This window comes from Clostridium sp. C2-6-12 (assembly GCF_009928485.1).
In the GTDB taxonomy this organism is placed as follows: Bacteria; Bacillota; Clostridia; order Clostridiales; family Clostridiaceae; genus Clostridium.
In genome coordinates this window covers 1-57,671 of the sequence record NZ_JAABNP010000026.1, presented here as the reverse complement: position 1 = coordinate 57,671, position 57,671 = coordinate 1, and the positions used below count along the sequence as shown (strand labels likewise).

The 57,671-nt window shown below is 27.5% G+C and carries 51 protein-coding genes, 2 pseudogenes and 1 riboswitch (1 of these 54 running past the window's edge); of the genes and pseudogenes, 4 read left to right on the top strand and 49 right to left on the bottom strand.

The features are described from left to right. Positions 1-458 carry the 5' portion of a methyl-accepting chemotaxis protein gene (locus GXK56_RS19305; protein ID WP_160690416.1) on the bottom strand. Its footprint begins 1,540 nt before the window's first position, so only the first 458 of its 1,998 coding nucleotides appear in the window; it begins with the start codon at positions 456-458; its stop codon lies off the left edge, out of view. A 403-nt stretch (positions 459-861) separates the two neighbouring features. Between GXK56_RS19305 and GXK56_RS19300 the strand changes: the two genes are divergently transcribed. Beyond that, a complete protein-coding gene (locus GXK56_RS19300; RefSeq protein WP_160690414.1) occupies positions 862-1,893 on the top strand; it encodes an FIST N-terminal domain-containing protein in 1,032 nt (343 codons plus the stop codon). Between the two features lie 10 nt (positions 1,894-1,903). Further along, positions 1,904-2,875: a methyl-accepting chemotaxis protein gene (locus GXK56_RS19295; protein ID WP_160690412.1), complete on the top strand. Its 972-nt coding sequence runs from the start codon at positions 1,904-1,906 to the stop codon at positions 2,873-2,875. Positions 2,876-3,048: 173 nt separating this feature from the next. Here the strand turns inward: GXK56_RS19295 and GXK56_RS19290 are convergent, their stop codons facing one another. From GXK56_RS19290 to GXK56_RS19165, 27 genes and pseudogenes are all read right to left on the bottom strand, one after another. Further along, on the bottom strand, positions 3,049-5,064 hold the full coding sequence (locus GXK56_RS19290; RefSeq protein ID WP_160690411.1) for a PAS domain S-box protein: 2,016 nt from the start codon (positions 5,062-5,064) through the stop codon (positions 3,049-3,051). Positions 5,065-5,083: 19 nt separating this feature from the next. Beyond that, the gene (locus tag GXK56_RS19285) at positions 5,084-6,787 is read right to left on the bottom strand and encodes an EAL domain-containing protein (RefSeq protein ID WP_160690409.1); all 1,704 of its coding nucleotides are present in this window, start codon (positions 6,785-6,787) and stop codon (positions 5,084-5,086) included. Positions 6,788-6,950: 163 nt separating this feature from the next. After that, entirely contained in the window at positions 6,951-7,532 is a 582-nt protein-coding gene (locus GXK56_RS19280; RefSeq protein WP_160690407.1) for a TetR/AcrR family transcriptional regulator, read from the bottom strand. 352 nt (positions 7,533-7,884) lie between these two features. Beyond that, positions 7,885-9,888: a hybrid sensor histidine kinase/response regulator gene (locus GXK56_RS19275; RefSeq protein WP_160690405.1), complete on the bottom strand. Its 2,004-nt coding sequence runs from the start codon at positions 9,886-9,888 to the stop codon at positions 7,885-7,887. 117 nt (positions 9,889-10,005) lie between these two features. Beyond that, the gene (locus GXK56_RS19270) at positions 10,006-11,145 is read right to left on the bottom strand and encodes a hybrid sensor histidine kinase/response regulator (RefSeq protein WP_243156183.1); all 1,140 of its coding nucleotides are present in this window, start codon (positions 11,143-11,145) and stop codon (positions 10,006-10,008) included. A 67-nt stretch (positions 11,146-11,212) separates the two neighbouring features. Continuing rightward, positions 11,213-11,821: a uridine kinase gene (locus GXK56_RS19265; protein WP_160690403.1), complete on the bottom strand. Its 609-nt coding sequence runs from the start codon at positions 11,819-11,821 to the stop codon at positions 11,213-11,215. A 168-nt stretch (positions 11,822-11,989) separates the two neighbouring features. Further along, complete coding sequence (locus GXK56_RS19260; RefSeq protein ID WP_160690401.1) at positions 11,990-13,237, bottom strand: DUF4179 domain-containing protein; 1,248 nt, start codon at positions 13,235-13,237, stop codon at positions 11,990-11,992. A gap of 228 nt (positions 13,238-13,465) precedes the next feature. Then, positions 13,466-13,747 (bottom strand): annotated as a pseudogene (locus GXK56_RS19255) (YwqG family protein); the annotation flags it as partial. Positions 13,748-13,855: 108 nt separating this feature from the next. Further along, positions 13,856-14,437, bottom strand: a complete 582-nt coding sequence (locus GXK56_RS19250) for a hypothetical protein (RefSeq protein WP_160690399.1) — start codon at positions 14,435-14,437, stop codon at positions 13,856-13,858. 66 nt (positions 14,438-14,503) lie between these two features. Then, positions 14,504-14,878, bottom strand: coding sequence for a hypothetical protein (locus tag GXK56_RS19245; protein WP_243156182.1), 375 nt, complete (start codon positions 14,876-14,878; stop codon positions 14,504-14,506). A gap of 13 nt (positions 14,879-14,891) precedes the next feature. After that, the gene (locus tag GXK56_RS19240) at positions 14,892-15,314 is read right to left on the bottom strand and encodes a DUF4375 domain-containing protein (protein WP_243156181.1); all 423 of its coding nucleotides are present in this window, start codon (positions 15,312-15,314) and stop codon (positions 14,892-14,894) included. Positions 15,315-15,347: 33 nt separating this feature from the next. Beyond that, positions 15,348-16,559 carry a hypothetical protein gene (locus tag GXK56_RS19235; protein WP_160690398.1) on the bottom strand — a complete coding sequence of 404 codons (1,212 nt, stop codon included), beginning with the start codon at positions 16,557-16,559 and terminating at the stop codon, positions 15,348-15,350. A 225-nt stretch (positions 16,560-16,784) separates the two neighbouring features. Beyond that, a complete protein-coding gene (locus tag GXK56_RS19230; protein ID WP_160690397.1) occupies positions 16,785-17,306 on the bottom strand; it encodes a metallophosphoesterase in 522 nt (173 codons plus the stop codon). A gap of 113 nt (positions 17,307-17,419) precedes the next feature. Continuing rightward, a complete protein-coding gene (locus GXK56_RS19225) occupies positions 17,420-18,007 on the bottom strand; it encodes a DUF4303 domain-containing protein (RefSeq protein WP_160690396.1) in 588 nt (195 codons plus the stop codon). Positions 18,008-18,353: 346 nt separating this feature from the next. Next, positions 18,354-19,184 carry an internalin gene (locus GXK56_RS19220; RefSeq protein ID WP_160690395.1) on the bottom strand — a complete coding sequence of 277 codons (831 nt, stop codon included), beginning with the start codon at positions 19,182-19,184 and terminating at the stop codon, positions 18,354-18,356. 29 nt (positions 19,185-19,213) lie between these two features. Then, entirely contained in the window at positions 19,214-19,369 is a 156-nt protein-coding gene (locus GXK56_RS19215; RefSeq protein ID WP_160690394.1) for a hypothetical protein, read from the bottom strand. Continuing rightward, positions 19,362-19,802: a hypothetical protein gene (locus tag GXK56_RS19210; protein WP_160690393.1), complete on the bottom strand. Its 441-nt coding sequence runs from the start codon at positions 19,800-19,802 to the stop codon at positions 19,362-19,364. The genes GXK56_RS19215 and GXK56_RS19210 overlap by 8 nt, the downstream gene beginning before the upstream one ends. Positions 19,803-19,805: 3 nt before the next feature. Continuing rightward, complete coding sequence (locus tag GXK56_RS19205; RefSeq protein WP_160690392.1) at positions 19,806-21,431, bottom strand: DUF6138 family protein; 1,626 nt, start codon at positions 21,429-21,431, stop codon at positions 19,806-19,808. 65 nt (positions 21,432-21,496) lie between these two features. Beyond that, entirely contained in the window at positions 21,497-22,042 is a 546-nt protein-coding gene (locus tag GXK56_RS19200; protein ID WP_160690391.1) for a hypothetical protein, read from the bottom strand. A 1,002-nt stretch (positions 22,043-23,044) separates the two neighbouring features. Beyond that, positions 23,045-24,112, bottom strand: coding sequence for a galactose ABC transporter substrate-binding protein (locus GXK56_RS19195; protein WP_160690390.1), 1,068 nt, complete (start codon positions 24,110-24,112; stop codon positions 23,045-23,047). Positions 24,113-24,236: 124 nt separating this feature from the next. After that, positions 24,237-25,982: a hypothetical protein gene (locus GXK56_RS19190; protein ID WP_160690389.1), complete on the bottom strand. Its 1,746-nt coding sequence runs from the start codon at positions 25,980-25,982 to the stop codon at positions 24,237-24,239. A 411-nt stretch (positions 25,983-26,393) separates the two neighbouring features. Beyond that, positions 26,394-26,549: a hypothetical protein gene (locus GXK56_RS19185; RefSeq protein WP_160690388.1), complete on the bottom strand. Its 156-nt coding sequence runs from the start codon at positions 26,547-26,549 to the stop codon at positions 26,394-26,396. Positions 26,550-27,157: 608 nt separating this feature from the next. Next, entirely contained in the window at positions 27,158-27,562 is a 405-nt protein-coding gene (locus tag GXK56_RS19180; RefSeq protein ID WP_160690387.1) for a hemerythrin family protein, read from the bottom strand. A gap of 449 nt (positions 27,563-28,011) precedes the next feature. Beyond that, positions 28,012-28,140: a hypothetical protein gene (locus GXK56_RS28600; RefSeq protein WP_279283163.1), complete on the bottom strand. Its 129-nt coding sequence runs from the start codon at positions 28,138-28,140 to the stop codon at positions 28,012-28,014. A gap of 113 nt (positions 28,141-28,253) precedes the next feature. Continuing rightward, a complete protein-coding gene (locus tag GXK56_RS19175; RefSeq protein ID WP_160690386.1) occupies positions 28,254-29,648 on the bottom strand; it encodes an FAD-dependent protein in 1,395 nt (464 codons plus the stop codon). A 26-nt stretch (positions 29,649-29,674) separates the two neighbouring features. Further along, a riboswitch (purine riboswitch) is annotated at positions 29,675-29,779 on the bottom strand. Between the two features lie 224 nt (positions 29,780-30,003). Continuing rightward, on the bottom strand, positions 30,004-31,251 hold the full coding sequence (locus GXK56_RS19170; RefSeq protein ID WP_160690384.1) for a S8 family peptidase: 1,248 nt from the start codon (positions 31,249-31,251) through the stop codon (positions 30,004-30,006). 226 nt (positions 31,252-31,477) lie between these two features. After that, complete coding sequence (locus GXK56_RS19165; protein ID WP_160690382.1) at positions 31,478-31,672, bottom strand: hypothetical protein; 195 nt, start codon at positions 31,670-31,672, stop codon at positions 31,478-31,480. A 204-nt stretch (positions 31,673-31,876) separates the two neighbouring features. Between GXK56_RS19165 and GXK56_RS19160 the strand changes: the two genes are divergently transcribed. Beyond that, positions 31,877-32,194: a Uma2 family endonuclease gene (locus GXK56_RS19160; RefSeq protein WP_160690380.1), complete on the top strand. Its 318-nt coding sequence runs from the start codon at positions 31,877-31,879 to the stop codon at positions 32,192-32,194. A gap of 236 nt (positions 32,195-32,430) precedes the next feature. On the opposite strand, the gene GXK56_RS19155 is transcribed toward GXK56_RS19160, so the two are convergent. Then, positions 32,431-35,127, bottom strand: coding sequence for an alpha-L-rhamnosidase (locus GXK56_RS19155; protein ID WP_160690378.1), 2,697 nt, complete (start codon positions 35,125-35,127; stop codon positions 32,431-32,433). 196 nt (positions 35,128-35,323) lie between these two features. Next, a complete protein-coding gene (locus GXK56_RS19150) occupies positions 35,324-36,697 on the bottom strand; it encodes an MFS transporter (RefSeq protein ID WP_160690376.1) in 1,374 nt (457 codons plus the stop codon). 276 nt (positions 36,698-36,973) lie between these two features. Here GXK56_RS19150 and GXK56_RS19145 point away from each other — a divergent pair, with 276 nt between their 5' ends. Continuing rightward, complete coding sequence (locus GXK56_RS19145; protein ID WP_160690374.1) at positions 36,974-38,026, top strand: AraC family transcriptional regulator; 1,053 nt, start codon at positions 36,974-36,976, stop codon at positions 38,024-38,026. An 87-nt stretch (positions 38,027-38,113) separates the two neighbouring features. On the opposite strand, the gene GXK56_RS19140 is transcribed toward GXK56_RS19145, so the two are convergent. The 19 genes and pseudogenes from GXK56_RS19140 to GXK56_RS19055 form a co-directional block, all read right to left on the bottom strand. Further along, complete coding sequence (locus GXK56_RS19140; RefSeq protein ID WP_160690372.1) at positions 38,114-39,007, bottom strand: ROK family protein; 894 nt, start codon at positions 39,005-39,007, stop codon at positions 38,114-38,116. 260 nt (positions 39,008-39,267) lie between these two features. Beyond that, positions 39,268-39,873 carry a class I SAM-dependent methyltransferase gene (locus GXK56_RS19135; RefSeq protein WP_160690370.1) on the bottom strand — a complete coding sequence of 202 codons (606 nt, stop codon included), beginning with the start codon at positions 39,871-39,873 and terminating at the stop codon, positions 39,268-39,270. A gap of 111 nt (positions 39,874-39,984) precedes the next feature. Continuing rightward, entirely contained in the window at positions 39,985-40,560 is a 576-nt protein-coding gene (locus GXK56_RS19130) for a TetR/AcrR family transcriptional regulator (protein ID WP_160690368.1), read from the bottom strand. 82 nt (positions 40,561-40,642) lie between these two features. Next, positions 40,643-41,401, bottom strand: coding sequence for a TraX family protein (locus GXK56_RS19125; protein WP_160690366.1), 759 nt, complete (start codon positions 41,399-41,401; stop codon positions 40,643-40,645). 247 nt (positions 41,402-41,648) lie between these two features. Next, on the bottom strand, positions 41,649-42,269 hold the full coding sequence (locus tag GXK56_RS19120) for a class I SAM-dependent methyltransferase (RefSeq protein ID WP_160690364.1): 621 nt from the start codon (positions 42,267-42,269) through the stop codon (positions 41,649-41,651). Between the two features lie 155 nt (positions 42,270-42,424). After that, entirely contained in the window at positions 42,425-42,862 is a 438-nt protein-coding gene (locus GXK56_RS19115) for an N-acetyltransferase (protein WP_160690362.1), read from the bottom strand. Positions 42,863-42,987: 125 nt separating this feature from the next. Then, positions 42,988-43,737 (bottom strand): phosphotransferase, encoded by a 750-nt coding sequence (locus GXK56_RS19110; protein WP_160690360.1) that lies wholly within the window; start codon positions 43,735-43,737, stop codon positions 42,988-42,990. A gap of 32 nt (positions 43,738-43,769) precedes the next feature. Beyond that, positions 43,770-44,213 carry a GNAT family N-acetyltransferase gene (locus tag GXK56_RS19105; RefSeq protein ID WP_160690358.1) on the bottom strand — a complete coding sequence of 148 codons (444 nt, stop codon included), beginning with the start codon at positions 44,211-44,213 and terminating at the stop codon, positions 43,770-43,772. A gap of 236 nt (positions 44,214-44,449) precedes the next feature. After that, positions 44,450-45,124 carry an NAD(P)/FAD-dependent oxidoreductase gene (locus tag GXK56_RS19100; RefSeq protein ID WP_160690356.1) on the bottom strand — a complete coding sequence of 225 codons (675 nt, stop codon included), beginning with the start codon at positions 45,122-45,124 and terminating at the stop codon, positions 44,450-44,452. A 249-nt stretch (positions 45,125-45,373) separates the two neighbouring features. Further along, on the bottom strand, positions 45,374-46,915 hold the full coding sequence (locus GXK56_RS19095) for an AAA family ATPase (protein ID WP_160690354.1): 1,542 nt from the start codon (positions 46,913-46,915) through the stop codon (positions 45,374-45,376). A 472-nt stretch (positions 46,916-47,387) separates the two neighbouring features. Continuing rightward, the gene (locus GXK56_RS19090; protein ID WP_160690352.1) at positions 47,388-49,331 is read right to left on the bottom strand and encodes a DUF2075 domain-containing protein; all 1,944 of its coding nucleotides are present in this window, start codon (positions 49,329-49,331) and stop codon (positions 47,388-47,390) included. 115 nt (positions 49,332-49,446) lie between these two features. Beyond that, positions 49,447-49,764: a nucleotide pyrophosphohydrolase gene (locus tag GXK56_RS19085; protein ID WP_160690350.1), complete on the bottom strand. Its 318-nt coding sequence runs from the start codon at positions 49,762-49,764 to the stop codon at positions 49,447-49,449. Positions 49,765-50,050: 286 nt separating this feature from the next. Next, positions 50,051-53,215 carry a DEAD/DEAH box helicase gene (locus GXK56_RS19080; RefSeq protein WP_160690348.1) on the bottom strand — a complete coding sequence of 1,055 codons (3,165 nt, stop codon included), beginning with the start codon at positions 53,213-53,215 and terminating at the stop codon, positions 50,051-50,053. A gap of 210 nt (positions 53,216-53,425) precedes the next feature. Beyond that, a complete protein-coding gene (locus tag GXK56_RS19075) occupies positions 53,426-54,691 on the bottom strand; it encodes a radical SAM protein (RefSeq protein WP_160690346.1) in 1,266 nt (421 codons plus the stop codon). A gap of 3 nt (positions 54,692-54,694) precedes the next feature. After that, positions 54,695-54,847: a hypothetical protein gene (locus GXK56_RS27845; protein WP_009171007.1), complete on the bottom strand. Its 153-nt coding sequence runs from the start codon at positions 54,845-54,847 to the stop codon at positions 54,695-54,697. A 354-nt stretch (positions 54,848-55,201) separates the two neighbouring features. Next, positions 55,202-55,444 carry a hypothetical protein gene (locus tag GXK56_RS19070; RefSeq protein ID WP_243156180.1) on the bottom strand — a complete coding sequence of 81 codons (243 nt, stop codon included), beginning with the start codon at positions 55,442-55,444 and terminating at the stop codon, positions 55,202-55,204. Positions 55,445-55,533: 89 nt separating this feature from the next. After that, entirely contained in the window at positions 55,534-56,448 is a 915-nt protein-coding gene (locus GXK56_RS19065; RefSeq protein ID WP_160690344.1) for an Rpn family recombination-promoting nuclease/putative transposase, read from the bottom strand. 322 nt (positions 56,449-56,770) lie between these two features. Then, positions 56,771-57,400, bottom strand: a complete 630-nt coding sequence (locus tag GXK56_RS19060) for a histidine phosphatase family protein (protein ID WP_160690342.1) — start codon at positions 57,398-57,400, stop codon at positions 56,771-56,773. A gap of 37 nt (positions 57,401-57,437) precedes the next feature. Beyond that, positions 57,438-57,671 (bottom strand): annotated as a pseudogene (locus GXK56_RS19055) (hypothetical protein); the annotation flags it as partial.

Below are 57,671 nucleotides of genomic sequence, written 5' to 3'. Positions count from 1 at the left end.
AACTTTACTTGTGTTCCACCTTCAATCTTAGAATTGGGCTTCCCTTCTAACGCAAATTTTACATTTTGTTGGTTTAAAACGCTATCTCCACTTTTATCTGGTTCATGGGTTCTTGCAAGAACAATTCCCTTCTCATCTGTTATTGTTACAAATTCTATTTTAGAACTTTCTACTATTGGTTTCACATCATCTAAAATTCTTTTAGTATCCTTTGTTTCAATTGCATTTATCACTTTAGTATTCATAGCCAATTGTGATGCAAGACTTAAGGAATTTCCCTTTAAATCATTAATTTTATCTCCTAAAACTTCATTAGCTTTTGTAATCTCATTATTAATATTCGAATTTAAATAAGTATTAAATTCAAATACATTATCCCCCACAATAACTCCAATAAGCAAAACTATCGCAGAAAAAATAAAACCTAATAATTTGAATTTTAATGAATGTAATTTCATAATTATTCCCCCTCACAAATTTCACTATAGCTTAAATTTCATATATTTTATTTGCAAATTTAAAATTAAATAAATTAACAGATATAAAAAAAAGCACTTGCTAAAAATTTAAGTCAAGTGCGTATCTACGTAGAAAAAGCTTTATATAATTATTTATCATTTCTTACAATTTTCCTCATTAGTAGTTTCCTATTCCTTTATATAATTATATCATTAGTTTACAATTATTTGTAGTATTTTACAAAATATATTATATTCTTAATTATAATATATTTTACTATCAAAAAGTATATTCAAATTATTTAAATATTCAGAATAATCATTTGCATATTATAACAATATTAGCTATACTTTTATTAAATAGTTTATTTTTTCCAAAAGCTTATATTTAGGAGATGATGTTATGAAAGAATTCTTATTTTCAAATGTTTCAGATGGATTAAATCACATCAATACTAGCACTAATAAAGGATTTGTCATCTTTTCTAGTGTTGAAAATGTTGTAGAATTATCAAAGCATGTTTCATCCAATGTAATCTTGTGTTCTACTTCTGGAGAATATAGTAGAAATGGTTATAAAGATGGTGTGATCACAGGTTTTGAATATGATTTAGATGAAGGAGAAACTGTTGAAATACCCAATCCACCAATAAAAAATATAAAAAAATTAAAACAAGCTTATGCTAAAGTAAAAAATAATAGAAATGCATTTGCACTTTTATTATGTGATGGATTAAACGGTACAGAAGAGAGTATTGTTACATCTTTTTATTTTGCTGATAATAATTTTAAAATAATTGGTGGGAGCGCTGGAGACAATCTTAAATTTAAAGAAACCTTTATTTTTATTGGTAATAAGAAAATTAGCAGTGTTGCAATATTTTTTGACATGAAGCGTAGAACACAAATTATTAAGGAAAATATATATGAATCAACTGGCACTCGTTTATTAGTAACCGATTCTGATTTAATAACCAGAACAGTAAAAACCTTTAATAAAGCACCTGCTAGTACAGAGTACGCTAGAGCACTAAATATAAGAGAACAAGACTTATCTAATTATTTTATAAATAATCCCCTTGGAAAAATATATGAAGATGACACTTATATAGCTTCGCCTATGAAAATTAATCCAGATAAATCAATTACTTTTTATTGCCAAATGATGAGTGACACATTTGTTGAAGTCTTAAGACCAGTTAATCCTGTAGATCAAATAAGAAAAACTATTAAATCGGTAGAATTTAAGCCAAGCTTTGTTTTAGCTATAAATTGTATATTAAGAAGTTTAAAATTTCAAGAAGATGGAACTTGGAAATCAATAGATCACGAATTACTTTCATTGTGTCCTAACATTACAGGTTTTGTAAGCTATGGTGAACAATTCTACAAGAAGCACGTTAATCAAACTATGGTATTACTAGCAATTGAATAGGAGTGATTATATGTTTAAATTTAAGAATAATCAAAATTCTAACAATACATCTATTTCAGAGGATAATAAAGTTATGTATTCTGAAGATGGAATTAAATGTTTTACTTATATAGATGAAGTTATGGAGCTAGTAGCTCAAATTGATAATAATGCTAACTTTATTGTAAATGAAGAAGGAACTATCACTTATGGCTTAGATAAACTTCTTAAAAGTGTTGAATATACAACTAGTCAAACTGAAAGCGTCAATGATTTCTTGCAAAAATTATCAAAAAATAGCATTAGGACAGAAGATTTATTAATGGGTGTATTTTCTAGTCTGGACAGATCACAGTCAAAAATTCAAAATGCAAAAGTTGACTTCGATGAATTAATAAAACAAGTTCAGGCAGTGTCTCTAGTATTTGATCAATTTATTAAATTGATTTCTAATATACAATCCCAATATAACAGCATTCAAGATTTTGCAAACATAATAACTGGCATTGCAGCACAAACAAATTTATTATCATTAAATGCATCAATAGAAGCTGCAAGAGCTGGTGAAGCTGGAAAAGGTTTTTCTGTAGTTGCGGAAGAAATAAAAAAACTTTCAGTTGACACACAAAAAAATGCAAAGGATATAATTGATTCTTTAAAAACTTTGACAGTATCAATGGATGAGCTCTCACATAAATCTAACGAAGGAACTTCTGTCATAAGCCAAACCACAAGCCTTATTGAAAAATCTTCTTCTATGCTTGAGGATATAATTGAAGCAGAATCAGAAGTAAATGAAAATGTACGCGAGGTTAATGAATCTCAAAAAGAAAATTTGGCTGGAATGAAAGAAATAGCCACTAATCTGAATAATTTGGTGGATAAATCAAAAACAGAAAACCAACAATTAGAACGTATTATTTATAGTATTCAGAAAAAAGCTGATTTTTATATTAACGTATTTAATTATTTAAATCAAATAAAACAGCTTAGTGAAGAATAAAAAAGTTTTTTCATAAAAGAATAGCTTATAGTGAGAACTTTAGGCTATTCTTTTCCATATTATATAAATTACTGCAAGTTTATTAAAGTTGTTAATAAAAATGTATAGTCCCTAAGCTCTTGACATATTTCTATTTTATGATGACATTACTCAAAAACTATTCTTATTTTCGTCTAATCTTTTATAAATTTTAAAATAGTATTTTTTAACACATTTGCATCAAAAGGTTTAGAAATATAATCATCCATTCCCATTTCAATACATTTTTCTTTATCTCCAATCATGGAATAAGCAGTCATTGCAATAATGTTAATATGTTTTTTCGTTCCGACTTCGCTTTCCCTAATTATTTTAGTAGTATCATATCCATTTAATTCTGGCATTTGTACATCCATTAGTATTAAATCAAAATCATTTTCTTTTAATTTATCTAATGCTTGTTTTCCATCGTATGCACATTCAAATTTATATCCTAATCTATCTAACATTTCACAAGCTATCTTCATGTTAATTTCATTATCTTCAACAACTAAAATTCTTTTTGTTTTATTAATTGATATTTTCTTGTCCTCTAAAGCAAAATTATCTCTAGAAGTTTTTTCAACATAATTTATTAAAAACTCTGCTGTAAAATAGAAAATACTACCTTTATTTTCAACACTTTCAAACCATATATCCCCATTCATTAACTTTGCTATATCTCTTGAAATAGCAAGTCCTAATCCTGCCCCTTCGTATTTTTTAGTGTAAGTCATATCTTGCTGAACAAATTTTTTAAAAATATCATTTTTAAATTCTTCTTTAATTCCAATACCTGTATCCTGTACTGAAAATTCTAAGTTCAATTTATTATTTGTACTTTTTAATTTTTTTACTTTAAATATTATTTGTCCTTTTTCCGTAAATTTAATAGCATTGTTAATTATATTAATCAAAACTTGGTTTAGTCTAATTTGATCGCCTATTAGATCAAAATTAATATATGGATCTATATAATAAAATACCTCTAATTCTTTATTACTACCAGCTATAGATAATTCTTTAATAATTCTATCTAATATTTTTTTTAGGTTAAAAGGTTTTAAATTAAGTTCAAATTTACCTGCCTCTATTTTAGAAATATCTAATACTGAGTTTAAAATACCCAACAAAATCCTCGATGAATAACTAATCATATCAAAATATTCTTTCTGCTCATTATTTAATTCAGTTACTTCAAGCAGTTCTATTACTCCTATTATTCCATTCATAGGTGTTCTAATCTCATGACTTATATTTGCTAAAAACTCGCTTTTAGCACTATTTGCCTTATCAGCCTCTTCTTTAGCTTTCTCTAATTCCTGATAGTTGCATCTCAATTCCTCTTCTATTGCTATAAGCTCTTCATATAAAGCTGATATTTCCTCATATTTATCACGTAATTCTTTTTCAATTTTTTTATTTTCTGTTATGTCTCTTGTAATGTTAGAAGCTCCTATTAAATTCCCTTCTAAATCAAAGATTGGAGAAACTGTAATTGAAACATCAATTACATCTCCATTTTTCTTCACTCTTTTAGATTCAAATCCTGTTATTTTTTCTCCATTTTTGATATTTTTCATTATTTTATGGAAATCATCAATTTTATCTTTTGGAATAATTACAGATATATGTTTTCCAATGATTTCTTCCTTTTTATATCCGTAAATTTTTTCTGCTCCATTGTTCCAGCTTGTTATAATTCCATTTAGATTTTTTCCTATAATTGCATCACTGCTATTTTCAACCAATGAAGCAAGTTCTATAATTTTTTCATCATTTAGTATTCTATTCGTTATATCTCTTATTACACTTAAAACGAATTTCTCCCCATTCATTTCTATGCCTGTTGATTTAACTTCAACTGAAAAGTGAGAACCATCTTTTCTATAATGGGTGGTCTGGAATTCAATCTCTCCTAATTTTGCTGTTTCAAACTCATTGTGTAACAATTTTTCATTTTGAGAATTTCTTAGTTCACGTATATTCTTAGAGAGCAACTCTTCTTCAGTATAACCATATGTATTTATAGCTTTCCTATTAACTCTTAATATATTTCCCTCACTCGAAAATAAAATTATTATATCATTTGCATTATATATGGCTGTTTCGTATATCTGTAAATCGTAGTCTTTCTTTAGATCACTACTTTCATTTGTTTGACTTTTCATTGATTTCCACTCCTTAATGTCAGTTATTTTGTAACATCTTTTCAAGTTCTTCTTCACAGACCGGCTTGCTAAAATAATATCCTTGAATTATATTACATCCCAAATTCATCAATATTTTAAGTTGTTCCTTAACCTCTACACCTTCTGCTATGACTTTATATTTCAATCTTTTTGATAAATTCAATATACACTCTATTACTGCTCTATTTTTTTCATCTTCAATATTATCAATAAACGGCTTATCTATTTTCAATGTATTAATAGGTAGTACTGTCAAATAACTTAAGGAAGAATATCCAGTTCCAAAATCATCAATTGAAATATTTATATCTTTTTTTATAAGATCATATAAGTCTGAAATTTTTTCTTTATTTAATTCAATTAAAGCGGTTTCTGTGACTTCTATTTCAAGTAAATTAAAAGGAATTTTATTTTCTTCGCAACTTTTTATTATCTTATCTTTAAAATTTGCTTCTCTTATTTGAATGGATGAAACATTAATTGCTATATTACTAAATTGATAATTTTTATCCTTAAACTCACGAATTTTTTTACATACATTTTCTAATACCCAATCTCCTATGTCTACAATAATTCCTGTTTTTTCGGCAATAGGTATAAATTCTGCTGGTGATACGAAACCCAGTTTTTCATTATTCCATCTTAATAGAGCCTCAAAGGCAACTATTCTATTTTCTTTAGCATCAATTTGTGGTTGGTACACAATAGATAACTCATTATTTTTTATTGACTCCTTTAATTCATTTTCTATTATTGTTTTTCTTATATATGATTTGCTAAGTGATTGTTCAAAAAAAGTATATTTATTTTTTCCATCAGCTTTAGACTTAAACATGGCTAAATCCGAAAATTTCAATAAATCATTCATGTCAGAACTATCTTGTGGAAAAATTGATATACCTATACTTGTTGTCATATATAATTGTTTTTCATTCAGTTCAAATGGTTTTTTACAGTAGTCCATTATAATACTACATAATTCTTTCAATTTTTCTATAGATTCTACCTTTTCAATGAGTATTATAAATTCATCTCCGCCAACTCTATATAAATCTCCATAATCTTTTGCACAAATACTCAATAACTGAGAAAATACTTTTAACATTAAATCACCATAGTCATGACCTAATGTATCATTAATAGCTTTAAAATTATCTAAATCTATCAATACCATTGCTCCTTGTTGATTTAGATTTATTGCCTTATTTAAAAGTTTTCTACTATCCATTAAAAACAATTCTCTATTGGGTAGTTTAGTAAGGAAATCATAATACATACTCTCGACTAATACCTTATTACTCTCTTTTTCTTCAGTAATATCACTTGCTGTTCCAAATACTCCTATTACTTGTCCATTTGAATCTTTTAAGCTATTCCCTTTAATAGATATCCACTTTTTCTCATCTGTTCTTGAGACAATTCTAAATTCACTTTTATAGCTGGATACTTTACCTTCAATAAAAAAATTCAAGTCATTTATAGCACTTTCTCTGTCTTCATATATGGCAAGCTTTTCAATACATTCAAGCAAGTCATCAAAAGTATCTAATTCATATTGTGTTATTTTCTTCCATGCAGGAGACATGAAAAGTTTTTTACCTTTAAGATCCCACTCCCAAACTGCTATGTTTGCTTCATCAACCGCTTGTTTATATTTTTGAAATATATCTATATAATACAAATTATTATTTTCAATTTTCATAAAAATTTATCTACTCTCCTTCAATGATATATTTGAATTTTTACCACTATACTCAATATTTATTAATATAATTTAATTCTTTCATATATTCAGCTATTAAACCATCTAAATATTGACTAATATATTACAACCTATACATTTATCAGAATTATGTTTTTAATTGCTAAATCAATTCAAAATATATATCCCATAGCTTACTTATAGCTTCATCACATATTTTTGTATTATATATCATCATTTCATGCACCAAGTGATCTTCTAGCTTTTTGCACTTTAGTAAAAGACTCTCTACTTCTTCATTTGTAGATTTATTATCAAATGATTTAATCCCCATAATATCTAACATAATTTTATTTTCTTCATTTGAATAAAATTTATATTTTTCCCGAATAATATTTGATATTTCTTCAGGCGGAAATAAATGACACCTTAAAACAAACTTTCTTCTTGACATATCCTTCATGTAATAATTTATCTTCATTATTAATAATAAATATAACTTATCCTTTAGTGAGCTATCGTTGTTTAGTTTCTCAATACTAAGAAGATGAGTTAAGTAATCATTACGAATATCATCATAAATATAGAAAAATAAATCCTGCTTTGATTTATAGTAAAAATAAATTGTAGATGCTTTAACTCCAACTTCCTTGCAAATATCTCTAATATTCGTAGCTTCATATCCATTTTCTAAAAAAAGTCTAAAGGATGTATAAAATATTTTATCACTTGTTGTGTTTTCCAAAACAATAACCACCTTCAATTAATTTCAATTAATTTCCCATATGGAGCATAATAGTTAATATTTTTAGTATTATTACATATAATAATATAATTATTTATATAACGCTCGTTACATAAATAATATCATTGTATTCCTAGTGGTTCAATTTAATTTATACTGCATTTTTGCTTATAATTCGACTTAATACATATAAATATTACTTATTTCAAATTAAAAATTGTATTTATACTGAATTTTTATTAATATTTTAATAAATTATTATTATTTTACTTTTGATTCCCAAAATAAAACAGTGCTCTATTGAGCACTGTTTTATAGCTATATTTATTTAAATTGAGTACTATTTCGCTTCTTAATTTTCAACTTCAATCCAAACTGTAAAATAAAATATACTTCCTTTCCCTAGTTCACTGTCAACATGTATTTCGCCACCCATAAGTTCTACTAATTGTTTTGATATAGCAAGTCCCAATCCAGTTCCTGGAAACCTTTTTGTATTACTATCATCAAGTTGAGTAAAATAGTTAAAAAGTTTTGGAATATCTTCTTTTTCCATTCCAATACCTGTATCATGTACTGAAAATCTTAAAAGAACTCTGTTTCCAGAAGATTTACTCTTTTGGATAGTCAGCCTAATTTCACCCTTGTTTGTAAATTTAATAGCATTTCCTAGAAGATTAGCAATTATTTGATTTAATCTAAGTGTATCTACAAATATCCGTTCTGGAACATTATCTTGTACTTCTATTTTAAAATTTATATTTTTATTGTAGGCCAAAGGTGCATAGAAATTTTCTGTTCTATTAATCAGACTTTCCATATAAATCCATTCTGGTGAAAGTTCAACTTTTCCAGCTTCTATTTTAGATAAGTCAAGTATATCATTAATAATTTCAAGTAAATCCTTAGACGATTCTTTCACTAAACTAATCATTTTCTTTTGTTCCACTTTCAATTCAGACAATAATACTAAATCAGTCATGCCAATGATTCCATTCATTGGTGTTCTTATTTCATGACTCATATTAGCAAGGAATTGACTTTTTGCTTTATTAGCTTCCTCAGCTTCTATTTTAGCTGCATGCAACTCTTTATTAGTTTGTTCCATTTCAATTTTTTTACGTTTAAGGTCAGATATTAATATGCATAGCTTTTCTGCCATATTATTAAATGCCCGTGATAATTCACCTATCTCATCATTTTTAATAATCTCTGCTCTTTCTGATAAATCACCTTGTGAAAATTTTTCTGTTATTTTTATAAGATCATTTATTGGTTTTACTAAATGATCAGTTCTTTTTATCCAAAGCATTATACAAATAGTCAAAATAACCATACTTGCATATATAAAATTGTAAATATTTTTTGACATTTTGCTTGTAAACTGACTTTCAGGAAGTGAGGTTATAATTAACCAATCTAAACCTTCTTTTTTATATTCACTCACTTTTATATGTAGCTTATCATAATCTATATTTACTATAAATTTATCTTTTGAATTATTTTTGTAATCTAAATATGCTTCTTTAATATAGTTATCATCTATTTCATCTATTTTTATTCCTCTTATTTGATCATTGGCAGTAGTTACAAAGTTAGGTTTTTCAAGGGAGTTCGCAACAACCTGCCCAGAACTTCTTTCTATAATGTATGCAGCGCCAATTTTATCTTTCAAAATTTCGTTTAAATATGTATTTATTTTTGAAAGAGTTACGTGGGTTCCTAATACACCTTTTAAAATACCTTCATTATCATAAATCGGATATGCTGCTGTAATAGCTAAGTCTTTCATTACAAAATGTTCATAAACATTAGAAAATATAGGCTTTTTATTTTCTTTTGCAATTATATACCAATCTCTTGTTCTAGGATCAAATTTACCGAAATTTTGTACAAGCTCCCCTGCTGTCAAATCATTATTTAATGAGTAATAACACGAATCTCCATTTGTTTGTGCGTCACTTCTCATAATCTCTATCTTTCCTTCTGCATTTCTTCGAGCTCCATAATATTCACCCTTTTCTGTCCCATAACTAAAGCTATATATATTATCCAAACTTGCTTTTAGCACTCCTGAAAAATATATTTCACGTTCCCTATTGTGGTATATATTCACTATGTCATTATTAATTAAATTATAGTTAGATTCATTTATACCTAAAGGTGTATTAACAAATTGATCTACTTTATTTAATATTTCTCTAGCAGAATCATCTTCAATCTTTTTAACACTATTTTCCACCACTTTGTTAGATTCAGAAAATGAAATATATCCTATAAAAATTGTTATAAAAACAGAAATAATAATAAAAGTACTAATAATCATATTTTTTAATGAATTTACCTTGTTTCTCATTTTATAACCCACTCCACACCCTAGTTTTACAAATAACTATAATTTTGAGTATGAAATTCACATAAAATATAGGCTCCATACTTATCTATATCTTTCTTGCAAAACCACATATTAAACTTAATTCTTTTTTCCTAAATGTGCTTCAATAATTTCATATAGCTTCTCTATTTCAAATGGTTTAACTATATAATCATCCATATGTGCCTGTATGCACTTATCTTTATCTTCACGCATAGCATATGCTGTCATGGCTATAATCGGTATATGCTTTGGTCCAAATTCTTCGTCTCTTATAATTTTAGTTGTCTCAAAACCATTTAATTCTGGCATTTGTATATCCATTAAGATTAAATCAATCTTATTGTTTTTCAAAATGTTTAATGCTTCATTTCCATTATATGCTGGAATATATCTAAAGCCTTTATTTCTAATTATTCCCTGCATTACTTCTTGATTAATCAAATTATCTTCAACACATAAAATAACTTCATCCCGCTCTACCTTGTTAATAACTTCTTCCTCTTTTATTATATTAATTTCTTTTAAATTATGGATTTCCTTTTCGGATTTTTCAAATTCACAAGTAAAAATAAATACAGAACCTTTCCCAGCACTGCTCTCAAAGCATATGTCTCCATTCATTGAAGCTGCAAACTCCTTTACAATTGCAAGTTCCATTCTTGAGTCTTCATCCTTTTCACCATTAAATAATTTATACTGGTCAAAATCATTTAATATTTTTTCTTTAATTTTCTCATCTATGCCGATTTCTGAACTCTTTATTCTAAATTCTATTTTTTGTCTCATATTTTCATCTGATATTAACTTTATCCTAAAGGATACAAATCCTTCATCTGTAAAATTAACTGCATTACTTATTAAATTATTTAAAATTGCTTTTAGCCTTAACTTATCTCCAATAATTTCAAAGTCAATATTAGGATCAAAATAGTAACTTACCTCTAGACCTTTAGAATTTCCTGATATTAAAAGACTATTATAAATTTCGTTTATAGTTTCTTTTAAGTGAAAAAGCTCATTATTATCTTGAAGGAGTCTTGATTCCATTTTTGAAATATCAGATAAATTATTTATTACATTTAGCAGAGCATTAGATGACTCATTTAAAATTTCAATAGATTTTCTTTCTTTTTCATTAACACAATCTATTTTCAAAATTTCCATAGCTGTAAGAATTCCATTCATTGATGACCTTATTTCTTGAATCATATTAGCTAATAATACTGACTCTCTCAACTTCTTAACACTCCTTCTACTATTTTTATTATCTATCCTATAGCATGTATTTTTACCAATTAATTGTTTATTTGTTTATACTACCAGTCTCTACAATTAAATCACAATGACTCTTAATGCTCAATTCTTTAAAATAATACTCCTCCATAGGAATCCATTTATTTAAAAAATCTTGAAATTTTTCTTTTCCATTTCGTTTAAGAATACGTTCATGCTGAACATTTTCAGCAACATCTATAAAAATTTTGTAATCATAGTACCCTCTAAGTGTAGGATGTAGACTATAACTTCCTTCAACTATATTTAAAGATTTTCTCTCAAATTTAATAGGTTGATCAAAAGCCCAATTTTTGCATAGATATCTCTTATAAATTACTTGTTCTTGATTTTTAAGTGGAATTAATACTTCCTCTTTAAATCGCTCATAATGTACATTTCCACCCGCTTCAGTCAATCGTTCTGTAGTTCTCATTTCAAGAGGCAGAAAGAAATCATCCATATGAAAGATATTGCAGTTAAAGCTTTCTTGTATTATTTTACCTAAGGTACTCTTACCCCCTCCACATCTACCATCGATAGCTATAAGTAATTCTTTCTTCTCTTTATATAAACATTCAATTATCTTAAGAACAGGACCATAATCATCGTTAATTAGTTTAATCTTTTCTTTATTCATTTGTTCCTCCAAATAAAAAACTGTTGAATTAAGGTGTCATATGATTATAGCATAAATCAATAGAAAATAATTAATGTACATTTTTTAATATTTTGCCTTATAAAAACATAAGGAATTACCTAAAAGCGGCAATTCCTTCATTAGTAATTTTAAGTTAAATCGAATATTTTATTTAGGTAATTTTATTTCTTGGCCTACTTTGTATCTGTCTATTAGTTTTATATTACTATCAACACTTAACTCTAAAACTTTATCTTTTTCTACATTATCAAATTCAACAATATATCCAAATGCTTCTTTGGGATCTTTGTAAAAACTCATGTATTTATCACCATCATAATATGAATAATTAGTTGTATCTTCTCCAAATTTATAATACATTCTCATATTACTTGCCAATAATAGGCTTGCCTTTTCAGAAGCAGCTTTACAATATAACTTCACACTATTATCGTTTCTTTCTATATTGGTTATTTCCCCTTTAGTTCCATCAGAAAAGTTAAAATATTTTGCATAACTTACATCAGCAGTTGTTACTTTGCTTTCAGTTTCGTTTCCTTTATTCCCTTCATTATTTTTTCTAATCTCAGCCCAAGTTATATTTGAAGTTAACGGTATTAGACTCATATCCTTTTGATCTTTAAGTTTATCATAAACTAATGCCTTTGATTCATAGTTTCCTTTTGTTTCTTTATCATCAGAAGAACTTCCAGAAGAACTTAGTTTATACATTTTATCTCCAGCTTTTAATATTAATGATGAATTTATAAATCTGTCATCATGTTCTTTTGCAGGTTCTGTATAAGTAACCGAAGTTCCCAAAATGTCAGATTCTAATTTCTTTAATGTACAATCGAATTCTGATATTTTTGCTTCAATATCTTTATCAATTACATTATTAAATCCTTCTGAAAAGTCTACATTTGCATCCATTCCTATATTAACTTTATATTTTGGATATACAACATCTAATCTTAATTCACCCTTTTGCGGAAATTCGCCTTCTCTAAGCTCCTTTTCTATAGTCATTATCATAGTTTTATCATCTATAGAATCAAACGAAGTACCCTCTCCCCCAAAGTTGTTTTCACCATATAAGAGCTGAATTATTGAATTATCACTTTTTTGTGTATCAAAAGCCTTAGGACTTTCAATCTTAATTACTGCTTTTAATTTATGTTTTGTTGCCACTACCTTCTCTAGAGTTACTTTTAATCCATTCTGCTCCATAGTTTTATTTACATTTACAAAATAATCTTTATAAGTAACTCCAGCAGAAGTTGTACTTTCTACTTTAGTGGAACTTGCTAAATTGTCTTCTGCACATGCTGGTACTTCTAAAATTCCTACAGCTAACATTAATCCCATAACACCAAAAGCTGTTCCTAATACTTTACTAATTTTTTTGCTTATCATTTAAACTTCCCCCTAGTAAATAATAATATTATTGTTAATTGTGAAAGTTATAATACAATCACTTGTATTAAATCAAATTATAGTTAAAAATATAATTCTTTCATTTTAACCTTAAATATGATTATATACTAATAATGGAATTTTATCAAATTTCTACATTGTAAAAAACTTTCCTTGTTCATATATAAAATTATCTCCCATCTTAATTCCTCCGCTATTTAATAATCTTTAACAACAATCCCAATTATATAATACCTTTCTAAAATCAAGTTTCTTTAAATCCTCTTCATTTATAAAAAAGTTAGCTATTCCGCCATCTCCAAACATTAAGTCACACTCATCTTCGCAATCAAGTTGAAGCAGCAAAGTATCAAAAGTTCTTAGTTCTTTCTTTTCCCTTGGATCATATTGAACAGAGATAGGATATCCCCCCATCCTGCATACATCACCACTTAATTCATCTAAATAAGCATTTCTTTCTTCTTCCGTTAACTTAATCCCCTTAAATATTTACCCTTATACTAAATCTCTTCATCAAAACCTCTTACTTTGCCACCAAGTCCCTTTATTTCATTTCCTTATTGCTACTTATTTTTTCATATCATCTTTTTCCCTAATTTACATTTTTAAAATCCAATCTTCAAATTCATTAATAAGTTCTTCAGGATTAGCTCTCTTGTTTTGTTCTGCAATTAAATCATAATATTCAAGTTCATGTATTATTAAAGGTAGAGCTTTTCCAAATTTTTGTTCAATTATGCCTTCTTCATGGAGCTCTTTAACCACTTCAACACATAGTTCCACAAATCTGCTAGTTATTTCATCACCTAGTTTTAACGCTTTATCAAAATCTTCGTCCTCTTCCTCATCTGAATAATATAAATTATTTTCCTTAATCCACTGGCTTATCCTTTCGCCATCTTCTAAATTTTCTCCCCAATTGTCACCAATAATTAATTCTTCATTTTGCAACCAAAATGCAAAATTCCATTTTGCTTCTGCATTATCAGATGCATCTTCTAATGAACTTTCATATTGCTCCATGGTGTTATATCCAAGTGTAATCATTGGCCTTCTCGGATCATCTTCTGAATTTGAAATATATAATGATATAACGTAAATATCCTTAATCACGTCATTATTCCATGATAAAATTTCTGCTTTTATACTCTCAAATACATATTTTTTTAAGCTATTCATGTAAATTTCCTCCTAAAATATAAAATTACTATTTATATTAACAATATTTAAACTAGAATTTGTGTGTCACTCGTCGAAATCTTCTGAAGCTTCAAAATTAGAGTAATAGCTTACGAAATCGTCAATTAATAAATGTCTATTGCGTACATATTCGGATTCTACACCACCATTTTTAAGACTTTCTATCCATTCAGCATCTACCATGCAACCAACATCCATATTTATACCATACTTTGCCTTATTAATAATTTCTATGTCTTTTACTTCACCTATACAAAACAAATAACCGCATAAGAAACGTAAATATTCACTGCTACCATTTTGATAATTAATAATCTCTTTTTCGAGAAGTTGTCTGATTTCAACATGGTATTTCTCACTAAAATCAAAGTCATATCTCTTTATCAATACTTCCACACGTTCTTCATTATTCAATCTCATTTATCCTCCTATATTATAATCTTTTATTTGTTTTTTCTCTTCCAATATATTCCTTAACAAGCTTCCAAAAACCTTTAAAATCATTATTAAGATATGTTTCATTTTCTAATTCAATATATTCATCGTAGTTTTCAATAACAATCTTCTTGCATTTTTCTAATATTTCAGCCTCTTTTGTTGCTCCACAATTTTTTAATGCAATAATTGTTTCATTGACATAATCTTTTGTTGAATCATAAAAAAAGCCTCCTAGCCCTTCCATTTGCAATTCAGTATCATAATCAATAATAAAAATAACATCTTGTACAAATTGTGGATACCTTTTAAGTTCCTCTCTTTCTATTGGTTCACTATAGACATCTGCCATTGATTGCAAAAAATCATCAGCACTCATTTCATTTATCCGTCCTAAAGCTCTATCGATAAAATTCATCATAAAATCTCCTTAAATAATTTATCTCATCATTCTTTAAATAAGGTTTTTTATTAATACTGCTGCTCTATTTCTATGCTTACTATCAATTATTCCATCAAAATATAAAGAATAACTTCTACCACAAGCCTTCAATTTACGAAGTATTACATTCTCCATATTAAGTTTTATATTTCTCCCTGTAACTTGATCAATATAACTCTTTTTATCTATATGCTGTAACCAACATTCAAGAAGCTCTCCAGATTTAACTACAAGCCAGCCGTTACCTCCTTTTATTGGTTCTTCATCGCTGCCATATGTAAAAGTTAATGCATATGTATCGTTATCTAACTTCACACTTTCCATACAATATATAGAACATAATTCAGTAAGTTCAAATAACTTCTTTTCTTCTATCTGTTTATCGTCAATGCCATAAACTGCATAGAATATTTCACTGGGTCTTTCTACGTGAAATATTCTTCCGCCATTTGCTGTTACCTCAACTGTCTCATGATTTTTCCAATTTATAACAGGGCTATTCTTTTCAAAATATGCATCCAAAAATATACCTTCTGCATAAACTTTACGTTCCTTAATAGACACTCCTTTATCATCAAGCAAGCGATGCAATATCACATTTTCATCAATTGTTGAAAAAGCTTGTATTCCTTCTTCATTATACAAGCATCTACTTACCGATGGCTCTTCTATTTTCACACGCTTTACTGACTGAAAGTGTTTAGTCTTAGAAAATTTATATACTCCTAGCTTTGTAGGTTTTTTATTAAAGGTTCCATCAGTATAAGATAATATCTTATCTCCATCTCTAAAAATATGTTCAGCTACTGATGCCATTGGTTTACAATCCTCAATATCCTTCCTATCCCCTATTGGCAGGCACACATCCCTATTTAAAGATGTTTTTGAGTATCCAATTACGCACCAAATTTCGTCATTTGGACCTTCGAACAAGTCATATGGTACTCCCTCAGATTCGCAGTAACATGTGGTTTGTAAAGTTTCCATATCCATTTTAATATAGCAAAAGTTATCTTTATATTTCTCTAGCTCATCTAAATGTGATGCAATGTCAGATGCATCTTTATAGTTATTTATACTAAAAAATATTTGATTCTTTGATTGTAAATAGCACATATCCCCTGTGCTTAGACGAAAATCTGCATCAATATATATACCATAGAATTCATTCATATTATAATTGCTGATTTTAAAAATGCTGTTATCTATAATTAAATCCTCCAAAGTTTTCCCTCCTAATATATAAAATATAAGAAATATTCCTCATAAAATTAAAATTTTGAGCTCAATAAATTAAGATATTCTTCAGGGATTACCTTTGCTAAAACTTGATCAAGCTTATAATTTTTACAACAAATATAAGTTAATCAATCTTGAATAATATGCTATTTTCCTATTCTTTTCTTGTTTTAACATGTATTCAACTGATATTAATATCTTCCTAATCTTCTACCCTAATGTTTTAATAATTTCCTCGATTGAAATAGGCATATAATTATTTGCATCAACACCTACATCGTATCTCTTTACTTCATTTTTTAGCATTTCAAGATTATATGTAATATCTGAATGTATATGTCCATGCAAATGAATAGAACCATGCCCTTTTTTGTTCCATTCCAGTATAGGATAATGAAACAATACAAATTTATAATTTCTATACTCAATTTCATGATAATCTTTAATCCATTCAAATAAGTCTTTATTAAAAGCATTATCGTCAATAAAATTATCATGATTTCCTTTTATTAAATATTTAGTACCATATAATAATTGTAAATAATGATTGGCAATTATGCCGCCTTTCATAGTAAAATCCCCTAAAATATAAACTTCATCATTAGGTCTTATAATATTATTCCAATTCTTTATTAACCTTCCATTCATTTCATCTACTGTATGAAACGGCCTCTTTGTGTGCTTGATGATTTTTTCATGATTAAAATGTAAATCTGATGTAAAATAAATCATATTTCTCTCCTTATCTGCCAATATACTATTTTAATTTATCACTCTAACATAAGAACATTTTTAATAAAGTTTTCTCATCAGATATATATAATATAATTAGCTCTATTAAAGCATTATTCCAGCCATTTTGCATATATACTTAACTCTTCTTTTGTATTCAGTCTTTTGAAAATTTCGAGCATTTCATCCTCTTGATAGTATTCTCTTACTTCAAAATTAATCAATATATTCTCCTGATATACTGATTTAAAAAATCCTTCTGCTCTTAACTGTTCTATGGATTTTATCAAGGTGTCAAAAAAGTCTTCTCTGAATTGTAAAAATTCATCAGTATAATTGTAGTCTTGATTAGAAATAACATTTTCATTTTCAATAATATACTCCAAAACAATTTTGTTGCATTCTGGAAAGTCATTTTCTGAAATAGAATGGTCATTCCATTCATCCGAGCAATACTTGTAATATAGCTCAGATGAATCTGTAGTAGTATAGCAATAGCCTTCAGCTTCAAACTCATCAGTTGTATTTCCGTTAAAAGAAATACAATAGGACTTTGGATGATTTGTGGCTATGTAATCTGGAACTAGTATTGTGAAAATATATGGCTTTTTATCCTTATACTTATCAATAAATTGTGTGAATACAGATTTTATTTCCTTTATAAAAACCTCTTTCAACCTGTCAAAAGAAAAAGAGTTCATCGCTAATTCCTCCTAATATAATATAAATAACTGATAATACGCATTTTTTACATTTGTGTAACACCTATAAACTTCAATTGTTGCATCATTTAAGAACATTATGTATCTTAGATAAGGAACTTTACTATTTAAGATTATCAATATATTCCTTGGCTTCTTTTAAACCAAGCCCATTAATAAATTTAAATATTTACATAGTTTTAAAGAAATCTATATTTCTATTTAAATATCTAAATAGATAACTATTTAGATAGAAAACTATAAACATATATAAATATTTATAGTAAACTTGAGGGCTAATATACTTTTAATAACCATAAAAATACTAATCTCATTATTGAATTCGTCACTTATTTTTATACTTCTTTAACATCTGCTCAAACTCTTCAACATATTTATTTATACGCTTTTCATCTAAATTTGAATCTAAAAAGGGCTTTCCTTTTCCATGTATAAAAGTATCTTTCATCTTAATGCCTTTATTATTTCTAGACTCTATTGGCTTTTCTATTTTGTGATATGGTCCAAGAGATAATGATTTAACCTCCTCTAGCTTTGCTGTGAGCCAAGCAATTTGCTCCATTTCAAATAATTTTGTTGAAAAATCCAATTCTTCAAGTGTTGATATTTCACCAAGAGGTGTTATATCTTCATCAAGAATTTTCTTCGCATTAAACTTTAAATACTTTAATTTTGTTTTAGCAAGAGGTTTTAAACTATCTAAAACCATAGTACTCCATACCATATTCCCAAAATCCAGAAATTCCAAATTAGGAGCTGTAATAATATCATCAATGTTGTTAAGTTTTGAAAAATCATTAATTGATAATCCTTTTAAAGCATAATTTTTGCTCATATCCCATAACCTTGTGCATCCTTGATTGAAAAAATACCCAATAAATTCTACTTTTTCTAAAGATGAAAGTATGCTTAAATCTTTTACTGCTTTATTCTTAAAAAAATAAATAGCTTTAAATTGCTGTCCATATTTATCAATGAAATATTCAAAAGTATCTTGTTTTAATCCCAATATCTTTATCTTATCTATTTCTGGATGATTTTTAATATCATCAATTTCTACTTTTGTTAATACACCTCCAGATATATCTAAATTCGAACTCGCTAATACATATTCATACTTTGTATAATCACAATAAACTTCAAATATATTTTTCATTAGAATGCCCTTCTTTCACTTAGCTATAATTATATCAACCACTGATTTGCTATTTCTTCACCCCAATCTAATATCATTAATGCGACTTTTTTGTTATCTTCTTTTACAACTTTATACCCATCCCATTTATCATATCTTCCTGACCGAAGACAATAAACATCTCCTAATTTTGCTATCCTATTCATTTATTATTTTTTCCAATTCATACATTGCAATGGATATATTATCTGGAACAATTCCTGAAGCATATATGTTAAGCAAAGAATCTATAAATGAATTAGTGAATTCATTTATTAATGCAGCTCCAATCATTTCAAAATCATCAGAAACATAAGCTGCTAAATCTGATGATTGGGAATCTTTCATAGTTTTAATAAAAGCCTCCTTTCTTATTTCCTCTAAAAATTCATCAAGTTCCTTCTTTTCATTTTCATTTAAATTTTCAAGCTGCTGCTGTAAGGTTTCATAGGCTTTAACCCAGTTACTGTCAAATGGCTCAGTTTCTCTTGAATTTAGTATTTCATAGATAGCCTCTTCATTTAAGCTACCTAACTTAATAACAATTTCATCTAAAATTGTGGTTAATTTTTCTCTAACCTTTATTATTTTCTGTTTCATATTTTATCTTTCTCCTTTTTTACAAAGCTCAATAATCCTTTCATAATACTTCTTCATATCTGTTTTCTTTTTTAGTTTATTTGATAACTTATCAATTCCGCCCCATATAAAGAAAATAACATGTTCAATTTCATACGATTTTAAAACTTCAAGTTCTTTTATTAAAAATTCTAAATTTTCACAAGTTTCAATAGCTTCTAATTTTTTAAAAGGTTTTTTATCATAGCATGCAAGTAAACATTTTATGAGCACTGGAATAGTTTCAGCATTAACTCCATACTTTTCTATAAAAGCTTCTGCAAAATGATTTTGAACTGATTGATGCTCGTTATCAACCTTGTCCATATAGTCTATTATCAAGTTATAATAATCTTTACTTAATAAACCCAAGCCAAATGCTCCATAAGTTCCAGGTCTGCAGCATTTTTCTGCCTCAGCATCTGAATACCATTCATAATCCTTAATTATTGCACACCTAACATATTTCTCTATTTTAGGATAAAGCTTTGGATAAATTAAGGCATTAGCAAAAAATACTTGAGTTTTTGATTTACCAATTTTCTTTATTGGAAGTAAATTTTTATTTTTTGATTTTAAAATTATTTTATAACTTGCTGGAAAATCTTTTTGCAGTAAATTGATTATTAAATCTAATGATTTTGAATAACTTGACTCTATTTCATTTTTTATTGTAATACTTATTTCTGCAAAAGCATCATTAGCCGTGAATTTTAAATCGTCATCTTCATACATAATATCTTCCTTGGTAAATTTCCCTGTTCCAATTTTTATAATATTAACTGCATTCTTATTTCCCAATTCTTTTGCTTTTTGTAAAAATTTCAAAGCAGTATCTCTACAATACGCAGGTTCATATTTTAATATTAGAATTGCTGCATAAATTAGCAATTCACTCTTTTCAACACCATATATTGATTCTTCTCTAAAAAAATTATTCTCAATCCATTGTTCAAGAGAATAAATTATATGTTGCCTGTTACTCTCCAACGTATTTGCATTTTTAGCATTTAGCTCAAGTATTTTATTAAATATTTTAATGACATACTCTGCTTCTATTTGATTAAATAGCTTAGGATCCAATATGTATCTGCATAGAAAAAATATATCCTTTTCTTTAGTTGGATAAACTCCCTTTACTATTTTATCTTCAATATATTTTTCAATTTTATTTGCTAAAGCTTTCTTTTTTTCATTATTAATATACTCTAAAACTGTTAATTCTATCTTTCCTTCCTGTATTCGAAAAGTTCCTTTTATTATGTATTTATAATCAAATCTTTTATCAGCTTTTAAAGTTTCCATTTTATTTTTCATTTTTTCTTGTAAAACTGGCATTACTTCATTGACTAGCTGATCTTTTGTGATTAATTTTACTGCTTCATTCCCTAGATACTTTACATCTGCACGAGAATAACTTAATTCATCTAAAAATATTTCAATTCTTCCCATGTTATAATCAAATTCAACCGAATCATAAATACCAACTCTTAAATCACTTTTCTTAAAAGCTCCTTCCATATCCATAGGTGCTATAGTCTTTCCTAAACTTTCAAACAGCAACTCAAAAGCTTTTAAAATATCATCACTTATAATTTGTCCTATATCCATTGCACTTCCTCCAATATAAACAATAACCATATCATATATTTCTTCTGATTATATATTAGGCATTTCTACATAGTTTCATAATCAATCCAGGTTTCATCTATAAAACCACAATTTGTACACCTTGTGCTTATTGTAATCCAGCTAAAAGCATTTACCCAGTCCTCTTCACTAAACTCTGTATCTTCACAATTTTCTAAGAAATCTTCTTTGCCTTCAGATGATATGGCTACTGATACTTCATGGTGCTCGTCATTACATTTTGGGCATTTCCATAATTTTTTTAATTTTTCCATTGGAAAATCTTCATATCCCTCAAATCCAGATTCGTCACCACAAACGAATCCATTCCAACCATGAAGATTATCATCAAATATTAAATGTACTTGCCCACATTCTTTACATTTGCATTCTATTGCTAAATAAAAAACGCCTTCATATTCACATAATGTAATAATTTCGTTCTCATATGCTCCAAGGTAACTTAAAGAAAATTCTTTGTTTCCGCATGTACAAGCAATATCTCCTGCCACAAAAAATTCATCATTCTTGTCTCCTTTAGGAATTAATATATTTTTAAGATGTGTCGGTATTGGTAAAATGCTTTTTTTCATTATTTATTCACTCCAATCTTCCAATGTTTTTATAATTCTCTATTATATCTTGCAAATTCTTTTTCAATTAATTCATCAATAGACTTGTATAAGAATCTCATCACTTATAGCAAAATTACAGAGTTTAGTTCTAAGCAAAGTTAACAATTGATCCACTTACTTGCTCCTATTATACATGAGATAACTTAAATTTGTAATTAATGTTATATGCATACATTTTTAGATAATTAACACCATTGTATCAAACATTAGTTCTTATTTCTAGTTATATTTTATTTAGTTCCTACAATTTAAAATTATAATTAATTCTCATAAAATCAGTTTCAGTTTGTGTTTATAAACCATTTGATAACACTTGTAGTTCTTGTTATTGCATAGACATGAAGCAGTATCTAATAGTTATGTTATCAATTTAAATAACAATTTATTTTTATGTTTAATTTAAGGAAGTGGACATACTTAGACGAGAAATTGAAGATGATAAAATCACTTCTAATATCATCAATTTTAATCAAGTTTATAAAAAAATATCTTCAAGAATATTAGAATGTTTTCGAAGAGAGCCTTTAATATCTGAAGATATATCACAATTTGAAGATTATTTTTAGTAATATGCTTATGTAAAATGTCTAATTCATTGCTGAATTCAAAAGTTCCTGTGCCCCACAAATACACCTAGAAATATAATTTACAATTTTCTATTATTAATTATATTATGCAATCCTATGTCTAACAATATTCCAAATATGCTAAAAATGTTATTTATACAACATTTTTTACTTATTTGTAAATTAAGTAATAGAGGGGATTTTAAATGGTTTCATAGTTTCCTCAATCTTATCCTTATATTTTTCAATTTTCCAATAAGGCATATTTATGTTTTCCATTTTTTTATCTACGTTATCATTCAAATATATAATTTACGTAAGTTAAAAAGCTGAAATTTTCTTCACTTAAAAACTTCAGCTTTTTATATATAAATATTTATTAAATTTCTTTTTGCTATTTTACTTCTACTTTACTAACGTATGTGTCATAGGGAAATGGGATAATAATCTGCCCATCAACTATTTGATAATTTGTATTTTCTATAGGATCTAAATTATTAACTAAATTAACTCCAATGGTATACAGCAATTCACTTTGAACCTTTGGATCTTGAATAACAGTCCCTGCCATAATACCTTTATCAATTAAATCCTTTGCTTCCTGTAGTCCATCAATGCCTACAACAGCTATATTTTTAAACTCATCGCCCTTATTATATCCATATTTTTGCAGAGCTTCAATAGCACCTATTGCCATAGCATCATTATTTGAAATTATAGCATCTATATTTCCACCGTATCTGAGTAATACATTATCAATAGAAGTTTTGGCCAACTCCCTATCCCAACTTGCATTTACTATAGCAAGGTCTTGAGTTTTTATTCCTGCATTATTAATCGTTGATATAACATATTTAGTTCTATCAACTACCTGAGGATCATTATTAGGTCCTTGTAATAAAACATATTCTAATATATCATTGTTATTTTTATCTAAAGCTTTTTTATTTCTATTCCATAAATCAACAATAATATTCCCTTGTGCAATACCTGCCCTCCTAGAATCTGGAGTTACAAATGCTACTTTATTATAGATTTTAGAGACTTTTGATACTATTTCCGTTGGAATATTCATTAATATTAATGCTTTATTCCTTTGACTAACTTTATCAATCACAAATCTTACAGCATCTTCTGTTCTATCTGGTAAATATAATATATATAAATCATAGTCGCTTTGTAATGCTTTATCTAACACTTCAGTATTTATAGCTATATTATTTTGAGGATTTAGAAAAGTATATTTCACATTATTTTCATTAATATTTTCTATCTCTTTTAAGCTTTCTATTACTTCCTTAGTGTAAGGATCCTCTGGTGTAAAAAATATTACTGCCACATTAATTATTTTACGATTATTATAATATGAATTAGAAGTTCTTTTAACTTGTATTGTGCTTCCTAATGCAAAAATAGCTAATGTAATCAAAAATAATGAAATTATTTTTCTTAATATATTCATTGCAGCTCCTCCAAATATATATAAATTTTAAATATATATCTAATGTTAGATTGCATCTAAATATAAAAATTATTCTTAAATAATAAAATTAAAATACACTTTATTAATTTTTTTGTATAACAACCTATGTTCTATTATTCAATTTGTACTTTTTAAAAAACACTGTTTTAGGAACTTTCCCAAATAATTGATTAAGTGATGATATTAATGAATTATCTGTATATTTATATGCTGGGTTTACTCCATTTTTATCGAAAATTTCGTTTAATCCCTCTGCTATTATGTCATCTAATTTAGTTTCAATTTCATTTAAATCATCAATAATAATAATATTTTTTCCTCTTGCAAATGCTAAAGCACCTGAAACTATATCCATATCTGAGGCCTCATCAAGAATTACATAATCAAAAATACAATTATTATTAATTGTATTTATAAAGAATTCCCTCTCTGAAGTTAAAATAGGATAATTTATTTTTTTATTTAATGTTTCCTCTTCTCCTTCTATTTCAGCCATGTTTATTTCTTTACTATTCTTTAAATATTCATATATAGCACTTTTTAATACTTCTATTGATTTTTCTTTAAATTCTTCTATTTCCATGTTAGTTTTATTCTTGTCTAAATTATTCTGTAGTGATTTTATTTCTATATCTATTTCATCAATTTTTAAATTATTATAAGCTTCACTTAATACTTTTTCTAATATTTCTGGTTTAATATTATAAAAACTAAAATCTACAATATTATATTTAAATATAAACATTATTTTTCTGAAAAAGTTTATATGTCCATGCTTTTCAATAATTGAACTATATTCCTCTTTAAAAGCTAAAAGTTTCTCAGTACTAAAATTCAAAACATTAGGAGGTATTTTAACTTCATTTGATTCAACTGCTTCTTTAAGTTCAATATTCTCAGAAATCAAATTTGATTTTTGAATTTCTAAACTTTCAATTTTATTTTGATCTTCCAATTTTTTAACTAACCAATTTTCAAGACTTAATAAATCAGACTTTTTCATAGCTAGCTTTTCATTTTCATACTTATAACTATTGTTTCTAAGCCACTGTTCACAATAATTTCTTAAATTATTTGTTTCATCTTCTTCTAAATAATTAACAATAAAATCAATATCTGATTTTTTAAGTAATTCTAAATATTTTAAGGCAGAAAAATTATCTTTAACAACTATTACTACATTTTTTCCATACAACACAGCAGTTGCAGCTATATTTAATATAACTTCTGCTCTATCCGCTATTGATGAACTTTCTATAATATTTATTTTACTATTAAGAGCTTTTTCTACTGCTTCCTTTTGATTTAAATTAAACCCAAAAGGATATATTGCAAAATCTAAATCTTCTCCTACTTCAATTGATTTAGGATTTAAATAATTTACAAGTGCACTATTAGGATTTAAGATAGAAATGTTTTCAAATGCTTTACTTTTATCATCATAACCCTTGTATAAATCAAGCTGCCTTGAAATTTCTTTAAAATACGTAAAATTATTTTCTACAACAGGCTCCTCTAGACCATTATCTATAATAACTAATTTGTCTCTTGAGTATAACTTATTGCTTCCATCTTTGAAAACAACTCTTATTTTATCAAACTCCTCAAATATTATAGCCCTTAAAAGGTTTGTCATTTCCTCTTTATTTTCATATATCACAACATTCCTCAGTTCAATAGGCTCACATTTTGTACTCCACTTAACTTGGCTTTTATCATAAATTATACTTTCACCATTACTTAATTTTACTTGAATTTTATCTTCTTCATCTTCTGTTTGCCAACAGTCTACTACTTCCTCTGTTTTATCTTCATCGTTTATAAAAATCATACAATTTTCAATATTCAAAATAATTACCCCTTATGTTCTATTCTATACGTCTAATTTATTTATTAATATCCCTTCAATCATCATTTTTAAATCTTAATCCTGTTGAAAATATGATTTCAAAGCTAAGGCTTACTCTGTATATTTTAACTCTATATTAAAATGTTGTAAATTATAGCTTAAAGCTATCTTATATTTCTTTTATGAACATGTAATAGTTATTGACTGCCAATCATCATAATCTAATTATCTTGTTCTTATTTTTTACTCCTAATACAATTTATTTTATATATTTTTGAGTAAAAAGAATAGTGTGAGATTATATAATTAAATCAAAAAAGAACCTAGAAAAGCCTATACACTTTTCTAAGTTCTATGATTTATTAAATGCTTTTAATTTAATAATTATCATTATAAAAACTTTTATTTGTTTTATCTTAAATATCCCTCTTTTGTTACTTCTTTATCACATAGCTTTTCATTGGTTTGATTGTATTCAATATTACAACCTTCTGTCATTGACGGAATGCAAATTACAAATCCAGTTCTCTCTTTAGCTATATTATTTTTACAATTCAAACAATCCATAACACCCAGACCTTTCTAAAAAAGATTATGATAATTATTATAAAAGCAAATAAATCTTATCAACTATTAAGGTAAAATTGATAAAAAATTAGGCTAGGAAATATCAATTTAACTCCTAGCCATTTTTATAATGTATTATAATATTTTTTTCAATACTTGTAACTACAATATCGCCTTGTAATGGTTGATACAGTATCATGTACTGTCCATACTCTTAGTATCTACATAATAATCATTTTTCTCTTATTTTATACTCTAATTTAACAGTTGAAAGATAATTATTGTAACCTCTAATACAACAATAGCATATTATGGAGTATTTACAACCATATTTCATAACAATAATTCAGACAAAATACACCATATTTCACATATAAAAAATAAAAAAAGAAGGATAATAAAGACTTTACTCTCTATTATCCTTAATGGGTATATAGATAAAATACTGGGATTCACATATATTTTATCCCTAGCCGCTAATTTGACATAATTCTGTCACAATTTGCACTTATAATTAAAACATAAAGTAGTTAAAGCATTATTATTTTCTCCCAAATAATAATTAAAGCCAGTATTTAGAATGGTCTGTTACACCCTAGCAGGCTGTTCTATTTTTTGTTTTTTATATATTCTGCTAAATCCTTATCTAATTTACTTATATGATTTTTAACCCAATCAGTTATTTTATTTTGAACATTTAAAGCTAATATTATAGATTCACCTGTTCTATCAAATGCCAATCTAAGTTGTTTAAGTTCATTTTTAAAATATTCATGTTGACTAATTTGATCTTTACTCCTAGGATATCCATATTTCTTTTGAATCTCTTCTTCATAATTAAAATGCTTAATCACATATTCCTCAAGAAAATTTAATGCATTTCCAATTTCTTCTTTTCCTTTCCCATCTCTCATAGCAGATAGGAACTTATCCAGATATTTAAACAGTTCTTTATGTTGAGAATCTATATCTTCTATTCCTGTTAGCAAGCTGTCATCCCATTTTAAACTCATATTATCAACCACCTTTTGAAAATATAACTGTTTAAAGGAAGCCTAAGTTATGAGATCTTAGACTTCTTTTTGATGCTTACGCATCCCTCTCATAATACCAATAATTATACCCATTTATATTTTATCAAATTACTACACTGCTATCATCTATTTTTATTCTTTATCTTTCAACAAAAAGTATTAGCTTTCTATCTGTTTATATAGATTTCCTAAAGAATTTTTATCTAAAATTTGTATTGAAGATATTATTATAACCTTTTCTGTAAAACGATTTATTTTGATAAATATTTACAGATATTTTATAATTTACTTATACAATTATTATTTAAAATTTCACTAATTAACCCTATTTATTATATCCTATATATTCAGAATGACTCAGTCCCTTAAGAGTCATTCTTTTTTTACAAACTTTTACTCACATCTATGAGTTTCTTCTCTAATAATTCTTAATCTATTCTGTAGCTTGGAATTAATAACGATTCCATATCTGATTCATAAGACTCAATTGTCTCATTTCTATAATTTCTTAATTTCACTTCATAAATAAATTCGTATAAAATATCTTTTATAAGCAAAAACAGCACCTCCCTTAATTATAAAAATTAAAGAAAGTGCTGTATATAGATGACATCATTAAAACACTTTTATATATACATTTTCGCCTTCAAGAACAGTAGTATGAGTACTTCTAAAGTTTTCTTCCCATCATTACTCCCATAGCTGATGCCATCATTAAACCTCTTGTCCATCCGCTTGAATCCCCTAAGCAATGCAGGCCTTTTATATTTGTTTCAAAGTTTTGATCTAAATCTATTCTATTACTATAGAATTTAATTTCTGGTCCATATAATAATGTTTCTCTACTTGCAAACCCTGGAACTACTGTATCCATAGCTTGGATAAAGTTTAAAATATTTGTCATTGTTCTATAAGGCATAGCAGATGTTAAATCGCCTGCCACTGCATCTGGCAATGTATGTTTGACATTTGATTGGCTCAATTCCTTTTCCCATGTTCTCTTTCCGTCTAGGATATCACCATATCTTTGAACTAATATCTTCCCATTACCAAGCATATTAACAAGTTCTGCAACCTTTTTGCCATATTCAATAGGTTCATTAAAAGGTGCTGAAAAATTATGAGAACTTAAAATTGCTAAGTTAGTATTATCTGATTTTTTATCTTTATACGAATGTCCATTAACTATTGCTAAATTATTATCATAATTTTCTTGGCTTACAAATCCTCCTGGATTTTGGCAGAAAGTTCTAACCTTGTCCTTAAATGGTGCTGGATGTCCTATAAGCTTTGACTCATAAAGTACATTATTTACACTTTCCATTACTTCGTTTCTAAGCTCTACTCTAACCCCAATATCAACAGTTCCTGCACTGTGATTAATATTGTGTTCTACACACATATCCTTTAACCAATCAGCACCTTTTCTACCTGTTGCAACAATTACTTTATCTGAAAGTACTTCTTCTTCCTCCATTTTAGTTAAGGAATCTGATATTAATACACCATATACTTGTTTATCTGCTATTAAAAGATTTTTAACAGTTGTATCAAATTTGATTTCAACTCCACTTTCTAATAAATGACTTTGAATTTTTAAATATATTTCTTGAGCCTTTTCAGTTCCTAAATGTCTAATTGGACAATCTACTAATTTTAAAGAACCTTGAATGGCTTTTCTTCTTATTTCTTTAACTGCTTCATTGTTTCCTATACCTTCAACCTTAGTATCTGCACCAAAGTCTAAATAAATTGAATCTGTATAATCTATGTATTCTTGTACTAAATTAGCGCCTGCTAGTTCAGGTAAATCTCCACCGACTTCATAACTTAATGATAACTTTCCATCTGAAAATGCACCAGCACCAGAAAAGCCTGTAGTTATATGGCAGTAAGGCTTACAAGATACACATTTTTTAGTTTTGTCTTTAGGGCAATGCCTCTTATCAATGCTTTTCCCTGACTCAATTAAAAGGATTTTAGCCTCTGGCTTTTGCTTCTTTAATTCATAAGCAGTAAATATTCCTGCTGGACCAGCACCCACTATTATTACATCATAATTCATTATTATCTCTCCTTGATATTCATTATAATTTATTAGCAGACACTTATAGTCCTATAGCAATTTACGGTAGCTTGGTAGAAACATTCAATCCTTATTATTGAATTTATATAAGTGAATATTATTAAGTTTTTATTATAAATAATTCTGTTTACAAGGTAATTTTAGCTTAATTTTTATTATAAATCAAGAAAAAACTAATATTTTTTATATTTTTCTTCAAAAAACACGAACATTCTTATTTTTAACAATTATCATTATAAATTTTTACATAATATTACTTACTTAAATTTAATTTATAAACTCAAAGAAGCATTTCCTTATTTAAAAGAAAATGCTTCTTTATTTTAAAACTAATTTAATTATTCTCCATTGTTTTTACTTTCTTAACTGCCTCGTATGCATTTACAAGTCCATAACCAGTTGCTTGATCCTTGCCTTTATACATAATATCTGTAGCTGTACTATTTAATACCTGCTCCAATTGGGCTGGGGTTAAATCTGGCTTTTCTGCTTTTAACATAGCTGCTATTCCAGATACCACTGGTGCTGCCATGCTTGTACCATCCCAAGCTTCATAACCTCCTGGAACTGTGCTTAATATTTTAACTCCAGGTGCTGCTGCTTTTACTGAATTACCATAATCAGAAAAAGATGCTTTTTTATAATTGTAATTCATAGCTGCAACTGTATAGCCTCCATCACCAGCTGGACTAAAGTTATCACTATTTTCGTTGTCATTTCCAGATGCAGTAACTACAAATACTCCCTTGCTCTTAGCGTATTCTATTGCTTCTCCAAGTAAATCAATCTTATATCTAGCTCCAAGGCTTAAATTAATTATATCTGCTCCACTATCTACTGCATATAAAATACCTTTAACTATACTGGTTGTATCTCCCTCTCCATCTGCATTTAATACCTTTATCGGCAAAATCTTTACATCTAGATTCCCAGTTACACCAGCTAGACCTATAGAATTATTAGCTTCTGCTGCAATAATTCCAGATACATGAGTTCCATGACCATCATAATCCATTACATTACGATTATTTCCTACAAAGTTATATCCTTCATCAAATAAAACCTTATTTCTTAAATCCGGATGAGTGTAATCTACACCTGTATCTAAAACAGCTACTTTAATTTCTCTTTTTTGATTAACTAAAGACCAGGCTTTATCTGATTTAGTATAAGGGATATACCATTGATATTTATATCCAGGATCATTTACTGTTACATTATTATTTTTCTCTACATCTTTTAAAGCGAAATCATTATTAACAGTTGTTCTATCAATTGGTTTAATGATTTGAACGTTTTTAGGTGGTTCCTTTTCTTTATTTTCTATATCCTTTATTTGATTCATAAGATCATCATGACTAACATTTCCTATAACTATTACATACCCTCCATTATAGTTTCTGCCAATGCCTATTTGACGAAAGAATCCTCTTATGTTATTGCTTAATGATATTTTTTCTAAACTGTCTGCTTTTACACTATAATTATTGTGAAAATAATTTCCCATATATGAATTTATAAGGTCAAAACTTAATGCAAATATCATTACAAAACCAATTACACTTACAAAAAATTTTTTCATACTTAACTCCTCCTTTTTATTAAACACTTATAATATTGAATTTTTCAATTATTTATTCAGTGTTTGAAAAATCTAATGCTCAATATAAATATAAAATATTTGTTATATTGGTAATGTACCTTATAATTATGAATATTTTATGTAGATTCATAATTACTCTCTTTATGCAAAAATAGCCATGTAACTGAAGAATTGCTCGTCCTCCTTTTACATGACTACCATTGGATTATCTATTATTTAATGCACTTCTTATTCTGACATACTCATCTTCACTTATTTCTCCACGAGCAAATCTTTCATTTATTATATTTAAAGAATTATCTACAACTCTGCACGGCTGTAACTGTAATTTACCTGCTTGTCTTTCTTTATAAATAAAATATACAGAGCCTGCAATTAAAATTATTGGTAGAATCATCATATTAAACACCTCCATCTTTAGTATATTCTTATTATACCTGTGAATTTTTTCAGTTTTGTGTCAAAAGCTTATTTATTTACATTTTTTTATTGAATAAAGATTAAATCTATTGTAAAGACTTTAAAAACCTGGATTTTTTCAGTATTATTATATTAAGTAAAATTTAATTATAGTTATATAAATGTCCTAAAAGGAGGTAACATTATGTTAATAGATCCGATAAAGACTTATAATTATAAAGATTATTTGTCCTATGATGAAGGCTGCACTGATGCTCCTGACATGATTGTTGAAGTTGTATCTCCTAATAATCCTAGCACTGATTATGTTAAGAAATTAAATTTATATGAAAATTACAAGGTAAAAGAATACTGGATTGTTAATCCAATAAAAAAGAATATATATGTTTACACTTTAGCAGATAGTGGATATGATTCTCCTATGTACTATACTTTTAATGATAAAGTAAAAGTTAATATTTACGAAAATCTTCAGATAGATTTTTCTACCTTTGATTTATAAATTTCATATAAAAGCTTGTTTATATTTTAAGTAAAAATAAACATAGTGAACAAAAAACTTCTTGTTCACTATGTTATATATTTTTCTGACTTAATGAATTTCTGATTAACCTCTTAACTGTTTTAATTCAGAATTTATTTTATATGTGAAAAGTTTTTTATTGTGGCATAGCCACTTTTTTTATTGGTGAATAGTTCTTTATTGTGGCATAGCCACTTTTTTTATTGGTGCATATTTTATAGATGTTCATATGAAAAACTATATGTGCCTGAACCTATTTCAAAAGAAAGATTATCACCTAAAACTTTAAAGCGGAAATCAGTATCCACGTAAGTTTCAGCAAGACCATTAGTTAAATCAATCTGCAATGTTTTTTCATTAAAAGTTTCTATAATATATTTCTTTATTTTTTCAATATTTTTAACCTTAGGAAGTGTAATAACTGAAGTTGTATTGTGAGGAATTACTACATCTATATTTATCTTATCCTCTACTACTTCCCAGCTAACTGATATTTTACCATACATAGTTTCTAAATCAGCCTTAGTATAACTTAATTTCTCCGATAACTTTGGAGCTATTTTTGATTTTTTATACCCTGCTTCAACCATATCAATACCACCAATATTTTGGTACATCCATGCACCTACTGAACCATAAGAATAATGGTTGAAAGAATTCATACCTATATCCCAGAAGGAACCATCAACTTTAATACTATCCCAATGCTCCCACATGGTTGTAGCCCCTCTTTCCACCTGATATAACCAAGATGGATAATCTGTATTAAATAGCAGCTTATAAGCAACTTCTTCATATCCATTATCAGATAGAACGTGGCAAATATAAGGAGTTCCTAAAAATCCTGTATCTAAGTGCATATTCTTCTTCTCTATTAATTCTACTAATTTTTTAGCAACCTTTTCTTTATATTTTTCTGGTACTAAATCAAAATATAAAGATATTACTTGAGCAGTTTGAGTTTCACTTGTTAAGTTACCTGCTTCATCAAAAAATCTATTAATATAAGCTTCTTTTATTGAAGTATATAACTCGCTATATAATTTGTAATCATCAAATTTTCCTAATACTTTTGCTATCTTTGCAAAGATCCCTGTAGAATAAGCATAATATGCAGTTGAAACTAAGTATCCATCGGTTGCTCCAAAAAATCCCCCCTCTTTATTGTCTAAAGCAAGCCAATCTGCAAGCTGAAGGCCAGTATCCCAAAGATATTCATTGTCACCTTGATTTCTAATATAATTAATCCAATTTTTCATACTGTCATATTGCTGTATTAATATACTTTCATCTCCATAACATTGATAAATTGTCCAAGGACATATAACTGCTGCATCTCCCCAACCAGCAGTAGTTAATCCCATTCCATCAGCGAAAGTCCCCTTTAAAATGTCAGGAACTACAAAAGGCACTGCACCATCTGACATTTGATTACAAGAAAGATCCTTTAACCACTTACTAAAAAAAGGTGCTGCATTCATATTAAAGCAGGCAGTTCTTGCAAAGATTTGTGCATCTCCTGTCCACCCTAAACGTTCATCTCTTTGAGGGCAATCTGTTGGAACATCAATAAAATTTCCCTTTTGTCCCCATAAAATATTATGTTGAAGTTGATTAATATTTTTATCTGAAGTTTCAAAACTTCCTATAGGCTCCATGTCGGAATGAAGTACAACCCCTGTAAAATCAGAAAGCTTTATATCTTTTGAAAATCCTTCAAGTTTAACATAACGGAAGCCTTGAAAAGTAAAATGAGGTTCATATATTTCTTCCCCATTTCCATTGCAGATATAAGTGACTTTTTGAGCTGCATCCCTAATATTATCCCTATAGAAGTTTCCAGCCTTATCTAAAACCTCACCATGAACTAAAGTTACTTTTTGCCCTTTTTCTCCCTTAATCTTAAAGCGTACAAAACCAGCCATATTCTGTCCCATATCTAATACAAGCTCTCCCTTTGGAGTTTTAAATATTGATAATGGTTCTATTTCTTCTTGTATTCTAATTGGTTCATTTTCTTGAGCAATTAAATGTGTTTTTGGATATGGTACAATTACTAAATTACTGTTTATAGCAGCTTCCTCTTTTTGACTTGCATCATATATTTCCCCATTATATATGTCAGACATTAATATGTTACACTTTTCTTCCTTCCAAGATTCATCTGAAGCTATAACTTCACTTGTTCCATCTTCATAATAAATATGCATTTGAAGTAATAAAGCATTTTTACTTCCATAAATGTCTTTTCTCTTAGTCCATCCAAGATATCCACTGTACCAGCCTTCTCCAATTGTTGCCTTAAGTTTATTATCCTCAGCTTTAATTAAATGGGAAACCTCATAAGTCTGATATTGAATACGATAATTATAGTCTGTCCAACCTGGTGTTAGATAATCTTCTCCAACTCTTTTTCCATTTATATAAAGTTCATATACACCTAAACTTGTCACATAAACTACAGCTTTCTTAACCTTTTTATTTATGGAAAAGTTCTTAAAGCAGCTAAAAGGAACTCTAGCTTTAAACTCTTCATTTATTTTTTGTTCTTTTACAGAAATCCACTCAGCTTTCCATTCTGAAGCATTAATCAAGCCCATTTCCCAAAAAGAAGTATGACTCCAATCAGATTCTTCTTCCTTGCTAATCCATACCTTAACTCGATAAAAATAACGCTTTTTACTTTCAAGAGGTGCTCCTTCATAAGGAATATGAATTGATTTTTCAGAGAAGGTATGCATGTTCCATACAATATTATTAAATTCTTCGTCTGTTGCAACTTGTATTTGAAATTGCTGCTGTTTAACATTTCTCTTATCAGAAATAATCTGCCAGCTCAATCTTGGATTTACTCTATCTATTCCTGTTGGATTTTCTAAATATTCACATTTTAAGTTTCTTACAAATAGCATACTAAAACTCCTCTCAGCTATCTATGTATATTTCAATTAAAAATGTATTATTATACTCAATGCTATTTAAACAAAGATTATTAATAATAAATATGCAAATTTAATTGAATTCTATATATTTTTTAAATGTATAATTAGGCATAAGTTAAAATAACTTAATGCCTAATTAAAGTTCAAACCATTATAATTTATGTTACTATTTATTTCTTTCCTTTAATTCTGCAATAATTTTAGGATATATTTTATCTAAATCGTAGAAATAAAGTAATACTGCAGTTAGTACTGATGCAGCAATTGGTGCATATGCAAAGGAAACCTTCATTGCCATAATTGCTGAAGCACTTTGAGTAGCTTGTCCTCCAATATATCCACCAAGACCTAATATTGCTCCAAGTACTGCTCCGCCTAATCCTGTACCTACTTTTGCAGCAAAACCTTCTGCTGCAAAAGTTAAGCCTTCAATACGAATTCCATGTTTCCATTGACCATATTCTACTGTATCCCCAAGCATTGCAAAAGCTGAAACTAAGAATCCTGCTGAGCCTAACCCTTTAATAACTAGTCCTACTATGATCATTGTAATATTTGTTGGAGCTAATGCCATAGGTATTGAACCAACTATAGTTAATATTATTCCACCTAAAGCAGTGTTTCTTTTCCCAAACTTAGTAAGAACAGGTCCTGCTAAAAATGATCCTGCAATTATAGGTAAAAAAGATGCTGTTCCAATTACTCCAACTAAATTTGGATTTCCAAGTACATATTGAGCATAATAAACATTTACTCCACCAAGCCCTGCTGATATAAATATGATTACAATACTAGCTACAATAATTGCCCAATATTTATTTCTAAATAATGTTTTTAATCCATCTTTTAAAGAGAAATCAGCATTTTCTACTGGTGCTGCTACTCTTTCTTTTGTATTCTTAAAACACATAAAATATAATACCGCTGATGCTATTCCATATACAACTGCAAGAAGAAGCCATCCTCTTTTTCCATCGCCAAAAGTCTTTACTAAAGGCATTGTAATTATACTAAGTATTAATGCACCTAAAAAACCAAACATACTTCTATAAGAACTTAATTGTGATCTTACATTTGAATCTTGACTTATTAAAGCACTCAAAACGTTATATGGAGTTGCTGTTCCTGTAAACATAAGCATTCCAAAAATATATGTAATAAATGCATAAACAATTTTACCGTTACTGCTTAAATCTGGTGCCGTAAACATTAGTATTAATGAAACTGCATAAGGTATAGCTAGCCATAAAAGCCAAGGGCGAGCCTTTCCAAGCTTAGTTTTTGTCTTATCAACAATTGCCCCCATTGCTAAATCAGCAACTCCATCAAGAATTCTTCCTGCAAGTAAAATAAATCCAACTGTTGCTACTGCAATTCCTGCAATATCTGTATAGAAAAAACTTATAAAGGTATTTGCAGTAGTCAATAAAAGATTCCCTGCTAAATTTCCAAATCCATAAGATACTTTTTCGCCAAAACCAACTTTATTATTTTCACTGTTAGCTGAAATATTAACATTTGCCTTTGAATTTATATCCATATTTCTCCTCCTACTTAACTTATAACTCATAAGTTATTTATTCATAAGTTATCGATTACAAGCTGGGCCCAAACTTTATGTTAATCAAACACTATATTCATATAATATTTCAAAATCATCTTAAAACCAATAACATAAATTAATGAAAATAACTGACATTTTTTAATCTTAGGATTATAGTTTTTACATAATAAATTCAAAGTACATAAGAATAAAAATCTATAAGAAATTCTTTCATAGTTTTTTTGTATTTATAGAAAGGAATTGATGTAAAAAATGAACATAGAGGAATTAGATAAATTTTTAAGAGAATATACAGAAGACGAATTATATTATAAAAAATATTATTTAGCTAAACAAAATCCTGATACCTATAAAGCATTTATGGAAAATTTAGATATAGACTATATAAAGAAATTAAGGCTTCTCATTCCTGGAGTTGACCATGGTATTGATCCTTCTTTCATGCCAGAAGACCTGCTTTTTGTTGAAAAGAAAAAGCATAATGTCATAGCACTAAAACACTATAGATATACTCCTGAATTTAATCATAAGCATAGTTTTTTTGAAATGAGTTATGTATACTCTGGAAGCTTTAAACAAAATATTTCTGGAGATGAAATTATTTTTAATGAAGGTGACTTATACATTTTACCTCCTAATGTTGAACATTCTGTTGGAATTTACGATGATACTGTCCTTATGAATTTTTTAATCAGAAGAAGCACCTTTAATGATACCTTTTTAGAAGTATTAAGCGAAGAAAATATCTTGTCTGCGTTCTTTACTAAGATTTTATATACTAAAAATTATAATAACTACATTATATTCCGCACAAATAATAATCCTACTATAAAGAAAATTCTTTGTGAAATTATAATTGAAGACATTGAAAATAAGAAATACAGCAACAAAATTTTAGACAATCAAATAATGATACTCTTTGCAAATTTACTAAGGAATGATATTAATAAGGTGGAATTACCTCAAGAACTCCAAAAGACTAACAAACAGCTTGCCTCAATAATTTCTTATATTCAAGGAAATTATAAAACTATTACTTTAGATGATTTATCAAATGAATTTCATTTTTCAATACCTTATTTAAGCAAGCTTATAAAAACAACAACAGGACATACTTTTAAAGAAATGATTCAAACCTTAAAATTAAATAAAGCAATTGAACTTTTATCCTCAACAGATTTAAGAATTCGAGATATTAGCGATGCTATTGGTTATGAAAATGATACCCATTTTATAAGAACCTTTAAGAAGGTTTATGGAGTTTCTCCTAATCAATATAGAGATCAATTAAATACTAAACTTTAGCAATATAAAAATGAATGGTGAAGCACTTATTCCAAAAGCATTCACCATTCATTATTTATACAACAAACTAATCAATCTATAAAAGGCCTAATTACGATTTACAAAATTATATAATGCTCCAATTAAATTAGCATCATTTCTATATTCACAACGTACTACATTAGGTTTTGGGAAATTAAACTTTTCAAACATTTTATAATGCTTGTCTATGTTCTTTTTTATATATTCAAGCAATATGTCTTGAGCACTTATGCCTCCACCTATAGCAAAAACCTCAGGATCTAAAACACATTGTAAATTAAAAATTTGAACAGCTAACTTATATGTAAAATCATTTAAAACTTTTAGAACCTCTTCATCTCCATTGTTTGCATATTCAAATACCTTAAAGCCATCTAATTCCTCTGGAGCTATATTTTTTGCTTTTGCCACACCGCTGATTAATTCCTTTGAACCGCTTACATTTCCCCAGCAATTTTCAAATTTTTCTGGATCATTAATGTTTGTAGTCATGAAGCTAAATTCACCCGCAAAAAAATGTCTGCCTTTATGAAGCTTTCTATCTTTAATTATTCCTCCACCTACACCAGTTCCAAGAACAACTACAACTCCATCATTATAATCCTTTAAGCTGCCCTTCCAAACTTCTGCAAGAGCTGCGCACTTACCATCATTTTCTATAGTTATTTTTGTATTACATCTTTCCTGTAGAATTTTCACAATTTCTTTATCACAATTATAATCTAAAGCTCCTCCAGAATAAGCATAACCTCTTTCACTATCTAAAACTCCTGGCATACTTATAGCCATTCCTTCTATTTGCTCCTTATACTTATCATATATTCCACCTACTGCCTCTACAAAATTTTCAATAGTGTCCATAGGTGTTGGAACTTTTCCTTTTTCAATAAACTCCAATTCTTCTGTCATTAGGGCATATTTAATAGCACTGCCTCCAATGTCTAAAACTAAATATTTCATTCTTAATAACCCTTCCTTTCCGGTAATTATTAACATTTTATTATTAATTTCACTTTATATATTATATCAAAATCACTGCTTAAATAAATAGCATTATTTAAACAATTTCATTAGCATTTATTAATTATTACTATATGAATTCAAAAGAACTGATATCTCTGAAGATTGAAAAGATATTAACTATATATAATTCCTAATTAGAAACAGACAATATGATCGAGCTACCATATTGCCTGTTTTTTTCATATTCTTATTCTTTCTTATGCCATAGCCATATATAAAACTGTACGACTGCTTGTCTTTTTTACTTTCGCTAAACTAAAGCCATTATTCTCTAACATTCTAATAAATTCATTTTTTCCATAGCTCTTAAAATCACCACTATTTGAAAAGCGAAATGATAAATTAAGAAGGGCTCTAAAGGGTTGAAGAGCATAGCCCTCTCCAATCAATAGCCTGCCTCCACTTTTAAGAACTCGTTTCATTTCCTTTAACACTTCTTCTGGATGTGGGTAATGGTGAAAGGAAGCATTGCAAATTAATACATCAAAAAAGTTATCTTTGTATGGCATATGCTCTGCATCTGCTACTTTTATTTCTGCATTATCTTCCATTCTTTTCTTACATTCTTTTACCATATTTTCAGACAGATCAATTCCAAATAGCTCTCTTTTTCCATTTACTAATTTACAAAGAATATTTCCTGTGCCACAGCCCACGTCCAGTAATTTACCTTCTGAATTTTCCTTTATTTCTTCTAATAAAGGCTCATACATTACCTTTACAAATTTGCCATCAAAGGAGTTATCATACTCCTTTGCAGTACTGTTAAAATGATTAATTGATTTTTCTTTTTCTTCTTTCACGATTTAATCCTCCTAAAATTTATTTAGTGAATGAATTTCATTCATTATATTTGTAATATTTTGTCCCCATGTGGGGACTTTTATATGTAATCACTAAGATTAATTATTTCATTATATTTTATATCTTCCTATTAAATCTAATAAAAACTCACTGATCCTATTAGTTCTTACTTCATCACTTATACTTGTATCAAGTAATATTCCTAATTGTCCATAAACACAGAAAGATGCAAGCATTGCTGGGTCTTCAACTTTTAATTTTCCATTAGCAATTTCCTTTTCTATCTCTTCTTGAATATATGGAGTAACCTTTCTACAAATATTTATAGACATACGGTCATGTAGCGGCTTTGAATTTTCTCCATGAAAAACTCTGTAGTAGGAATCCTCTTTTTTCTCTAAATCATTAAAATTCCACTTACTTAAAATTTTTTCTTCAAGAGACATGTTTGGAATTTTTATTACCTTTATCATTTCATCAGCTATACTATTTGCATATTCATCAATTGCACTTTCAAATATTTCTTCCTTTGATTTAAAGTATCTATAACACAAGCCTTGAGATATTCCCAAAAATTTAGAAATATCTGAAATAGATGTTCTATCATATCCTTTTTCACTAAAAAGCTTCATAGCTCCATCTAATATTTCCTGTCGTCTTTCATCAATTGGTTTAATTGTCCTCAAGTAAATCACCATCCATATTTAGGATTATAAATGAATATTATTCATTTGTCAATGAACAATATTCATTTATATACTTCCTAATCTACAACACAATATATTTAATATATCCAATAATAAGCAAATGGAGTGGATAAAATACGTAAAACAGCCACTTTAAATTATGCTCTCCTAATTTCCCATTATAATTTGATAACAATGGAATTGGGAGTAACAATCCGAAAATATATATCTTTTCCCACCACACTCCATCTATAATATTAAAAAACATTAATATAACAATTAAGAACAAAGGAAATGCTACAAGCAAATACCCTATGATTTGTTTCTTAAAATCGCCATAAAAAATACCAAATACCAAAACCCATAAAACACAAGTTGTACCCCAGTCTCCATAAGTTGCTGCATCTAAAAGAACTAGCAATATTAAAGCTTTTAAAAATTTATTTAGTTCTTTTAAATCCCATACTATGAGGGATATAATTCCTATAAACAATGTATAAATAACACTAGTTGGAAATTTAAAATATATATTGCTTGAGTTATCAAATGATATGGGCATTTTTCCTGTAGTAAAAAATAGGTAAGGAATATATGATATTATCATGAATATAAACAATCTAATAACATACTTTTTTAGATTTTTTGTTTTATGATACCCCTCTGCAAGAGAAAAACACATAATAGGCATTGTAATTCTACCAATTGTATGCATTATCTGACCTAAAATACTACCCTCCGGCACAAAACCATAAGCAATATGATCTATGGCCATAGCAATAATTGCTATGATTTTTAAATGATTTGAATTTACTTCTTTTGGTACAAAGTAAGTATTAACCATAATAACATTACCTCATTTCTTTTATATATTTACGCCTTTTAATAATTATGAGATTTGACAAGCTATCTTTAAGCTTATATTAAACTATTGTTATTAATTTTATTTGTATAGAAACATAAAGTTTTTCTTAAATCTATAATTTTACAAATCTTTAATAAATCTTTTTTATCTAAATTGTCTAAGTATTTTTTATACAGCTCAAAAAGGCAGTTCAACTTTGAACTACCTTTTTGAGTTATAATACATATTAATTTGTTTTGCAAATCAATATACATTCTGGTAACATTTCTCCTTGAATTACAGAGCTATCAATTATATGAAAACCTCTATTAGAGATGAATTCTATATATTCATGAGACTTCCATTTGTAAAAAGTATGAAATCCAATCCTCTCCATTAACCAAATCCGTAGCTTATTGATTTTTCCATCATATACAAATGTGGGTGCAATCAACAAACCTCCTTTTTTTAGTACACGGTTAATTTCCATTAGGGCCTTATGAGGCTCAGGCATAATATGAAGAGCATTTGCAATAACTACTGCATCAAACCTTCCATCTTCATATTTGAGGTTCGTTGCATCCTGTACAGCTAAAGTAACAGGAAAGTTAGCCGCTCTTACCTTTGCTTCTTGGATCATTTTTTCTGAAAAATCCGTTGCTTCCCAGCTAGCTACTTTTTTACATAAGGGAATCGTAAGTTGTCCAGTTCCGCAAGCTAATTCTAAAACCTGCATATTCTTATCCAATGATTTTGATATAACCTCACATAAATCTTGGTATAATCTTGCATTTTTTCTTTCCTGCAATGGTGTATACCACTTTGCAACATTTTCCCAAAATCTTTTATTTGTAATCTCTCTATCCATATTATCTTATAACCCCTCTTTAATACTCTTATAAGTTACAATTTATGTTTAAGTCAATCATACATACTTTACAAATAATAGTGCAATAAAAACAGGAATTTACAATTGTAAATACCATAAATCATCACAATTTTATGGTATTATTTACTCTTATATTAACTTAAATTACTAGATTCAAAAATCATAGTATATTCAAGTTCCTGTGTTTCTTCATTAATTTTTTTATCTAGCACTTTAAAGTTATTCTTATGATAAAACTTCAATGCACCTTCATTTTTTTCGAAAACATCTAATTCAAGATGTTTGTATTTTGATTTGCAGTATTCTATTAATTTATAACCTATTCCTTCTCGTTGGAATTCCTTCTTTATGAAAATCCCTGCAATATAGCTTTGTTCTATAATACCTATAAACCCTTTTATGATATTATTTTCTTCAAATACATAAATATCAGCTGATGGCAACATTTGTTTAACCAAATCAAAATTATTAATCCAATATTCCTTAGGTATAAAATTGTGTGATTCTATATTTGTATCAAGCCAAATTTTCATTACTTCATCTAATTTGTTTAGGTTTAATTTTTTTATCACGTTCTTCACTCCAATTTATCAAAATATTAAAACAGGAGTATTACACACTCATTAAGTTCACCCTTTCTTTTGCATTATTCTTATATTTATATTTTATATCTTGCTATATGCTATTCATGTATATTTTATATAACACTTGATTTTTCATTTGGACATTCGCCTTCTCTAGTGGCAATAATCACTTCTAAGTAATCTTGTATCATTTCTCTAGTAACCTTCATTTCCAAAAGATACAGGTCAGCTAGTTTTTTCTTTAATTGCAAAACCTGTTCTCTATTTTCCATATCCATTGGCACAGGCGTATATTCCACTAGAAATACTGTTCTAGCAATATCATATAAAAAAGTCCCCTGACATATGTTCATGAAATCTATAATAGTTGAGTTATCTTCACATATAAGTATATTGCCTGGATGGAAGTCTCCATGACAAAGTATATCGCCATCAGGTAATTCATCTATGGTTTTTGATAGTTCTTCTTTTCTATTTGCATCAGCTGACAATATATTAGGTATATGAGACTTTAAAAATTCCTTATAGTTTGGAAGACCACTAACTTTATTAGTAAGTATTTCTTTATGTAACTTTGCCATATATTCTGAGCATCTCTCTACATTACCAGTTTTCATCCCAAAATCTAATAAAGATTCACCTTTTATCATATCATATACAATTCCAAACTTGCCTTCATGGGAAATCATTTCATATGCTTTTGGTTTTTGAAAAGGCATATTTCTTATTGCCATAGCATTATGAAATTCAGTTTCAATTGCTTGTTTTGGATAATTTGAATGAAAAAGTTTAACCACTTTGTCCTTATCCCATTCATAAACATTTGCAGTATTACCTATACCAATTAGCTTCCCAAAACTCATTTAATTTCTCCTCTAAAATTATAAAATTTCTTTTATTTTCCTAAGACAATTAAATCATTAATAGTTTCAAATCCATTTTTTATATAGAAATCATAAGAAGGATATTCTTTTTCTGTATTCAAAATTATATTATAAACTCCCTCTTCATTAATCATTTTTTCAATTTCTTTTAAAAACTCACTGCCAACTCCTTGTCCTTGCATCAAGTAACTTACACAAAATTCATCTATATAATATTCAATTCCTTTAATCCATGGTTTTTTCATACCAATACTTAAAGCTATAATATTTTCATCAATGATTCCAACATACCCCAAAAAATAATTATTCTTAATATGATTTTCAAAGAAATTTACTACCTGCTGCCTTGATTCATACTCATCATTCCAAGGTTCCTTAGAAAATGTATCCATATATAAATCTACACATTCATCAATCATATATTCTTCTAATTTTTTAACTTTCAATTGTTTCATATATATCACCTACTTATGTATTATTATAACATATTTAAAAGTATAACTTCTTTCCATTTCTATAAATAATATACACATAAGTTCTCATCTTAAACAAAAATTTTTCTTACTTAGATTAATTTTTTATAAATAAAAATGCTGCATCCATAAAGACACAGCATTTATTACACTATTTTCACTAAATATCATTAAAAATGAAATATGTTTGCATAGAAAACTTATACACCATTTGAGATTTATAAATAACTATTAAGATCTATTTGTCCTTTGAACTCTTCTAATCCTATTCTGTCTATATAATCTCCTAATCTTTCTTTATTTGTTGCATTTTCAGAATATACTTGAACAACTTTTTCAATTAAATCATATATTTTTTCTTCTGATACGCAAAGTGCTATTCTATCTCCTATTCTTGGCTTAGCCCCACCTTTTCCGCCAACATAGAACATCCAGCCTTTTCCACTTCCTATTAATCCTATGTCCTTAAATGCACTATCTGCACAGCTATGAGGACATCCACTTACACCCATTTTTAATTTATTAGGTAATTCCATTCCATGATATAAACTATCTAATTTTGATCCAACAGCTACTGAATCTTGAAGTCCTCTTTTACAAAAAGTAGTTCCTGGACATATTTTTATACTTCTTACACATAACCCTACTGCTGCACCTGGATCCATACCAAGATCTTGCCAAACATTATCTAAATCTTCTTCTTGTAATCCAACTAGTGCTATTCTTTGAGCTCCTGTAACTTTAATAGCTGCTGCATTATATTTTTCAGCTACATCTGCAATATTTCTCAAAATATCTGGAGTTACTAATCCAGCAGTTAAATGTGGAGCAATTGCATATGTTTCCTTATCCCTTTGTAATATTGCCCCTTTTTCTAATAAATCACTTTTCATCATGTTCCTCCTAATGGTAATTATCATTTTAAATTATTAATACTATTTAATAGTTAATATTAATAACAACTTATTTTATCATATTTTTAATCATAACTCTACCCAAATTATGATTAAAAAATGCAATCTTTTTGTATTTTTAATATAGCGTAAATTTTTATAAAATAATTAAAGCTGAAATTTTCTAAAATAAGAAACCTCAGCTTATATCTATGGATTATATGATATACTATTGTACCTTTATCATATCTAAACAAACACCACAAAAATTTCTTTTCCTTCATAGTGTACTACTTCTTCTTTATACTCTTTATCTTTATTAAAATTATAAACAACAAGATATCCCTTATCTAATCCTTGAATATCTAAATAGTCCTTAAGCTGGCTTAGTCCTTTTTTGTGGTATTCAATTCCTCTCCATATCTTAAGTTCAATTACATACTTATTTGTAAAGTAGCTAACTACTATATCAAGTCTCTTTTCTTCAGAAATCTGTACTTCTTTGAAATCAAACCCTACACCATTTATTATTGGTTTTATAAATGCTAAAAATAATAGCCTACCTTCACGTTCTATAAATTTGGAATCAATAGAACTATATTGTTCTTTAATAAACTGCTGAAATCTTAAAAGTATTTTTTCAAAATCTAATCCATTATCTATTACGAAATTTTCTTTAAAGTTATATGTTGACATATCTGTTTTATTTTCAAGCTTGGAAGAAAAATAATTATAAAGCATTTGCTCAAATATTCTATTAGACATTTTTACTCTTCCATCTATATTTTTTAAATATCCATATATAACTCCTAAATTTATAAGTGTATTATGAATATTAAAAGTCTTTTCCGTACCATTAATTATTAAGTCAAATATATAGTCTTTAAATTCATTATTATTTTCAATATTTTTTACTAGATCATCAAAAAGTGTATTATTTTCTTGCAGTAATTCTTTTACTGATCTATTAATATTTTCTTCATTCCATAATAATTGATTTTCATCAATTATCTGACAAAGCCTGCTTACTAAAAATGGGTAACCGCTTGTATAAAAATGAATTATTTCTGAAATTTCTTTAATATTAATTATCACATTTTTATCTTCTGAGTATTCCTTTAACATAGTGCTTATCTCATCTGAATTAAAACTCATATCTACATTGAAGTTTACTGCTATATTCCAAGGACTATTATACTTTTTTTCATCATCTTCTCTGATTTTAAGCTTCAAATTCTTAATGTCATACACTCCAGCTAATATTACTGAATAAAAGGTTTTATCCTTACCCTGTTGCCTTAATAAAAATTTATTTCTAAGCATTCCTAAAAAGCTCATAAATAACTGATTATTAGAGCTTTTATCTACTTCATCAATAAACAGTACAATCTCTTTGTTAACAATTTTACAAAAATTTGTAATAGCTTTTGATACCGCATTTAAATCACTAATCTCTTCTGACATTTCATAAAGTTTAGATGAATATTCTTCGTAATTAAGCTGTATACTATCTCCAAAGATTTTTAATATTGTTTTAGAAAAAGTTTTTTCTTCTTCAAATATTAAGTCTCCTAAACCTTCAAAACTTATACTTAATACTAAATATTCATCTTTTAATTCCTGTTCTAACATGTACATTGTAGTAGTTTTCCCATATTGTCTAGGTCTATTTATAACAAAATAATCTCCTCTATAAACCATACTTTTTATTTGGGTTATCTTATTTGTTATATCAACCATATAATGCAAATGAGGAATGCAAACACCTGTAGTATTAAATCTTCTATTCAAAATCAACACCTCTTTTCTGTAATTGTATTATATTTTCCACATCCGTTCATGGGGGATTTATGTAGTAGTTATTATACCATATTTAAGGATATATTAACCTATTATTATCTTATATGCATACATCTTGAGGTTAATTTTCTTTGCAGTCATATGATAAAAATTATACTTAAAATTAACTACTAGCTGTTCCATACTTTTTTATGCTCCTTTTGCTATATTCAATTCCAACACGCATGTTTACTATAAATATTTATATATATACCTATTTTTATAGCTTTATATTTTACTATAAAAATATTTTCATACTATCCTATTTAAATATGAACCTATAAACCTTTTTAAATATATTCCTATGAAACAATATTCCTAGAAAGATTTGAATCTATATTCGTATGAACATAGGTTTATATAAATAACTTAATAACAGCCAAGATTTTTAAAGCACCAAATCTTGGCTTAAATAACATTACATTTACAACAAATTATTTTCAATAATTAAAACTCTATTCTCATCAATTTCCTTTACCCCAATTTGGCTACTAAAAGAATTTAAGCGTTCTTTAAAATAATTTCTAAGAGCTTCATCTTCGCACCATACATAACATCCTTTAAGTCCCCTTGTCATAAGAATCCTATATGTATTTTTAATAAGCTCATCGCTTATTTCAAGAGCTTTTTCGCTATCTTCTTTATATAACTTTTTGACTCCATTTAAACTCTTATCTGTTTTTGCTCTTTTAAAAAAGTCAGTTATTATCTTTCCATTTTCAAATCTTAAATCCTGTCCTATTATTACTCCGACATAATCAAATTCAAGTCCTTGACAAGTATGGATACAACCACATTCATTTATGGATTCCTTATCAATTGCCCAAGTGGAACTATTGCTCAAATTCCACTTCATTTTAAAATCATATTCTGAGAATTCTATATCATATTTATTGTAGTTTTCTTTCTTTTTAGTTGCCCATTCATAGCAATAGCCTGCAACTAGTCTAGCCTTATTATTTATTTCATTTTTTTCTTCTATAGCCTGTCTCATTTCACTTGGATTATCAAATACTTTAAAATCAAAATCAAATTCAAAGCCATCAAAGTTGCCTGTTTCACTAATTTCTAAAATATCATCAAGCCATGACACATATCCATCAGATCCATTACATCTAAATTGTGAAGTAAGTTTTAATTTTCTAGCTTTAACATCCAAGCCTTTTGCTTGATTTTCAATTTCTTCAATGCTGCCTATATCATCCATAGTAACCCTTTGATTATTATCAACAAAAAATATAGATACTTTTGCAGTATTTATAATTTCCTTAATTTGATTTTCTCCCATATTTTTAAACATACCAGATTTAGCGTTAAGTCTATGAGCTTCATCTACTACCAAAACATCAATTTCATTTTCTGTAGTCTCAGTAAAAATGCCTGATCCTTTGAATAAATTATTAATGTATTTTTGAGTGTAATTTCCCTTAAGCTTTTCACAATATACATTTCTAGGAGCTGCATTTTTAGTTACATACTGACAGTTTAAGTTCATGTTACATATCTTAACAAGAAGATTAATTGCAAGAACAGACTTGCCTGTTCCTGGTCCTCCTTCAACAATTATTGTTTTCTTAGTACCATTTTTAATGCAATCACGAACAGTTCTCATAATACTTTCAAAGGCAACCTTTTGATCATCAATCATGATAAATTCTTCATTTCCATCAATCATAACCTTAAGTGCATCTTGAAGTGATTTTGAAGGTCTAATCTTGCCACCTTCAATATAATATATTCCCTTTCCATGATCAGGCTTTTTAACATATTTGCAGATAAATTCTCTAAGCTTTATGACATCACCTTTAGCATATGCAGGTGCCTTATGTAACCAATTATTATAAACTTCATTTTCTAAAGGATCATTTTCTTCTCGCTTTATGTAGTTATGTAAATAAGCACAAGGATGTAATTTTATATTGTTTTTTTCAACAGAATCATTATAATCTCCAATTAGACTAGCATATGACCAGGCTTGATAGGATGGATGCGCGGTTCTTCTTTTGCTTCTATTTATTACAGTCTTTACAATTGCATCTTCCTCTACGACTTCTTCCAATTCACTCCATTGCTTTAGTTCAACAATAATTACATTTTCCTTATCATTTTCATCAAGTCCAGTTAAAATAAAATCAACTCTTCTAGAAGTTGCAGGAATCCTATATTCAATTGCAACTCCACATTCATCTGGAATATCATGAGTATTAAGTGCCTTAAACATATAAAGCATAGAATTATCCCATGCTTTAAATTCATTTTCTCTAGATTTCCCTATTTTATTTTTATATTCTCTATCTATTAAAATACTAATCTCATCATTAGTAACATGATTCATAAAATCTCTTTTACTAGCTTCATATACAATCACTTTTAAACGCCCCTTTTATAGTTATGAAATGATCTTTATTGCAGAAAAGTTCCGTATTGCAGCATAGCTGCTTTTTATAGTTGTGAAAAGTTCTTTATTGCAGCATAGCTGCTTTTTATAGTTGTGTATACTTTTTACTATTCCCCTTCGCTTTTTCTACTGGATATTTCTTTTCGTTCTTATCCATTTTAGAATTAATTATTTCTTCTAAATCCACACCTAAAGAATCAGCCATATGTATACAATAAACCATAACATCTGCAAGCTCTTCTAGTACATGCTCTTTATTATAATTTTTATCATCCCATAAAAATTCTTCTAGAAGCTCTCCAGCTTCAATTGAAATTGCTTTAGATAAATTTGCTGGTGTATGAAATTGACTCCATTCTCTGTCATTTCGGAATTTTCTAATCCTATTTATTGTGTCTTTCACTGCTATCACTCTTTCTATGTTTTTCCAATATTTTATCCGATAGCTAGCAGCCGTAACATTCCCTCTTCTTTAAGTGGGAATGTTACGGCTGCTAGCTCCTGGATAAGTTCAACTAAGATTCAGATGGGGATCAAACCCCACCTGAATCAAGTTTCACTTTATGTCTATTATATCATAAATTTACATAAAATGATTAAAGCTGAGATTTTCTAAATATAAGAAAATCTCAGCTAATATTAATCTTTAATCACATTAGACAAACTAATAAGTCCATGAGCCTTATTTTTTAAATTACTATTGTCTTATTAGCTTTATTTATGATTTTAGCTGGTATTTCTTTTTCCAGCTTCCATACAAAACTTATTGGTTTATTTCCAGTATGTCTTACATATTCACATAAGCCTAAATAAGTAAATGGTGCAGTTATTCCATCTTGAATTTTGCTTTCTCTAACAAATAAAGCTACTTTACTATTTAAATCTTTATGTTTTATATATCTCTTTCCTGTTGCACTCTCTACAGATGTTGTACTTTGACTTTGCCAGTGAAATAGATTTTCATTAATTGCATAATCCTCATAAAGTGTTGATGGTGAGAAATCTTTATCACTTTTATTTAAAGTAATAAAAAATATATCCAAGGATTTATCTTCAAAATATTTTACACCTTCCCTAAAAGCTGGCTTTTTATTATCATTAAAATACCCAAGAGCTGCCATAACTTGATCTCTTGAATATTCACAATGTAAGTCTAAAGGACAAGGATATCCAAGTTCCACTTTCTCATCTATAAAATCAATATTATTATAGTTGTATGATAATATAATTACGACTTCCTTTATCATATTTTCATTTTTTAATAAACAATTAATACCTTCTTTTATTGATTTAAAACCTTGTTTTTCTGGCGACTCATTATAAAATGTATAATACATCATATTTAACATTAATTTTTCTTCTTCATTTAAATCATCATTATAAAAGCTGTTATCATTGATAATTCTTAAGATGAAATCAATAAATCTTCTAGAATTAATGCTGAATAAATTCTTTAATTTCTTTGTTATTTCATTTTCTTGTTCTTCACGAAAATCCTCTTTTAATCCTGCGAGTACTAGCATTCTAGAAAAGCTTCTATCACCTGATTTTCCATAAAAATCTATTAAAGATAGATGATAATAATTCAAAAAGTTTTCTAAATTCAATTCCAAATCAGTTTCCAATGTATAGTTCTTTAATCTAATTATCAAATTTGCTTTATTATTTGTTGAAGATTTTATATTTCTTAAAATATATTCCTTTGATTGCTTTTCAAGTTGAATATAACAGCCTTTTGGTAAAGTTAAAAATCCATTTTCAATATACTCTTTAATTGGGTGATTAGTTTTCCCTATAAGTGCTCTAAATTTTTCTTCAAAGTTATAATTTCTATGTGCTTGACCTACAAAATCTAATACAGTTAAACAATCTTTCCCTTCGCTTAACCTTAAACCTCTTCCTAACTGTTGCAAAAATACAGTTAAACTTTCAGTTGGCCTTAAAAATAAAATAGTGTTAATTTCAGGTATATCAACACCTTCATTATATAAATCTACTACAAAAATAAATTTTATTTCGCCATTTACTAATTTTCTTTTTGCATCAGACCTTTCACTATCTTTGCTATCACCATGCAAGGCTATTGAAGGTATGTTCTTTTCATTAAAGCTTTTTGCCATAAACTTAGCATGTTCAACACTAACACAAAATCCAAGCCCGACAGTTTCATTTAAATCAGTAGCATAGTTATTTAAACTATTTATTATCTGCTTTACTCTAAGGTCATTTCCTGTATAAAGATTACTTAATTCTGTAATATCATAACCTCTTCTACCCCATTTAAGCTTAGATAAATCGATGGTATCAGTAACAACAAAATATTGAAATGGGCTTAATAGTTTTCTGTTAATTGCTTCATTTAACCTTATTTCTGCACTAATCCTATCATCAAAATATCTAAAAATATCTGCACCATCATTTCTTTCAGGAGTTGCAGTGAGTCCAAGTAAAATCTTTGGCTTATAATACTCTAATAAATTTTGATAAGATGGAGCTGCTGCATGATGAAATTCATCTACAATGATAAAATCATAATAATCACTTGACGTTATTTCATATAAATTTTTACTATTTAAACTTTGAATAGACACAAATAAATGCTCTAATGAAGTAGGAATATTATTTCCAACCATTAAATCTCCAAAGTTATTATCTTTAAGTATAGCCCTAAAAGTATCTCTACTTTGTTTTAATATCTCTTCTCTATGAGCCACAAATAATAATTTATTATTGCTCATTTTATTTTCCTTGCAAAAGCATTTATAATCAAAAGCTGAAATTACAGTCTTACCAACACCAGTAGCTGCAATTATTAAATTTTTATACTTCTTAAATATTTCTCTTTCAACTTGAAGCTTTTCAAGTATTTCCTTTTGATAAGAATAAGGTTTTATATCAAAAAGAAAATTAAACTGAGACTCGTCAGCATGTTTTTCTTTCATTAAGGAATTAGATAATTTTTCTTTATCATTGTCAGTTCCTAAATAATCAATAAACTCTGAATCATTCCAATAACTTTCAAAAGTAGCTTCAAATTTCTTTATAATATCAAAAGAATCTCTTTCTGTAACTTTAATATTCCATTCAAGTCCAGAAGTTAAAGCAGCATTTGAAAGATTAGATGATCCTATGTATGCAGTAGTAAAGCCTGTCTCTCTTTTAAACATGTAAGCTTTAGCATGAAGCCTGGTTCTCTCAGTATCATAAGATATTTTAATTTCAGTATTCTGAAGTTTACTTAATTCATAAATAGCTTTAGCATCTGTTGCCCCCATATATGAGGTGGTTATTATTCTTAGTCTTTTATCATTATTAGTTGCTTCCTTTAAACTATCAATAATACACCTAAGTCCACTCCATTTAACAAAAGATATAAGCAAATCTATTGAATCACAAGATACTATTTCTCTATTCAATTCACTAAGCATATTCGGCTCCATTATGGAACCAGTAAATAAAGAACTTTGAGAAATTGAAGTTATAGGTCTTACTGCTTTTCCTTCATTAATAGCTCTTTTATTATTAATTTTTAAGTAAAGTGAAGTTAATAGTTCTCCGCTTTCATCAATTTTATATTTTTTAATATCCTCTTCATTAGATTCCTTAGCTAAAATACTAATTATCTTGTTGCAAACTTCAATTTGCCTTAATAACTTATCATTATCCTCTTTCTCTTTATCTCTAATATAATTAAGAGATTTTCTTATTACACCTTCAATATACTGGGATAAAATCACCTTAGCTTCTTCATTATCTATATCTTCCTTTGATATTAAAAGATTATTTATATCTAAAACTTCTAATTCACTTATTATTTCATTATTAATAACTTGCTCATAAATTCCTTCTTTCAAAATCCCACCACCACTTTTTAACATTATAAATTATAAAAATCATGTTTACAATTATTAGTATAACATAATAAAGCTGAGACTTTTTAAATATATAAAATCTCAGCTTAGTCATTGTAATCATCTCTTCTTCTAAATTTATACTTATAAAAATATAACCGCTGTACAAATTTAGTTTGCACCTTGTAACATTATATATTTGCCAAAGCCTAGCTACTTTTTCCATTCACCTAAATATGGATTATAATTGCACATTTTTCCTTTAGAATAAATATCTCCATTTTCAGTACATATTGGCCTACAGTCATTGCAAACATATCTATATTCACAATCCTTACATTCATTAATAACGTCCTTTGAAACACTCCAAAATTTTGTAATCAAATAGTCATCAATAATACTATTCATATCATTTATTCTAACATTAAACCTTTTGTCTATAAAATCATTTCCCATTATGCATGGAGAAACATAACCATCACAAGTAATATTTATCTTTCCCTGCCAACAATTATTTCCCGAGAAATTTTTTAAAAACTGTGCTTCATTTATAGGCTTAAAATTAGGTTTATTTCTAATTCTTTGAAATTTAGTTTCTAATTCCGATGGAATTAAATTTTTTTTAGATATTCCAACATCTCTTACTATATCTATTTTGCTGCGAACCCCTGTTAATTCATATATATAATCTTGTATTTCTGAAATATTATTAAAATTATAACTCATTACTGCGCTATTAGCTTTAACATAAACTCCAAATTCTTTTAACTTCTTTATATTTGATATTGTAGTATTAAAACTTCCATCTTTTCTAGTTATTTTATCATGAATTTCTGCTTTATTTGAATAAATTGATGTGATTACTTTAACCTTATTCAATACAATGGCTTGTATTATTTTTTCTGTTAATAAAGTCAAATTTGAGTAAAGTATTAATTCTGATTCCGAACATATTTCTCTGCAATAATCAATAATATCTATAATTCCATTAAATAATAGTGGTTCGCCACCAATTAAAATTATCTTTTTAGGTTTAAATTTCTTCAATTGATCGATTATTCTTTTCCAATCCTCAACATTTAATAAATTTGAACCTTTATCGCTGCTACTATTACAATCCATATAACAATGGTAACAATTTAAATTGCAAGCTTTTCGTAATTCAAACCATACAGTAGATAATTTTCTATCAATAACCTTTTCCTTAGTGTAATTTCCAGACACTATTTTTTCACTACAATAATACCCCAAATTTTCACTAATGAGTAAATCTAAATATTTTTTAAATCTATTGTTTTCTTCTGCTGTCAATTCTGCCAAAGCCTTTTCCACAGATTCACCATTTAAAAGCTTATTTAGATAATATTTTGAATTGCTATCTATAGAAAAAAGTCTACTACAATTTAAATCTTGAAGTAAACCACGCTTTGCCCCATGAATTAATATTACATTTTCATTTAGTGCAAAATAGCTTTTCATATACTAATATATATCCTCTCCATCATCCGGTTCTGGATCTGGATACCCATTTGGCATACAATCTTGCTCTTCAGTCGGATTACAATCGTCAAAAAAGTCTGGAAAACAAGCTCCACTAACATTATTATCACTAATTTCCACCAATTCAAAATTCATTTTATGTCCCCCTCTATAATTAAAAATTTAAAATGAGTAATCAATATTTACTAATATATAATTCTATTATATATTAGTTTGATTTATTTTTAAATTGGCTGTTAAATGTTTAAGTAATCATATGCCTATACCGTAATAATTTCCAATTCGGCAAATAATATACGCACATAAGTTCTTGTCTAAATAAAAAAAGCCATCCCTTTCTAGATAGCTTTTTGCGTTTCTAGTTTTTAAATCTTAATTTTTAATATTTCTTCCCTGCTAAGTTTTGAATACTTAATTATTTTTCTATTGGTTCATTATCTTTTAGCATTTCTTCTGCTATTTCTAATACCTTCTTTTTTTCACCTTTTTCTATTCCTTTTCAACTCCTTCTTGAATTTTCTCTCTATCTCTTTCTAATAAAGTCATGTAAGTTCTTGATTGTGCTTCGCACTTTTTCAGAATGTACACCTCCATTAAAACATCATTTTTAACTTCTTGAATTCTTTTATGTATAGTTTTCACAAGATTTCCATTAACATGCTTTACTTTATCCTCTGTCGTTTCTTCTACATAATCTAAAACTTCTAATAATTCTTCACTTAAATCATTCATTATTCCTTTTGTATTTAATACTATTTTTTGTGCTTCATCATTTAATTTAATCTTTACTATTTTTTCCCATCTACGTTTTATGAATAGCTTTAGAAATATTTTTCTACCTCATTTACATTTTCTATATCTAAAATATTCTCAATAATTAAATTCAGTTTATCACTATCTAAATTTTCTATTATTTTATTATAATCATTACTTAAAATCCCAAATTTTTTAGTAAGTAAGTTTTTAACTCTTCCTATATCCTTTAATCTAGAGTTTTCTCTTTCTTTTTCTATTCCTTCTTCAATTTTCTCTCTATCTCTTTCTAACAAAGTCATGTACTCCACCTCCATTGAAACATCATCTTTAACTTCTTGAACTCTTTTATGTATAGTTTTTACGAGATTTCCTTTAATATGCCTTGCTTTATCTTCTGTTGAATCTTCTACATAACCTAGAAATTCTAATAGTTCTTCACTTAAATCATTCATGATCCCTTTTGTATTTAATATTATTCTTTGCGCTTCATCATTTAATATTATACTATTATCTTCTAAGCATATATTTTGAAAAGTATATTTATGCCGTCCCTTTTCAAACAAATCAAAAGTACAAATAAATATTATATAACTTTTTGCAAGTTTTCTATAATCTTCACCCTTGCTTATTAAATCTAAATCTATGCTTCCCTGATAATATCTTAGTCTTTTAGGTAAATTTTTATGCTTTCCTCTTTGCATTTCAACATTATATATTGTATTATTTTCATCCTTAACATAGACATCAAGTCTAATACCTTTACTTTCAAGTAATAAATCTATAGTTTTTTGCTCTTCAACCATTTCTACTTTCTCTATTTCAATTTCTAAAATCTTTTCTAATAATTCCTTGCATATTTCCTTATCGCTCATAACTTTTGCAAAGAGGAAATCATCTTCTAAATTTAATTCCTTTAAAGTTTTATTCACTCTAACTTTTATAATTTCATCAGAACTTATGTGTTCACTATCAACTGCCAATATTCTCACTACTTTCTTTAAATATTAATCTATTTTTAGTGATATTTCAATATTGAATAAATACACTTTTCCCCTCATAGATCTATACTCTAATTATTTCCAATCCTACGAATTATATACGCACATAAGTTCTTATTATCAGTAAAAAAACAACCTAGCACATTCCGTATCAATATGAATACACCAGGTTAATTTATTTTCATTTTCTGAGAAGTTCTTTTATACTTTTTATAGGTTTCTTTATAAATTCCTCTTTAGAAACCTTTATTACAGTTTCATCTACAATACTCATTATACTTTCATCATTAACAACTATATTAATTTACCATCCTAATTTTTGCCCTTTTACTGTAAAATGACTATCATCGTTTTTAAAATCTATATTAAAATTATTATTCTTGTCTACAGTTATCTTTGTTAAAGTTGCTTGGCCCATAACTTCTGTATTTACTTCTTCATCTTTAAAATAATACATTAAAGCCTTTAGTGTAATTCCATGAGCTACTACAAAAATAGTTTTTCCTCTGTTTTGCTCTATCAACTTATCCATAGTTTCACTTATTCTAGTTCTAACATCTCTTAATGTTTCACCATTTGGAGCACATAAATTAACATCACCATTCATAATTAAATCAATATTCCATTCTGGATTTTCTTTCATAACTTCGTCTGTTCTTCTACCTTCATAATCACCAAAGCACATTTCCATTAACCCATCATTTGTTATAACTTCTATTTTCTTTTCCCCTTTAATTATGTTAGCAGTAACTAATGCTCTTTCTATTGGACTTGAATATATAATATCAATATCTATATCTTTAATCCTGTCCCGAAGCTCCATAGCTCTAGCAATTCCAGCCTGTGTTAAAGGCGAGTTTCCTCTCCCCTGTAATCTTCTTTCAATATTCCATTCTGTTTGTCCATGTCTTGTTAGATATACTACAGTATTCATTAGTTGTTTTCTCCTCATATAATTAATTATATAGTTATCATTTAAATAATTCTTTTATAGTTTTAATTTCCTGTACTCTCTTATGTATACTTTTAACAAGATTTCCTTTAACATGCTTTACTTTATCATCTGTTGAATCTTCTACATAACCTAGAAATTCTAATAATTCTTCGCTTAAATCATTCATGATTCCTTTTGTATTTAATATTATTCTTTGTGTTGATTTACAATTAAAACTGACCCACCTTTTACGAGCAAAGTTGACCCACCT

Bases quoted from the DNA above. Each gene is read 5' to 3' on its own strand.
- GXK56_RS19060 (WP_160690342.1), bottom strand. From the start codon at position 57,400: ATGAATACTGTAGTATATCTAACAAGACATGGACAAACAGAATGGAAT.
- GXK56_RS19165 (WP_160690382.1), bottom strand. From the start codon at position 31,672: ATGATGATTCTACCAATAATTTTAATTGCAGGCTCTGTATATTTTATT.
- GXK56_RS19070 (WP_243156180.1), bottom strand. From the start codon at position 55,444: ATGAATGATTTAAGTGAAGAATTATTAGAAGTTTTAGATTATGTAGAA.
- GXK56_RS19100 (WP_160690356.1), bottom strand. From the start codon at position 45,124: ATGAAAAGTGATTTATTAGAAAAAGGGGCAATATTACAAAGGGATAAG.
- GXK56_RS19105 (WP_160690358.1), bottom strand. From the start codon at position 44,213: ATGAAACAATTGAAAGTTAAAAAATTAGAAGAATATATGATTGATGAA.
- GXK56_RS19180 (WP_160690387.1), bottom strand. From the start codon at position 27,562: ATGAGTTTAAAATGGGATGACAGCTTGCTAACAGGAATAGAAGATATA.
- GXK56_RS19150 (WP_160690376.1), bottom strand. From the start codon at position 36,697: ATGGATATAAATTCAAAGGCAAATGTTAATATTTCAGCTAACAGTGAA.
- GXK56_RS19250 (WP_160690399.1), bottom strand. From the start codon at position 14,437: ATGAATAGCTTAAAAAAATATGTATTTGAGAGTATAAAAGCAGAAATT.
- GXK56_RS19215 (WP_160690394.1), bottom strand. From the start codon at position 19,369: ATGAATAGGATAGCAAAATTAGGAGATGTTTATTGTCTTCGGTCAGGA.
- GXK56_RS19155 (WP_160690378.1), bottom strand. From the start codon at position 35,127: ATGCTATTTGTAAGAAACTTAAAATGTGAATATTTAGAAAATCCAACA.
- GXK56_RS19260 (WP_160690401.1), bottom strand. From the start codon at position 13,237: ATGATAAGCAAAAAAATTAGTAAAGTATTAGGAACAGCTTTTGGTGTT.
- GXK56_RS27845 (WP_009171007.1), bottom strand. From the start codon at position 54,847: ATGAATTTTGAATTGGTGGAAATTAGTGATAATAATGTTAGTGGAGCT.
- GXK56_RS19285 (WP_160690409.1), bottom strand. From the start codon at position 6,787: ATGAAAATTGAAAATAATAATTTGTATTATATAGATATATTTCAAAAA.
- GXK56_RS19300 (WP_160690414.1), top strand. From the start codon at position 862: ATGAAAGAATTCTTATTTTCAAATGTTTCAGATGGATTAAATCACATC.
- GXK56_RS19160 (WP_160690380.1), top strand. From the start codon at position 31,877: ATGTTAATAGATCCGATAAAGACTTATAATTATAAAGATTATTTGTCC.
- GXK56_RS19210 (WP_160690393.1), bottom strand. From the start codon at position 19,802: ATGAAACAGAAAATAATAAAGGTTAGAGAAAAATTAACCACAATTTTA.
- GXK56_RS19200 (WP_160690391.1), bottom strand. From the start codon at position 22,042: ATGAAAAAAAGCATTTTACCAATACCGACACATCTTAAAAATATATTA.
- GXK56_RS19265 (WP_160690403.1), bottom strand. From the start codon at position 11,821: ATGAATAAAGAAAAGATTAAACTAATTAACGATGATTATGGTCCTGTT.
- GXK56_RS19175 (WP_160690386.1), bottom strand. From the start codon at position 29,648: ATGAATTATGATGTAATAATAGTGGGTGCTGGTCCAGCAGGAATATTT.
- GXK56_RS19275 (WP_160690405.1), bottom strand. From the start codon at position 9,888: ATGAGAAACAAGGTAAATTCATTAAAAAATATGATTATTAGTACTTTT.
- GXK56_RS19230 (WP_160690397.1), bottom strand. From the start codon at position 17,306: ATGATTTATTTTACATCAGATTTACATTTTAATCATGAAAAAATCATC.
- GXK56_RS19075 (WP_160690346.1), bottom strand. From the start codon at position 54,691: ATGAAAAGCTATTTTGCACTAAATGAAAATGTAATATTAATTCATGGG.
- GXK56_RS19125 (WP_160690366.1), bottom strand. From the start codon at position 41,401: ATGGTTAATACTTACTTTGTACCAAAAGAAGTAAATTCAAATCATTTA.
- GXK56_RS19170 (WP_160690384.1), bottom strand. From the start codon at position 31,251: ATGAAAAAATTTTTTGTAAGTGTAATTGGTTTTGTAATGATATTTGCA.
- GXK56_RS19295 (WP_160690412.1), top strand. From the start codon at position 1,904: ATGTTTAAATTTAAGAATAATCAAAATTCTAACAATACATCTATTTCA.
- GXK56_RS19220 (WP_160690395.1), bottom strand. From the start codon at position 19,184: ATGAAAAATATATTTGAAGTTTATTGTGATTATACAAAGTATGAATAT.
- GXK56_RS19195 (WP_160690390.1), bottom strand. From the start codon at position 24,112: ATGAATATATTAAGAAAAATAATTTCATTATTTTTGATTACATTAGCT.
- GXK56_RS19240 (WP_243156181.1), bottom strand. From the start codon at position 15,314: ATGATGAATTTTATCGATAGAGCTTTAGGACGGATAAATGAAATGAGT.
- GXK56_RS19145 (WP_160690374.1), top strand. From the start codon at position 36,974: ATGAACATAGAGGAATTAGATAAATTTTTAAGAGAATATACAGAAGAC.
- GXK56_RS19245 (WP_243156182.1), bottom strand. From the start codon at position 14,878: ATGAGATTGAATAATGAAGAACGTGTGGAAGTATTGATAAAGAGATAT.
- GXK56_RS19120 (WP_160690364.1), bottom strand. From the start codon at position 42,269: ATGGATAGAGAGATTACAAATAAAAGATTTTGGGAAAATGTTGCAAAG.
- GXK56_RS19110 (WP_160690360.1), bottom strand. From the start codon at position 43,737: ATGAGTTTTGGGAAGCTAATTGGTATAGGTAATACTGCAAATGTTTAT.
- GXK56_RS19185 (WP_160690388.1), bottom strand. From the start codon at position 26,549: ATGGATTGTTTGAATTGTAAAAATAATATAGCTAAAGAGAGAACTGGA.
- GXK56_RS19225 (WP_160690396.1), bottom strand. From the start codon at position 18,007: ATGAACTCTTTTTCTTTTGACAGGTTGAAAGAGGTTTTTATAAAGGAA.
- GXK56_RS19205 (WP_160690392.1), bottom strand. From the start codon at position 21,431: ATGGATATAGGACAAATTATAAGTGATGATATTTTAAAAGCTTTTGAG.
- GXK56_RS19290 (WP_160690411.1), bottom strand. From the start codon at position 5,064: ATGAAAAGTCAAACAAATGAAAGTAGTGATCTAAAGAAAGACTACGAT.
- GXK56_RS19140 (WP_160690372.1), bottom strand. From the start codon at position 39,007: ATGAAATATTTAGTTTTAGACATTGGAGGCAGTGCTATTAAATATGCC.